At 66.0% G+C, this 48,002-nt stretch carries 43 protein-coding genes, 1 other RNA gene and 2 pseudogenes; 21 read left to right on the top strand and 25 right to left on the bottom strand.

All coding sequences use genetic code 11. From position 1 onward, the window contains the following. The 7 genes and pseudogenes from C664_RS20700 to C664_RS15930 form a co-directional block, all read right to left on the bottom strand. Positions 1 to 499 (bottom strand): annotated as a pseudogene (locus tag C664_RS20700) (energy transducer TonB); the annotation flags it as partial. Between the two features lie 42 nt (positions 500 to 541). Continuing rightward, positions 542 to 1,021: a bacterioferritin gene (bfr, locus tag C664_RS15950; RefSeq protein ID WP_004263943.1), complete on the bottom strand. Its 480-nt coding sequence runs from the start codon at positions 1,019 to 1,021 to the stop codon at positions 542 to 544. Beyond that, positions 1,018 to 1,257, bottom strand: coding sequence for a (2Fe-2S)-binding protein (locus C664_RS15945; protein ID WP_004263942.1), 240 nt, complete (start codon positions 1,255 to 1,257; stop codon positions 1,018 to 1,020). The genes bfr and C664_RS15945 overlap by 4 nt, the downstream gene beginning before the upstream one ends. A 44-nt stretch (positions 1,258 to 1,301) precedes the next feature. Further along, positions 1,302 to 1,511 (bottom strand): hemin uptake protein HemP, encoded by a 210-nt coding sequence (locus tag C664_RS20405; protein WP_083483109.1) that lies wholly within the window; start codon positions 1,509 to 1,511, stop codon positions 1,302 to 1,304. A gap of 82 nt (positions 1,512 to 1,593) precedes the next feature. Next, the gene (locus C664_RS15940; protein ID WP_004263936.1) at positions 1,594 to 2,001 is read right to left on the bottom strand and encodes a hypothetical protein; all 408 of its coding nucleotides are present in this window, start codon (positions 1,999 to 2,001) and stop codon (positions 1,594 to 1,596) included. Positions 2,002 to 2,055: 54 nt separating this feature from the next. Further along, positions 2,056 to 4,506, bottom strand: coding sequence for an EAL domain-containing protein (locus tag C664_RS15935; protein ID WP_004263933.1), 2,451 nt, complete (start codon positions 4,504 to 4,506; stop codon positions 2,056 to 2,058). A 74-nt stretch (positions 4,507 to 4,580) separates the two neighbouring features. Next, positions 4,581 to 5,675, bottom strand: a complete 1,095-nt coding sequence (locus C664_RS15930) for a malonyl-CoA decarboxylase (protein WP_004263928.1) — start codon at positions 5,673 to 5,675, stop codon at positions 4,581 to 4,583. Positions 5,676 to 5,747: 72 nt separating this feature from the next. On the opposite strand from C664_RS15930, the gene tnpA reads away from it, so the two are divergent. Genes tnpA through tnpC form a run of 3 tightly spaced genes read left to right on the top strand, consistent with a single transcriptional unit; the run spans position 5,748 to position 8,043 of the window. After that, complete coding sequence (tnpA, locus tag C664_RS15925; protein WP_004263925.1) at positions 5,748 to 6,056, top strand: IS66 family insertion sequence element accessory protein TnpA; 309 nt, start codon at positions 5,748 to 5,750, stop codon at positions 6,054 to 6,056. Then, on the top strand, positions 6,056 to 6,406 hold the full coding sequence (gene tnpB / locus C664_RS15920; protein ID WP_004263922.1) for an IS66 family insertion sequence element accessory protein TnpB: 351 nt from the start codon (positions 6,056 to 6,058) through the stop codon (positions 6,404 to 6,406). Before tnpA ends, tnpB begins: the two co-directional genes overlap by 1 nt. Positions 6,407 to 6,444: 38 nt before the next feature. Beyond that, on the top strand, positions 6,445 to 8,043 hold the full coding sequence (gene tnpC / locus C664_RS15915) for an IS66 family transposase (RefSeq protein WP_004263911.1): 1,599 nt from the start codon (positions 6,445 to 6,447) through the stop codon (positions 8,041 to 8,043). Between the two features lie 27 nt (positions 8,044 to 8,070). On the opposite strand, the pseudogene C664_RS15910 reads toward tnpC, so the two are convergent. From C664_RS15910 to C664_RS15900, 3 genes and pseudogenes are all read right to left on the bottom strand, one after another. Then, a pseudogene (locus C664_RS15910) lies at positions 8,071 to 8,379 on the bottom strand (Malonyl-CoA decarboxylase); the annotation flags it as partial. 165 nt (positions 8,380 to 8,544) lie between these two features. Next, complete coding sequence (gene lgt / locus C664_RS15905; protein WP_004263905.1) at positions 8,545 to 9,327, bottom strand: prolipoprotein diacylglyceryl transferase; 783 nt, start codon at positions 9,325 to 9,327, stop codon at positions 8,545 to 8,547. Between the two features lie 42 nt (positions 9,328 to 9,369). Beyond that, positions 9,370 to 10,059 carry a YceH family protein gene (locus C664_RS15900; RefSeq protein WP_004263901.1) on the bottom strand — a complete coding sequence of 230 codons (690 nt, stop codon included), beginning with the start codon at positions 10,057 to 10,059 and terminating at the stop codon, positions 9,370 to 9,372. A gap of 99 nt (positions 10,060 to 10,158) precedes the next feature. Between C664_RS15900 and ilvD the strand changes: the two genes are divergently transcribed. The 5 genes from ilvD to C664_RS15880 all read left to right on the top strand — a co-directional run bounded on the left by ilvD (position 10,159) and on the right by C664_RS15880 (position 13,634). Then, positions 10,159 to 12,009, top strand: a complete 1,851-nt coding sequence (ilvD, locus tag C664_RS15895; protein WP_004263896.1) for a dihydroxy-acid dehydratase — start codon at positions 10,159 to 10,161, stop codon at positions 12,007 to 12,009. 36 nt (positions 12,010 to 12,045) lie between these two features. Beyond that, positions 12,046 to 12,240 carry a hypothetical protein gene (locus C664_RS15890; RefSeq protein WP_004263894.1) on the top strand — a complete coding sequence of 65 codons (195 nt, stop codon included), beginning with the start codon at positions 12,046 to 12,048 and terminating at the stop codon, positions 12,238 to 12,240. Between the two features lie 11 nt (positions 12,241 to 12,251). Next, complete coding sequence (locus C664_RS15885) at positions 12,252 to 12,548, top strand: cell division protein ZapA (RefSeq protein ID WP_004263892.1); 297 nt, start codon at positions 12,252 to 12,254, stop codon at positions 12,546 to 12,548. Positions 12,549 to 12,572: 24 nt separating this feature from the next. Beyond that, positions 12,573 to 12,755, top strand: a non-coding RNA gene (gene ssrS, locus C664_RS20400) — 6S RNA. A gap of 72 nt (positions 12,756 to 12,827) precedes the next feature. Further along, complete coding sequence (locus C664_RS15880) at positions 12,828 to 13,634, top strand: sulfite exporter TauE/SafE family protein (RefSeq protein ID WP_004263888.1); 807 nt, start codon at positions 12,828 to 12,830, stop codon at positions 13,632 to 13,634. A gap of 17 nt (positions 13,635 to 13,651) precedes the next feature. Here the strand turns inward: C664_RS15880 and C664_RS15875 are convergent, their stop codons facing one another. Genes C664_RS15875 through C664_RS15855 form a run of 5 tightly spaced genes read right to left on the bottom strand, consistent with a single transcriptional unit; the run spans position 13,652 to position 17,060 of the window. Continuing rightward, positions 13,652 to 14,587, bottom strand: a complete 936-nt coding sequence (locus C664_RS15875; protein ID WP_004263885.1) for a metal ABC transporter solute-binding protein, Zn/Mn family — start codon at positions 14,585 to 14,587, stop codon at positions 13,652 to 13,654. A gap of 35 nt (positions 14,588 to 14,622) precedes the next feature. After that, the gene (locus C664_RS15870) at positions 14,623 to 15,489 is read right to left on the bottom strand and encodes a metal ABC transporter permease (protein ID WP_004263884.1); all 867 of its coding nucleotides are present in this window, start codon (positions 15,487 to 15,489) and stop codon (positions 14,623 to 14,625) included. Between the two features lie 44 nt (positions 15,490 to 15,533). Further along, positions 15,534 to 16,373, bottom strand: a complete 840-nt coding sequence (locus C664_RS15865) for a metal ABC transporter ATP-binding protein (protein ID WP_004263880.1) — start codon at positions 16,371 to 16,373, stop codon at positions 15,534 to 15,536. A gap of 1 nt (position 16,374) precedes the next feature. Next, positions 16,375 to 16,599: a hypothetical protein gene (locus C664_RS15860; RefSeq protein WP_004263877.1), complete on the bottom strand. Its 225-nt coding sequence runs from the start codon at positions 16,597 to 16,599 to the stop codon at positions 16,375 to 16,377. After that, positions 16,596 to 17,060 carry a Fur family transcriptional regulator gene (locus tag C664_RS15855; protein WP_038012116.1) on the bottom strand — a complete coding sequence of 155 codons (465 nt, stop codon included), beginning with the start codon at positions 17,058 to 17,060 and terminating at the stop codon, positions 16,596 to 16,598. The genes C664_RS15860 and C664_RS15855 overlap by 4 nt, the downstream gene beginning before the upstream one ends. Before the next feature lie 84 nt (positions 17,061 to 17,144). Here C664_RS15855 and C664_RS15850 point away from each other — a divergent pair, with 84 nt between their 5' ends. The 5 genes from C664_RS15850 (at position 17,145) to C664_RS15830 (ending at position 21,526) form a co-directional block, all read left to right on the top strand. Then, on the top strand, positions 17,145 to 17,708 hold the full coding sequence (locus C664_RS15850; RefSeq protein ID WP_038012114.1) for a DUF2796 domain-containing protein: 564 nt from the start codon (positions 17,145 to 17,147) through the stop codon (positions 17,706 to 17,708). After that, positions 17,708 to 18,439, top strand: coding sequence for an ABC transporter ATP-binding protein (locus C664_RS15845; RefSeq protein WP_004263863.1), 732 nt, complete (start codon positions 17,708 to 17,710; stop codon positions 18,437 to 18,439). Before C664_RS15850 ends, C664_RS15845 begins: the two co-directional genes overlap by 1 nt. Then, the gene (locus C664_RS15840; protein ID WP_004263861.1) at positions 18,436 to 19,722 is read left to right on the top strand and encodes an ABC transporter permease; all 1,287 of its coding nucleotides are present in this window, start codon (positions 18,436 to 18,438) and stop codon (positions 19,720 to 19,722) included. The genes C664_RS15845 and C664_RS15840 overlap by 4 nt, the downstream gene beginning before the upstream one ends. A 34-nt stretch (positions 19,723 to 19,756) precedes the next feature. Then, the gene (locus C664_RS15835; protein ID WP_004263855.1) at positions 19,757 to 20,359 is read left to right on the top strand and encodes a DUF3299 domain-containing protein; all 603 of its coding nucleotides are present in this window, start codon (positions 19,757 to 19,759) and stop codon (positions 20,357 to 20,359) included. Between the two features lie 357 nt (positions 20,360 to 20,716). After that, positions 20,717 to 21,526: an NF038132 family protein gene (locus C664_RS15830; RefSeq protein ID WP_004263853.1), complete on the top strand. Its 810-nt coding sequence runs from the start codon at positions 20,717 to 20,719 to the stop codon at positions 21,524 to 21,526. Positions 21,527 to 21,631: 105 nt separating this feature from the next. Here C664_RS15830 and C664_RS15825 read toward each other — a convergent pair whose 3' ends face one another. From C664_RS15825 to C664_RS15790, 8 genes are all read right to left on the bottom strand, one after another. Beyond that, the gene (locus C664_RS15825) at positions 21,632 to 21,979 is read right to left on the bottom strand and encodes a hypothetical protein (protein WP_038012110.1); all 348 of its coding nucleotides are present in this window, start codon (positions 21,977 to 21,979) and stop codon (positions 21,632 to 21,634) included. A 26-nt stretch (positions 21,980 to 22,005) separates the two neighbouring features. Further along, a complete protein-coding gene (locus C664_RS15820) occupies positions 22,006 to 23,232 on the bottom strand; it encodes a glycosyltransferase (protein WP_004263844.1) in 1,227 nt (408 codons plus the stop codon). A gap of 76 nt (positions 23,233 to 23,308) precedes the next feature. Then, on the bottom strand, positions 23,309 to 26,452 hold the full coding sequence (locus C664_RS21170) for a retention module-containing protein (RefSeq protein WP_054963745.1): 3,144 nt from the start codon (positions 26,450 to 26,452) through the stop codon (positions 23,309 to 23,311). 134 nt (positions 26,453 to 26,586) lie between these two features. Next, complete coding sequence (locus C664_RS15810; protein ID WP_038012108.1) at positions 26,587 to 27,207, bottom strand: response regulator transcription factor; 621 nt, start codon at positions 27,205 to 27,207, stop codon at positions 26,587 to 26,589. Further along, positions 27,204 to 28,619, bottom strand: a complete 1,416-nt coding sequence (locus C664_RS15805; RefSeq protein WP_004263836.1) for an HlyD family type I secretion periplasmic adaptor subunit — start codon at positions 28,617 to 28,619, stop codon at positions 27,204 to 27,206. The genes C664_RS15810 and C664_RS15805 overlap by 4 nt, the downstream gene beginning before the upstream one ends. After that, complete coding sequence (locus tag C664_RS15800; RefSeq protein WP_004263832.1) at positions 28,619 to 30,742, bottom strand: type I secretion system permease/ATPase; 2,124 nt, start codon at positions 30,740 to 30,742, stop codon at positions 28,619 to 28,621. The genes C664_RS15805 and C664_RS15800 overlap by 1 nt, the downstream gene beginning before the upstream one ends. Positions 30,743 to 31,092: 350 nt before the next feature. After that, a complete protein-coding gene (locus tag C664_RS15795) occupies positions 31,093 to 33,051 on the bottom strand; it encodes a bifunctional diguanylate cyclase/phosphodiesterase (RefSeq protein ID WP_004263829.1) in 1,959 nt (652 codons plus the stop codon). Between the two features lie 37 nt (positions 33,052 to 33,088). Beyond that, positions 33,089 to 33,802, bottom strand: a complete 714-nt coding sequence (locus tag C664_RS15790) for a transglutaminase-like cysteine peptidase (RefSeq protein WP_232435119.1) — start codon at positions 33,800 to 33,802, stop codon at positions 33,089 to 33,091. A 211-nt stretch (positions 33,803 to 34,013) separates the two neighbouring features. Here C664_RS15790 and C664_RS15785 point away from each other — a divergent pair, with 211 nt between their 5' ends. Next, positions 34,014 to 35,462 carry a TolC family outer membrane protein gene (locus C664_RS15785; RefSeq protein ID WP_004263821.1) on the top strand — a complete coding sequence of 483 codons (1,449 nt, stop codon included), beginning with the start codon at positions 34,014 to 34,016 and terminating at the stop codon, positions 35,460 to 35,462. A 54-nt stretch (positions 35,463 to 35,516) separates the two neighbouring features. Here C664_RS15785 and C664_RS15780 read toward each other — a convergent pair whose 3' ends face one another. Then, positions 35,517 to 36,299, bottom strand: coding sequence for an enoyl-CoA hydratase-related protein (locus C664_RS15780; RefSeq protein WP_004263818.1), 783 nt, complete (start codon positions 36,297 to 36,299; stop codon positions 35,517 to 35,519). A gap of 165 nt (positions 36,300 to 36,464) precedes the next feature. On the opposite strand from C664_RS15780, the gene C664_RS15775 reads away from it, so the two are divergent. The 3 genes from C664_RS15775 (at position 36,465) to C664_RS15765 (ending at position 39,985) form a co-directional block, all read left to right on the top strand. Beyond that, positions 36,465 to 36,785, top strand: a complete 321-nt coding sequence (locus tag C664_RS15775) for a DUF485 domain-containing protein (protein ID WP_004263816.1) — start codon at positions 36,465 to 36,467, stop codon at positions 36,783 to 36,785. Then, positions 36,785 to 38,464: a cation acetate symporter gene (locus tag C664_RS15770; RefSeq protein WP_004263812.1), complete on the top strand. Its 1,680-nt coding sequence runs from the start codon at positions 36,785 to 36,787 to the stop codon at positions 38,462 to 38,464. Before C664_RS15775 ends, C664_RS15770 begins: the two co-directional genes overlap by 1 nt. 204 nt (positions 38,465 to 38,668) lie before the next feature. After that, a complete protein-coding gene (locus C664_RS15765) occupies positions 38,669 to 39,985 on the top strand; it encodes a hemolysin family protein (RefSeq protein WP_038012104.1) in 1,317 nt (438 codons plus the stop codon). A gap of 15 nt (positions 39,986 to 40,000) precedes the next feature. Here C664_RS15765 and C664_RS15760 read toward each other — a convergent pair whose 3' ends face one another. Further along, positions 40,001 to 40,666, bottom strand: coding sequence for a GntR family transcriptional regulator (locus tag C664_RS15760; RefSeq protein ID WP_004263804.1), 666 nt, complete (start codon positions 40,664 to 40,666; stop codon positions 40,001 to 40,003). A gap of 368 nt (positions 40,667 to 41,034) precedes the next feature. Here C664_RS15760 and scpA point away from each other — a divergent pair, with 368 nt between their 5' ends. The 4 genes from scpA (at position 41,035) to accC (ending at position 47,900) form a co-directional block, all read left to right on the top strand. Then, positions 41,035 to 43,200: a methylmalonyl-CoA mutase gene (gene scpA / locus C664_RS15755; protein WP_004263800.1), complete on the top strand. Its 2,166-nt coding sequence runs from the start codon at positions 41,035 to 41,037 to the stop codon at positions 43,198 to 43,200. Positions 43,201 to 43,276: 76 nt separating this feature from the next. After that, positions 43,277 to 44,290 (top strand): methylmalonyl Co-A mutase-associated GTPase MeaB, encoded by a 1,014-nt coding sequence (meaB, locus tag C664_RS15750; protein WP_004263796.1) that lies wholly within the window; start codon positions 43,277 to 43,279, stop codon positions 44,288 to 44,290. Between the two features lie 63 nt (positions 44,291 to 44,353). After that, the gene (locus tag C664_RS15745; protein WP_004263792.1) at positions 44,354 to 45,886 is read left to right on the top strand and encodes an acyl-CoA carboxylase subunit beta; all 1,533 of its coding nucleotides are present in this window, start codon (positions 44,354 to 44,356) and stop codon (positions 45,884 to 45,886) included. 22 nt (positions 45,887 to 45,908) lie between these two features. After that, the gene (gene accC / locus C664_RS15740) at positions 45,909 to 47,900 is read left to right on the top strand and encodes an acetyl-CoA carboxylase biotin carboxylase subunit (RefSeq protein ID WP_004263787.1); all 1,992 of its coding nucleotides are present in this window, start codon (positions 45,909 to 45,911) and stop codon (positions 47,898 to 47,900) included. Positions 47,901 to 48,002: the final 102 nt, after the last annotated feature.

Here is a 48,002-nt window from a genome sequence, read left to right as displayed (position 1 = left end):
GCTCTGCGGGCGCCGGCGGGCTCGGCTCGGGCGCGGGTGCTTCCTGCGTCAGGGCGGTCGGCGACTCCGTCACTTTCGGTAGCGGAGCGGGGTGGGGCTTGGGTTTGGGCGTCGGGGTCGGTTTGGGCGGTTGCGGCTTCGGCGGCTCGACTTTTTCGACCTTGGGGGGCGGTGGTGCGGGGGGCGGAGGCGTCTCCACCGGCGTGGGCGAAACAGGCTGTACCGCGGGTTCGGCCGGGATCAGCGCAAGGGTGATGCTCGTCAGCTCGGGCACCACGACGGGGCGGCTTGCCAGGTGAGCCAGAGTTGCGAGGCCGGCCAGATGGGCGAATACGACCAGGGTCGCCACGCCAGCGCGCTGGATGCGGTTGCCGCGCGCGAGTCGCAGCCCTGTGCCGGAACGCCGCACGGGGACACTGACGGTCTCGAGCCGGTACTTGTGCGGATCGGGGGGCGGATAGAGTGGCAACGGCGGGAACGCGTGGGCAGCGGATGTCATCGGCAATTGAATGCGCGCCCCGTGGGGCGCGCATGGTCGGTGTCAGGAAGCGCTGGGCTCCATCTGCGACTGGAGGTAGTTCTGCAGGCCGACGCTGTCGATCAGACCCAGTTGGGTTTCGAGGTAGTCGATGTGCTCTTCGGTGTCTTCGAGGATGTGCTCGAAAAGTTCGCGCGAGACGTAGTCCTTACAGGACTCGCAGTAGGCGATCGCCTCGATCAGGTTGGCCCGGCCGCCGTGCTCGAGCTTGAGGTCGCCCTGCATGCACTCGGGCACGTTCTCGCCGATCAGCAGCTTGTCGAGGTTCTGCAGGTTGGGCAGGCCCTCGAGGAACAGCACCCGCTCGATCAGCATGTCGGCATGCTTCATCTCCTCGATCGACTCCTCGTACTCGTGCTTGCCGAGGCGGGTGAAACCCCAGTTCTTGTACATGCGTGCATGCAGGAAGTACTGGTTGATTGCGGTCAGTTCGATGGTGAGCTGCTTGTTGAGGAACTGGATGACCTTCTTGTCGCCTTTCATATCGCCTCCAGAGCGAGCGGGAACGTAGGCCGCGCGAACACGGGCGGTGTCGCGGCGGGCTCGCTGGTGTGCTCGGCAAGAGCAGCCCGAAGGCAGTCATGCGCGCACCTGGCGCAACGACCGCACTCGGCCGTCACGCCGAGATCGCGCCGCAGATGGCGCAGGGTCGTGGACCCCTCGCGCACGGCCGCGACGATGTGGCGTTCGGTGACGGCATTGCACACACAGACATACATAGTTTAAGCCTCGATGCTGGATTCTGCCCGGTCCTGCGGGCGCTTCACTTGGTCAGGATCAACTTGCCGGAGCGCGTTGCGCGGAGGACGTAACGTTCGCCCAGATGCTCGATCGTCACTGCCGTGCGCCCGGCGAGCAGCGCATCGCTCGATAGGGGCTGGCCCGCGACGCTCGGCTGCACGGTGCGTGATGCGGGGGCGCCGGCATGAGCCGGTTCTACGCTGGAAGCCAGGTCGGTCGGGGTTGGCGACATGATCTGATTACAAAAACAAGAACGATTCGCATTACAACATGGGCGCGAAAATGCGTCAATTGTTCTGTGGACTTGGTGTTCGCTACTCGAGGCGGAGCAGGATGCGCAGGCTTGGGTCGGTCGAGAACGTGGCTGGCAGGTAACCGACGGTGCCCGGGTTTTCCAGCAGGAGGCGGCGGGCATCTTCAATGCTGGCGGATTCGCGCGGCGGCAAGGCGCGGCCGGTAAAGACCATGCGCGACCAGTAAGCCCGGATCTGGCTCGGGTTCTTCCCGGTCAGCAGGCGGTAGAAGCGATCGCGTACCGGGCCCGGTGGCAGGTCCAGCAGCAGCAGGGGGGACCCACCCGAAAGCGAGGATCGGCGGCCGAGGTAAAGCTGCTCCGCGTCTTCACGATTCAGCGTTTCCACGCTCGAATCGGCCGACGTGACGAGAATCACCTCCGCGTGTGCCGCGGGTGCCAGCAGGACCGTCAGCGCCGCAAAGCGCACGGCCCAGATCCGGAGCGCAGCGCAGCGGGGTGAGGGGGGCATCGGCTGGATCCTTCAGTGCGCGGCTTGTCGCGACGGCAATTCGCCGCGCAGCCATTCATGCGCCGCGTCACGGTCCATCGCGCGCGCGAAGTGATAGCCCTGGCCGAAGTCGCAGCCCAGCCCGAGGAGGACCTCGAGCTGCTGTTCGTTCTCGATGCATTCGGCGACAACGCTTATGCCAAGGTCGTGCGCGAGCTCGATGCTGCGGCGGACAATCGCGCGCAGCCGGAGGTCCTCGGTGATCGAGCGCACGAAGGAGCCGTCCAGCTTCACCTGATTGCAGGGCATCGTGTGCAGGTAGCTCAGTGTCGAGTAGCCTGTGCCGAAGTCATCGATGAGGATCTCGATGCCGGCTGCGCGCAGATCGCGCAGCGTCTTCATCGCCGGCCCGGCAGGATGCGCGAGCAGGCTTTCGGTGACCTCGAAGCGGATCTGGTCGTGCGCGACGCCATGGCGGTCGATGACCGCGAGCAGTTCGGTGGTCAGCATCGGGCGAGCCAGCTGACGCGCCGACAGGTTGACGCTGATGCGTGCGGGCGGGATACCTGGTGCGGTATCGCGCCAGCGGCGCAGGTCGGCACAGGTGATGCGAAGCACTTCCATGCCGAGGTCGTGGATCAGGTCCAGCGTCTCGGCCAGCGGGATGAACTCGGACGGTGACAGCAGGCCATGGGTGGGGTGCGGCCAGCGCACCAGTGCTTCGAAGCTCGACGTGCGGCGTGTGGTCAGCGATACGATGGGTTGGTAATGCACCGCCAGTCCGCCATGGGCGAGCGCCCAGCGCAGGTCGGACTCCAGTTGCAGGGCCCGAACGGCCTGTGCGTGCATCGATGCATGGAAGAATTCGATTGGCGCCGATTCGCTCTGCCGGGCCTTGTGCAAGGCGTTGTCGGCGTCGCGCAGCAGCGCCTGGGCATCTTCCTCGTCCTCGCTCAGCGCGATGCCGATGCGGCAGCGGGGATGGAGGACGCGGTCGGCGCTGCGCACGACGAAGGCCGGAAGTGCGATCAGCGACTCGCCGATCCGCAGCGCTTCGGCCGAGTTCTGCAGGCCGTTGAGCAGCACGGCGAACTGGTCGCCTCCGACGCGGGCGACAACGTCGCCTTCGCGCATCATCGAGGTGATGTGGTTCGCCACGCGCCGAAGCAGATCGTCGCCGATGGCATGGCCGTAGCTGTCGTTGACGAGGCTGAAGCGCGCGACGTTGATGGCCAGCACCGCCAGCTGAAAGCCTTCGTCACGGCGCCGCTGCGCCAGCGCACGGTTGACGTGCTCGATGAAGAGCGCCCGGTTCGGCAGGCCGGTGAGCCCGTCGTGCAGCGCGTCATGGATCAGCTGCTGCTCGGCGCGCTTGCGTTGGTCGATGTCACTGATGGAGCCCGCCATCCGGCCGACGCGCGCCTTGCCGTTCGGGCGCGCGACGCCGCGTGTGAGCACCCAGCGGTAGTCGCCGGCTGGCTGGCGTACCCGGTGCTCCATCATGAACTGACTGCTCTCGCCCTTGAGGTGGGCGATCATCCGTTCGCGATACGGCGTGACATCGTCCGGGTGGATGTATTCGAGAAAGGCCTCGGGTACGTTCGGCAGGGTGCCGGGTGCCAGGCCGAGGATCTCGCAGAAGCGGTCCGAGTAATAGGCGGTACCGGCCGGGATGTCCCAGTCCCACAGGCCGTCGTTGGCGCCGCGCATGGCCAGCGCATGTCGCTCCTCGCTGGCCTTCAGGCGTGCGGCACTCTCCTGCAGTTCGGCAACGCGCCGCTGCAGGGTCGAGGCCATGATGTTGAAGTGGCGGGCGATGACTGCCAGTTCGTCGTCGCCTCGTGCCGGGACGCGATGATCGAGGTGTCCGTCGGCGATCGCCCGGCTGCCGGCCAGGAGCCGTCCCAGGTTACGCGTCAGCAAGTAGCCGACGGTCGACAGCAGCAGGAAGGTCAGCGCGATCTCGACCAGGGCGATCACCAGACCCTGTTCGGTAATGGCACGTCGAGCGGCGGCAAGCGTTTCCACCGATACGCCGAACTGCATGAATCCCACCTCGTTCCGTGGCAGCAGCAGTGGGTGGCGCACGTGCACCAGGGTGTCGCCGCGCAGGCGCGAGAAGAATCCGCCGCCCATCTCGGTTGGCGCAGGCAGTTGCGCCATGTCGGGCAGTCCGGCGCTGACGAGCGGCGTCTGATCCGGTGCGACGATGCGCACATAGACCAGGCCTTCCGTGCTGCCTTCCAGCAGTTCGCCGAGAACGTCCTCCAGCGCCTCGTAGCGTTGCTGCTCGCCATAGGCCGTCGCCATGGCATGCAGCATGCTGGCGTTCTGGCTGATGGTCGTGTCGAGGCTGGCCGATGCGGCGTCGTTCATCAGGCGCACGCTGTTGGCCAGCAGCAGGCTCAGCAGCACGACCTGCACGGTCGTGCTGGCGAGCAGCAGGCGGACCCGGATCGAGGCGCGGTGAAAGGGCAGGCGCATGCGAGAGTCCTCAGCGCGCAGGGCGTCGGCGTGAAGGGAGCAGGCGCGAACCGGTCATGGGCTTGGGCGCGGCGTCAGCGTCGCGCTTGCCGTTTGACGGCGGCCGATGCGTCGATCCGGCCCTCGCTGGCAAAGGCCTCGAGGTTCGTCTCGATGCGGTCGGGGTCGTAGAGGTAATTGACCATGATGCCCCACGATTGCCCGAGCCCCTTCGCAGAGGTGTCGGCGAGCCAGTTGAGCCGTTCCACGCGGGCACCGTTGCCGAGGTGGAAGCGGGCGACCGCATCCACCGGCTTGCCGTCACGGCTGGCATGCACGAGGTAGCGCGCCGCCAGCTTGAGCAGCGGGTCGCGCAAGGCGCGCGCGAGCGCTTCGTCCTCGGTCCATTCCGGGGTGGCCTCGAGAATGCGGGCCAGGTGCGGGGAATCCGCGTCCTCGATGCCGGCCGCAGCCAGGCGCTTCCAGTCCGATGGCGTGATCGCCGCGGCGAGCTCCTGCGGATTCCTCTGCGCCCAGCGCACGAGTCCGGGAATCGGCGACAGCGTGGCGAAGGTCTTGAGGCGCGGGAAGTCGCGCTGCAGGTCCTCGACGACGCGCTTGAGCAGGAAGTTGCCGAAGGACACGCCGCGCAGGCCCGTCTGCGTGGCGCTGATGGAATAGAAGATGGCGGTCGTGGCCTTGCTCGCATCGGTGAGCGGCGCTTCGATGTCGAGCAGGCGCTGCACGTCGTCGGCGAGGTCTTCGAGCAGCGCGACCTGCACGAAGATCAGCGGCTCGAGCGGCATGCGCGGATGGAAGAAGGCGTAGCAGCGGCGGTCGGAGTCGAGCCGGTTCTTGAGGTCGTCCCACGAACGGATCTCGTGCACCGCCTCGTATTCGACGAGCTTCTCGAGCAGCGCGGCGGGTGAACTCCAGGTGATGCGCTGCAATTCCAGGAAGCCGACGTCGAACCACGCCGACAGGCGGGCTTCCAGTTCGCGGTCCAGCGGCTTGAGCTGCGGATCGTCGGCGACGAAGCGCAACAGGTCGGCGCGCAGGTCGACTAGGAACTTGACGCCCTGCGGGATGGCATTGAATTGAGTGATGATGCGCAGCCGGCGCGACCGCATCGCTGCCCGCAGCTGGGCTTCGGCGTCCCACTGGTCGGGCGTGCCGACGTAACCGGTCACTGAGCGGCGTTCTTTGCCCGCCCGCGCCCACGCGGAACAATCCCTCCCACATTCATCAGGGAGGAGCCGGCAGTGACCAGGGCGACAGCGACCAACAACAAGTGGCGGCGGCGTGGCCGTCAGGAATGGCAAGCGGTCATCGCGCGGTTTGCCGAGAGTGGCCTGGGGATCGAGCCGTTCTGCATCCGCGAGGGGCTCAGCGAGTCGAGCTTCCGGCGCTGGCGTAGCCTGCTGGGCGAACCGAGTACGCAGCCCGCCGCGCCGGTGATGGAGCCCACCGGCTTCGTCGACGCCGGCACGCTCAAACTCGGAGGTACCGGTCGCCTCGAACTGCGGCTCGATCTGGGCGACGGCGTGATCCTTCACCTGTCGCGCGGCTGATGTTCTTCCCCGAAGGCGCAGTCCGGGTCCATGTCTATGGCCGCCCGGTCGACATGCGCAAATCCTTCGACGGCCTGTACGCGCTCACACGCCAGGCGCTCGGCTGCGATCCGCTGTCGGGCGAGCTGTTCGTGTTCATCAACCGGCGCGGCACGCAGATGAAGGTGCTGTACTGGGACCGCACCGGATTCTGCGTGTGGGCCAAGCGCCTCGAGCAGGGTCGTTTCGTGTCGAACTGGGCGCACGTCAGCACGCGCCAGATGGACTGGACCGGGCTCAAGCTGCTGCTCGAAGGCATCGAGCCGGCACGCTACAAGCGCCGTTTCCGACTGCCCGCAAACGCCGTGTAACCCGCATGAATGCTGGGTCATACGGTAAAATATGCGCCATGCCCGCGCCGCACTCCGCCCCCGTTCCGACCCTTGCCGAGGCCGCCCAGTGGGCGCCCGAGCGCGTCGTCGAACTGGCCCAGGCGCATGAGGATCTGCAGCGCCAAGTGCAGACCATCCAACATCAGCTCGAGTGGTTCCGCCGCCAGCTCTTCGGCCAGAAGAGCGAGAAGCGCCTGGTCCCACCGGACCCGGCGCAGATGTATCTGGGCGAGCTACCGATCCCCGACACGCAGCCCGATACCCCCGGCAAGACCGTGGCGGGACACATCCGTCGTGCGTCGCGCACCGACTTCGCCCAGAGCAAGGACGACTCGGCGCTGTTCTTCGACGAGACGCGCGTCCCGGTCGAGACGATCACGCTCGCCAACCCCGAGACCGAGGGCCTCAGCGCCGAGCAGTTCGAGGTGATCGGCGAGAAGCTCAGCCACCGCCTGGCGCAGCGCCCGGGCAGCTACGTGATCCTCAAGTACGTGCGCCCGGTCATCAAGCGCCGCGACACGCAGACGATCCACTGCCCGGCGGCCCCCGCCGGGGTGATCGACGGTAGCCGCGCCGACGTGAGCTTCATCGCCGGGCTCATCACCGACAAGTTCTGCTACCACCAGCCGCTGTACCGCCAGCATCAGCGGCTCGGGGACAACGGCATCCGGGTCTCGCGCCCGTGGCTCACGCAGCTCACCCACGCGGCGCTCGCGCTGCTCGAGCCGGTCTTTACGGCCCAGCTCGACTCGATCCGCGCAAGTCGCATCAAGGCGATGGACGAGACCCCGATCAAGGCCGGGCGCGCCGGCCCGGGGAAGATGAAGGGCGGCTACTTCTGGCCGGTGTATGGCGAGCGCGACGAAATCTGCTTCGCCTATCACGAGGGGCGTAGTGGCAAACACATTGCGCAGACCCTGGGGACCGACCCACCGCCCGAGGGGGCGGTGCTGCTCACCGACGGCTACGCGGCCTACGAACGTTACGCACAAAAATGCGGGCTCACGCGCGCGCAATGCTGGGCGCACTCGAGAAGAAAATTCTTCGAGGCCCAGTCGATCGAGCCCGAACGGGCGACGCAGGCATTGGAGATGATCGGCCAGCTCTACGCGGTAGAGCAGCACATCCGTGAGGCACAACTCGTCGGCGAGGCACGCCGCGCGCACCGGCTCGCCCAGGCCAAGCCGATGGTCGACCGGTTCTTCGACTGGGTCGACGCCCAATTCGAATCCCACGGTCTGCTGCCGAGCTCACCGCTGACCACTGCCCTGGCCTACGTGCGTGAGCGCCGGGCAGCCCTCGAGGTCTACCTCGCCGACCCCGAGGTGCCGATCGACACCAACCACCTCGAGCGGGCGCTACGCGTAGTGCCGATGGGCCGCCGCAACTGGCTCTTCTGCTGGACCGAGGTCGGCGCGAAATACGTGGGGATCGCGCAGAGCCTGATCGCCACCTGTCGCCTGCACGACATCGACCCCTATGCCTATCTGGTCGATGTGCTCCAGCGCGTCGGCCAGCACCCTGCCGCCGATGTCGCGCAACTCACCCCAAGGCTGTGGAAGCAACACTTCGCGGCCAATCCGCTTCGATCCGATCTCCACCCGCGCTCGAAGTAGGCAAGAACGCCGCTCGGTTACCGCTTACGTGCCGACGGCGGCCTGGTAGGCCTTGTGGGCCGCATTGACACGTGCCGGGTCGGGGCCGAACTCGAGCGCGATCATCTTCAGCACGGCGCGGCGGCCTGCCTCGTCAAGGCGGAGATAGGTCTCGGCGAGTCGGGCGGCGCGCTGTCGCGTCGAGATCTCGCCCCCCCTTCCTTCCGCGCACTCCTGCAACTGGCCGCGGATGCGCTCGAGGTCGCGCGTGCTCGGCTCGACATCGCGCCGTGCCTGCCCGCCGACCAGCTGACGCATCTTCGAAAGGCTTCTCGAAACCAGTCCTGCGGCAGTCATGTGTTCCCCCTCATACGTCATGCCCGTTCCCACGGATCATAACGCGGGGCGGCCGTCTTGGGCCCGAAATGGGCAGGAATTGAAGGAAATGGCAGGATCTTTTTGCACGTGCCGATACCGTCGGCGCGCGCGCTCGCGGTTCGACTGATGGCCTGCCGGTCCGGTTCAGCGGCGGCTGCGCAGCAGCAGGCCTGCACCGATGATGACCATGGGCACGCACAGCCATTGCGCAGTGGATAGACCCAGCGCAAGCGTGCCGAAGATGCCGGGGTCGGGCGTGCGGAAGAACTCCGCGGCAAAGCGCAGACTGCCATAGCCGATCAGGAAGACGGCCGACACGGCGCGAAGCGGTCGCGGGCTGGCCGAGTACCACCACAGGATCGCGAACAGCAGCAGGCCTTCGCCCATCGCCTGGTAGAGCTGCGACGGATGGCGGGGCAGGGCGTCGACCCACGGGAAGATCATCGACCAAGGCAGGTCGGTCGCCACCGGGCGCCCCCACAGCTCACCGTTGATGAAGTTGCCGATGCGACCGGCCGCCAGCCCGGTCGGTACCAGTGGCGCGATGAAGTCGGTGACCTGCCAGAAGCCCTTGCCGTGACGCCGCCCGTAGAGCCACATCGCCGCCAGCACGCCGAGGAAGCCGCCGTGGAAGCTCATGCCGCCCTTCCAGATCGCGAGAACCTCGCCCGGGTGCTGCAGGTAATAGCCTGGCTGGAAGAACAGCACTTCGCCCAGGCGCCCGCCAATGATCACGCCCAGCACGCCATACATCAGCAGGTCGTCGATCATCTGCGCATTCCAGCCCAGTTCAGGGCGGCGGCGTGCGTGGAGGCGGCCGAGCACGACGAAGAGCACGAAGGCGATCAGGTACATGAGCCCGTACCAGCGTACCGAAAGCGGGCCGATGGAGAGGGCGATGGGGTCGAACTGCGGGTGGGTCAGCATGGGCGTGAGGAAGCTGGGCCGGGAAGCGAGGTTTCGCGGCGGTCAGTCGAACTGCTGGCGGAAGGTGTCGAACTCGCGTCGCAGGGCGTCGAAATCTTCCCGGAGACGGCGAATCTCGTCCTCGAGTTCCGCAATGCGGCCGCGGCCACCCGGCGTGCCGCCGCCGGCCTGCAGGCTGTCGGCCATCTCCTCGACGGCGGCCTGGCCGCCCAGCAGATGCACGTGGCGCGTCTCCTTGGTGCCGGGCGCGCGCGGCAGGGCAGCGGCCAGCGGCGGGGATTTCTCCGCCAGATGCTCGAGCACCGCATCCACCGCGGCGATGTCGTCGAAACGGTGGAGGCGCTCGCAGCGCTGGCGCAGTTCGCCGGCAGTCTGCGCGCCGCGCAGCATCAGCATGGCCAGCACGGACTGCTCGGCGGGCGGCAGCGAATGGCGCAGGCGCACAAGGTGTTCGTACTTGGCGACGCGCGCGCTGGGCTGGTCGCGCTTGGCGACGAGGCGGCGGCCGATCAGGCTGTCGATTGCGGACTGGACTTCGGATTCGGACAGGCTCATCACCGGTTCGCGCGCGGTCAGCTGGTTGCAGCCGGTGACGATGGCGTTGACCGACATCGGGTAGGCGTCGGGGGTGATGAAGGATTTCTCGATCAGCACGCCGAGCACGCGGATCTCGGCCGCGTCCAGATCGAAGCCCGGTTCGCTGGCAGTGTCGGTGACGGGGGTGTCCTGCATGACGGCTCCTGGCGAAAGTCGAGAGTCACGGATGATACGCATGCTTCGTCGCCCGCGTTAGAATCGCACGCTTTCCCGCAGCTTTTCCGGAGCGTCGTCATGCCCCAATATCGTTCCCGCACTTCCACCGCCGGCCGCAACATGGCAGGTGCCCGCGCACTCTGGCGCGCCACGGGCATGAAGGACGAAGACTTCAGCAAACCGATCATCGCGATCGCCAACAGCTTCACCCAGTTCGTGCCCGGCCACGTGCACCTGAAGGATCTCGGTCAGCTCGTCGCGCGCGAGATCGAGGCCGCAGGCGGTGTCGCCAAGGAGTTCAACACCATCGCGGTCGATGACGGTATCGCCATGGGTCACGGCGGCATGCTGTATTCGCTGCCCTCGCGCGAGCTCATCGCCGATAGCGTCGAGTACATGTGCAACGCCCACACCGCCGATGCGCTGGTGTGCATCTCGAACTGCGACAAGATCACCCCGGGCATGCTGATGGCCGCGCTGCGCCTCAACATCCCGGCGATCTTCGTCTCGGGCGGGCCGATGGAGGCGGGCAAGGTCAAGTGGGAGGCCAAGGTCATCTCGCTCGACCTGGTCGATGCGATGGTGAAGGCCGCGGACAAGAACTGTTCGGACGAGGAAGTGGATGCGGTCGAGCGTTCCGCCTGCCCGACCTGCGGCTCGTGCTCGGGCATGTTCACCGCCAACTCGATGAACTGCCTCACCGAGGCGCTGGGCCTGTCGCTGCCGGGCAACGGCACCACGCTGGCGACCCATGCCGACCGCGAGCAGCTGTTCAAGGAGGCGGGCCGCCGCATCGTCGACCTCGCCCGTCGCTACTACGAGAAGGATGACGAATCGGCCCTGCCGCGCTCGATCGCCAGCTTCGCAGCCTTCGAGAACGCGGTGAGCCTCGACGTGGCCATGGGCGGCTCGACCAACACCGTGCTGCACCTGCTGGCGGCGGCGCGCGAGGCCGGCGTGGACTTCACGATGAAGGACATCGACCGCATCAGCCGTCGCGTGCCCTGCCTGTGCAAGGTTGCGCCGGCCGTGGCCGACGTGCATATCGAGGACGTGCATCGTGCCGGCGGCATCATGGCCATCCTCGGCGAACTCGACCGCGCCGGCCTGCTCAACCGCGACGTGCCGACCGTCCACAGCAAGACCATGGCGGACGCCTTGTCGCGCTGGGACATCATGCAGGCCCACGACACCTCGGTGTTCACCCTCTACCGTGCCGCCCCCGGTGGCGTGCCGACGCAGGTCGCGTTCTCTCAGGACCGGCGCTGGAACGAGCTCGACATGGATCGCTCGCAGGGCATCATCCGCGACAAGGCGCACGCCTTCAGCCAGGACGGCGGCCTTGCCGTGCTGTACGGTAACATCGCCGAGAAGGGCTGCATCGTGAAGACCGCCGGGGTGGATGAATCCATCTGGAAGTTCACCGGCAAGGCGCGGGTGTACGAGAGCCAGGAAGACGCGGTTGAGGGCATCCTCGGCGAGCAGGTGCAGGCAGGCGACGTGGTGGTGATCCGCTACGAAGGCCCGAAGGGCGGCCCCGGCATGCAGGAGATGCTGTACCCGACCTCCTACCTGAAGAGCCGTGGCCTGGGCGCACAGTGCGCGCTGCTGACCGACGGTCGCTTCTCGGGCGGCACCTCCGGCCTGTCGATCGGCCACGCCTCGCCCGAGGCGGCCTGCGGTGGCGCGATTGCGCTGGTCGAGGATGGCGACACCATCGAGATCGACATCCCGAACCGTCGCATCCACCTCGCCGTCTCCGACGCCGAACTCGCTGCGCGACGCGCGGCAATGGAGGCGAAGGGCAGCGCGGCGTGGAAGCCCGCCAACCGCCAGCGTGTCGTCTCGGCCGCACTGCAGGCCTACGCGGCGCTGACGACCTCGGCCGACACCGGCGCGGTGCGCGACGTCACCCAGGTCCAGCGCTGATTGACCGGCCGCGATCCCCTGTCTACGATCGGCGCCATGGATAGCGAACTCGCCCAGCTCGAAGCCCAGCTCGAGCAACTCATCAGCCTGCACGACCGGGTCAAGGCCGAGAACATCGGCCTGCACGGCCGCGTTACCCAGCTCGACGCGGAGAATCGCCAGCTTGCTGCCAAGCTCAAGCGGGCCATCGAGCGCCTCGAAGCCCTGCTCGACAAACTGCCGGAGGCCTGAAGAACGTGTCGATGGATCATCTGGACGTGATGTTGCTCGGGAAGGAATATCGCGTTTCCTGCACCCCCGAGACAAGGGACGCGCTGCTGGCAACCGTGGCTTATCTTGATGACAAGTTCCGTGAACTTGGCGCCAAGTCGAACGCATCCGGCGAGAAGCTGGCAGTCATGACGGCCCTCAACATCGCCCATGAGTTCCTGCAGCACCAGCGTGGCAACGGGTTTGACATACCGGGCGTGAAGCGTAGAATCGGACTCATGAAAGCACGCCTCGACGGGGTGCTGGCCCAGCAGGAAAAACTCTTCTGAGGGTGCCTATAGGCAATACCGATCAATCCCCTGCAGTGTTCGTCGAAGTCGTAGATTCCTTGAACCAATAGTCGAGAGACACGGTTGCTGACCATCGATGCCGCTGGTGTGAACGCCCCCTGCGGGTGATCCTGAAGCGGAAGGGATGCGACCTCCCTGAACCCATGGTTCAGGATGCCCGGCGGAGACGGCACAGGCGGGGGGCCAAACAAAAAAGGCGCAGCCATCGGGTTGCGCCTTTTTCGTCTACGGCACCTGATGCATAACGGACTGATTCGCATGACTTTCGATATCTGGTGGCTGACCTACCCCGTGCTGGGGGCTGTTGTCGGCTTCTTCGCCGGCCTGCTTGGCGTCGGCGGCGGCGGCATCATGGTGCCGATGCTGACCACCCTGTTCCTGGCGCAGGGCTTCCCGCTCGAGCAGGTCGTCCATATGGCGCTCGGCACCTCGATGGCGGCCATCGTGCTGACCTCGGTGTCCAGCCTGCGGGCGCACCATGCCCATGGCGCCGTGCGCTGGGACGTGGTGCGGCAGATCACGCCCGGCATCCTGGTCGGCACCTTCGGCGCGACCTTCATCGCCTCGCGGGTCGATACGGCGGCGCTGGCGATCTTCTTCGCCGTGTTCATGGCCTACGTGTCGATCCAGATGCTGCTCAACATCAAGCCCAAACCCAGTCGTGACCTGCCCGGCAAGGCGGGCATGACGGTCGCCGGACTGGGCATCGGCGGCGTGTCGGCGCTGGTTGCGATCGGTGGCGGCTCGCTGTCGGTGCCTTTCATGACCTGGTGCAACGTCAAGGTGCAGAACGCGATCGGCACCTCGGCGGCCATCGGCCTGCCGATCGCCATTGCCGGTACGGTCGGCTATCTGGTCAATGGCTGGAACGCGCCGGGCACGCCGCCGCTCACGCTCGGCTATGTCTATGTGCCGGCATTGGTGCTGATGGCGCTGGTGAGTATGTGGGCGGCACCGATCGGCGCCTCGCTCGCACACCGCTTGCCCGTTGCCACGTTGAAGAAAATCTTTGCCGGCCTGCTCATGGCGCTGTGCGCAAAGATGCTGCACAGCGTGTTCGGCTGAGGCGTGCCGGTGCCGGCCTACTCGGCGACGAGCGCGTCGTGAAGCGTCCTGAAGTTCGAGCGCATCATCGACAGGTAATCGGGCGCAGGGCCGGCTGACGCTGAAAGGGCGTCGGAATACAGCGTGCCGCCCACGCGGGTGCCGCTTTCGGCGCGAATGCGCTCGATCAGGCGCGGATCTGCGACATTCTCGATGAAGACCGCCGGGATCTTCTCCTTCTTCAGTTGCCCGATCAGGCGCGCGACACCCTTGGCGGTCGGCTCGGCATTGTTCGACACGCCGACCGGCGACAGGAAGCGGATGCCGTAGGCCTCGCCGAAGTAGGCGAAGGCGTCATGGGAGCTCACGACCTTGCGGCGCTCGGCCGGCAGCGCGGCGAAGGCGCTGCGGATTTCGGCGTCGAGGGCCTTCAGTTCGCCGCCATAGCGTTCGGCGTTGTGCCGGTAGGTTTCCGCGTTGGCCGGATCGGCCGCGACCAGCGCTGCCGTGATGTTGGCCACGTACTGCTGCGCATTTCCGACGTCCTGCCAGGCGTGCGGGTCGGCTGCATGCCCATGCTTGTGGTCGTGCGCGTGGTCGTGTCCGTGGCCGTCCATCTCGAGCGTCTTCACGCCCTTGCTGGCGACCACCACGTCGCCCTTGTAGCCGCCCGAGCGCGCCAGCCGCGTCATCCAGTCGTCAAAGCCAAGGCCGTTGACCACCACGAGCGCCGAGGCGCCGATGTCGCGCGCGTCCGACGGGCGCGGCTGGAAGGCGTGAGCGTCTTCGTCGGGTCCGACCAGGGTGCGCACCCTGACCTTGTCGCCGCCAACCTGACGGACCAGGTCGCCGAGGATGCTGAAGCTGGCCGTGACCTCGAGCGGTGGCGTCTGGGCCAGCGCGGCCGAACTCGAAAGGGCGAACAGGGCGAAGAGGCCGGCGAGCCGGCGTTGCATGAGACGGGTGTTCTTCATGGGACTGTTTCCGTGAGACAGGGGAGGCGGGGCAATCAGGACTTGAGGTGATGACGGACGGGCAGTCGCCCGACCAGCAGTCCGCCGGGCGCGGCGAGCAGGGAGAAGAAATAGACCACGCCGCACACCAGCACGATGGCCGGCCCGGCAGGCACGTCGGCATGGAAGGAGAGCAGCAGGCCGGCCACGCCGCTGCCGAAGGCGAACAGCACCGCCAGCGCGAGCAACATCGGCAGCCCCTTCGCCCAGAGGCGTGCGGCGGCCGAGGGCAGGATCATGATGCCCACCGCCATCAGCGTGCCGAGCGCATGGAAGCCGCTGACCAGATTGAGCACCACGAGCATCAGGAAACCGTAGTGCGCCACCGGCGACCAACGGCTGACGCCGCGCAGGAAGGCCGGATCGAAGCACTCCATGACCAGCGGCCGGAACAGCAGCGCCAGACAGAACAGGGTGACGCTGGCGATCGAGGCGATCAGCAGCAGCGAGCCGTCGTCCAGCGCGAGCACCGAGCCGAACAGCACGTGCAGCAGGTCGAGGTTGCGCCCGCGCAGCGACACGATCATCACCCCGGCTGCCAGCGACAGCAGGTAGAAAGCGGCGAGGCTCGCATCTTCCTTCAGCACCGAGGCTCGCGTCACCAGGCCTGCGGCCAGCACCACGACGAGGCCGGCGACGATGCCGCCGATCGTCATCGCACCGAGCGACAGGCCGAAGGCGAGATAGCCGAGCGCCGCGCCGGGCAGGATGGCGTGGCTCATCGCATCGCCCATCAGGCTCATGCGGCGCAGCAGCAGGAACACGCCGACGGGCGTGGCGCCGAGTGCGAGCGCCAGGCAGCCGGCCAGCGCGCGGCGCATGAAGGCGAAATCGGTGAAGGGGGAGATCAGGAATTCGGTCACGTTGCGGGCAACTCGGGTGGACGGCGGTGTGAGGCGAGGCGGGCTCAGTGCCGGTGGGGCGTGCCGGCAGGGGCGTGTCCGGGGGCGGCGTGATGCGCGTGAGCGGTGGCGGCCAGGGAAGGCGTGTCTTCCGGCAGTTCGATGTGGCACTCGGGTGCGTCTTCGTCGAAGGCCTCGGACAGGCGGCGCGCGCGCGCCAGCATCTCGGGGGTGAGAACCTGGGGCGTCGGGCCGAAAGCCACCGGTTCGCGCGACAGCAGCAGGCTGGTGGGGAAATGGCGGCGCACCTGCTCGAGGTCGTGCACCACGGTGAGCACGGTGCGCCCCTCGCGATGCCAGGCGACGATGAGCTGCACGAGGTCGTCCACCGTGCGGCTGTCGATGGCGGCGAAGGGCTCGTCGAGCAGGATCAAGGGCGCGTCCTGCAGGATCAGGCGGGCGAAGCGCGCGCGCTGCAACTGTCCGCCGGACAGCGAGCCGATCGGGCGCGACTCGAAGCCCGACAGACCCACCGCGGCCAGCGCGTCGCGTACCTGCTGGCGTTGTGTGCGGGACAGGCTGCCGAAAGCGCCGATCTCGCGCCACAAGCCCATCGCGACGACGTCGAACACCGATACCGGAAAGCTGTGGTCGATCTCGCCGCGCTGCGGCAGATAGGCCAGCGCGCCGGGTGGCAGCGTCGGCATCAGGATGCGGCCGCCGATCGGGCGCAACTCGCCGGCCAATCCCTTGAGCAGGGTCGACTTGCCGGCGCCGTTCGGACCGATGACGGCCACCAGCGCACCCGCGGGAATGTCGCCGCTCAGGTGGTGGACCGCAGGATGGCGGTCATAGCCCAGCGTGAGGTTCTCGATGCGGATCAGCGGCGGAGGAACGGGATGCATGTCAGTTCAAGGCCCACAGCACGGTGAGCCACAGCAGGCCGGTGGCGAGCGCTGCCAGCACAAGCCGCGCGGGCACGCCGAGGCCGAGCAGGCTGCGAGGCGGGAAGGCGCGCGCCAGCAACGGCGCGTGGGAATGCGAGTGTGCGTGCGAATGCACGTGGGCCGGCAGGTGATCGTGACTGCCGGCGGGGGCGTGTTCGTGCGCGTGGGAGGTCGGTGTCGTCATCGCGTCCCAGCCTTGATGCCCTGTCGTCCGCAGTCGGCACAGGCGCCATGGAGAACCAGTTCGGCGCGGTCCAACTCGAAGCCCGCGGGAAGTGTCGGGCTGCTCTCGGTCGGAACATCCTCGAGGCACAGGATCTGGCCACAACGGTCGCAGTGGAAATGAGCGTGGCGGTGCGCACCATCGTGGCGGATCTCGAAGCGCCAGGCGCGTTCGCCGCCGGCAATGCGCTGTGCGATGCCTTGTTCCACCAGCCAGTCGAGCGCGCGATAGAGCGTGACGCGGTCGTGCACGACGCCAGCGGCTGTCAGGGCTGCGCCGATTTCGTCGTGCGACAGGGGATGCTGGCCGGCCTGCAGGGTCTCGATGACCGCAATGCGCGTGCGCGTGACGCGGCCGCCGTGGGCCGAGATGAGTTCGCGGGCGCTGGGGAGGGGATGGCGGTAAGGCGCGTAATCAGGCATGGCAGTCTGGTCGTGGGCCGGCTTTTGATGCAACATTGTAGCATTTGAATGGGTCGTCAGTACGTGACCGTTTTGGGAGATGACATGAAATCTGCAGTCCTTGCCGCCGTCGTGCTTGCCGGCGTTGTCGCCGGCACCCCCGCCCGGGCCCAGCATGCGCATGCGGCGCACGAGCATGGCGTTTCCGAGTTGCGGGTCGTGGCCGAGGGCGAGGCGCTGGTCGTCGAGTTCGCCAGTCCGCTCGACAATCTGGTGGGCTTCGAGCACGCGCCCCGTACGCCGGCCGAGCGCAAGGCGATGACCGATGCCGAGGTGGCGCTGCGCAATGGTGTCGGGCTGTTCCAGCCATCCGCGGCGGCGAATTGCCGCTTGAAGGATGTCGCGCTCGATTCGCCCTGGCTGCAGGGCAAGCGCCACGACCATGGCCATGACCACGCCCATGCGCATGCCGAGCCGGCAAGTGACGGGCACGCGGAGCTGGTGGCAGAGTATCGGTTCGAGTGCGCCCGGCCGGCGGCACTGGAGAGCCTGCGCATTGGGCTTTTCGACGCCTTTCCCCGCTTGCGGGAGCTGCGGGCGGAGCGGGCGACTGCCCGCGGGCAGGGCGCGGCGGTGCTGAAGGCCGGGCAGGCCGAGCTGCCCCTGTGATGCAGCGCGAGACGCTTGCGGCGCAGGCTGTGCCGGCCGTCGGCGTGGCGGCGATGCGCTATCGCTGGCCCGGTGCGGCGGATGACTGCCTGTCGATCGAGCAGTTCGAGATCGAGGCTGGCGAGCGCGTGTTCCTGAGGGGGCCGAGCGGCAGCGGCAAGACCACGCTGCTGTCGCTGGTGGGCGGCGTGATCCTGCCGCAGGCGGGCACGGTCAGCATTGCGGGGCAGCCGCTGGCGCAGTTGTCGGCGGGCGCGCGCGATCGCTTTCGTGCCGACCACCTGGGCTTCGTCTTCCAGCTCTTCAATCTGCTGCCTTATCTGTCGGCGCGCGACAACATCCTGCTCGCCTGTCGATTTTCTGCCGCGCGGCGGGCACGGCTGGCCGCGCGCGGTACGTCCGCGGACGCCGAAGCCGAGCGTCTGGCCAGCCGGCTCGAGCTTGGTGCGGTCCTGCACCGGCCGGCGGCGGAACTGTCGGTCGGCCAGCAGCAGCGTGTCGCCGCCGCCCGGGCGCTGATCGGTCAGCCGGGGCTGATCGTGGCCGACGAGCCGACGTCTGCGCTCGATGCCGACCGCCAGCAGGCCTTCATCGACCTGCTGCTCGACGAGTGCGCCGAGGCCGGTGCGGCCTTGCTCTTCGTCAGCCACGACCTGCGCCTGGCGCACCATTTCGACCGCGTCGTCGATCTGGTGCAGCTCAACCGGGTCGTGGCGGAGGCGGGCGCATGACGCCGCTACTGAGCCTGAGCCTGCGCAGCATCGCCAACCGGCGTCTGTCGGCGCTCCTCACCGTGGTCGCGGTCGCGCTGTCGGTGTCGCTGCTGCTGGGTGTCGAGCGCGTGCGCAACGATGCGCGCGATGGATTTGCGCAGACGGTGTCGGGCACCGACCTGATCGTCGGCGCGCGTGGCGGGGCGGTGCAGTTGCTGTTGTACTCGGTGTTCCACATCGGCCACGCGAGCAACAACGTGTCGTGGCAGAGCATGCAGCGCGTGGCGGCGTTGCCGCAGGTGAAGTGGCTGGTGCCGCTGTCGCTCGGGGACTCGCACCGCGGCATGCGCGTGCTCGGCACCACAGCGGATTTCTTCCGCCACTACCGCCACGGCGAGGACCGTGCGCTGGCTTTCGCGCAGGGGCGGCCCTTCGCGCCTGCGCCCGAGGGGCTGTTTGAGGCGGTCGTCGGCGCCGAGGTGGCGATGCGTTTCGGCTACAGCGTCGGTCAGCGGATCGTGCTCAGCCACGGCAGTCTGGGTGGGGAAGGTGGCCCGCGTTTCGCCGATCATGCCGACAGACCCTTCACCATCGTCGGCGTGCTGGCGCGCAGCGGAACGCCGGTTGACCGGGCGGTGCTGGTGGGGCTCGAGGGCATCGAGGCGATCCATGTCGACTGGCACGGCGGTGCCCCGATCCCCGGTCTGACGATCGGCCCCGAGCATGTGCGCAAGTTCGATCTGAGCCCGAAGTCCGTCACCGCCGCACTGGTCGGGCTCGACAGCCGTATCGCGGTGTTCCGCGTGCAGCGTCAGATCAACACGATGGACGAGGAGCCGCTGACCGCGATCCTGCCGGGCGCCACGCTGCAGGAACTGTGGTCGCTGGTCGGCGTCGCCGAACGGGCGCTGCTGGCGGTGTCGGCGCTGGTGGTGGTCGTGGGGCTGGCTGGCCTGGTCGCCGTGGTGGTTGCGAGCCTGGGCGAGCGCCGGCGCGAACTGGCGATCCTGCGCGCACTGGGTGCCAGTCCGCCGCAGGTGTTCGTGCTGCTCGCGCTCGAGAGCGTGCTGATGTCGCTGGCGGGGATCGTGCTCGGTCTCGGGCTGCTGTATGGTGCGGGCGCGCTGGCGGCGCCCGGGCTGGCCGCCGGTTGGGGCCTCGAGCTTGGGCTGGGCTGGCCATCCGCAGGCGAGTGGCGTCTGCTCGTCGCAGTGATGGCTGCCAGCCTGCTGGCGAGCCTGGTGCCGGCCTGGCGTGCATACCGTTACTCGCTGGCCGATGGTCTGACGATAAGGATCTGAGATGGAGTTTTCGAGACGTTTGCAGTCTGTAGTCGTGGCCGTCCTGATGGCGGCCGGGGTTGGCCTGTCGGCATCGGTCGCGGCACAGTCCGGTAGTGCGGCGGGCGCTGACTACAAGGTGGGCGACCGGCTCGCCGCGCCGGCGAAGAGTGGCAAGGCCGCGGCCAGGGCGGGCTTCCGCGAGATCAGCTGGGACGACCTGATCCCGGCTGACTGGGATCCGCAGAAATTCTTCGCGGACCTGGATCTCGACGACCTGCAGGACAACGATCCGCGCGTCGCCGACGTGATGGCACGCATGCGTGCGGAATGGGATCGCGCACCGGTGGTCGATCGTTTCTCCGGCCAGCAGGTGCGTATCCCGGGTTTCGTGGTGCCGCTCGAGAGCGACGGCAAGACGATCCGCGAATTCCTGCTCGTGCCCTATTTCGGCGCCTGCGTGCATGTGCCGCCGCCACCGGCCAACCAGCTCATCCACGTGATTCCGGACAAACCCGTGCCGGCGGGTTTGAACATGTCGCCGGTGTGGGTCAATGGCGTGCTGAATGTTGGCCGGGTCGAATCGGAGATGGGGAGTGCCGGATACCAGATGCGCGGCATCAAGGTCGAGGAATACAAGGATCCGCTACCGCGCTGAGGGGGTACGAATCCGGCAGTTCGATTGACGCTTCAAAGGCGTATTGCCCTGCGTGTCTCGGGGGGTGCTGCGCGTTGAAAGTGTCGAAAAATCTTACAGTCGCCCCGGAACTCCATCAGAAAAACTGATCATGTAAGACCCAGGAAAGTTTCGTGCAGTCTCCGTGATAAAAATCACGGAGCCCGGAATCGCCCAGTAAAATCAATGCAGTGAAAAGGGCTTTAGAGCAGAAAATCAGCGGGTTATCACGTGATCTTGAGAGTTTGCCGATTGGGCTTGAAATGACGGGCACGTCTTTTGCTTATTTTTTAGGGTGAGTGGTATCGATTCAAATAAACAATGAATGCGAGGTCTGTCATGTCTTACAAGAACTTGTTCCTGCCCAAGCGGGTAATGCTGTCGAGCCTGACTGCGGCCACGGCGCTGTGCTTCTCGGCGATGGCATCCGCAGCGCCCACGGCCTTCGATGGGGGGCTCCCGAGCGGCTGGACGGGTGTCGGCGGTTTCGGCACATCGGGCGCCGATGGCGTGGTGACGGCCTCGCCCGAAGGCGGTGCCTATGGTTGGGTGTCGACGAACAATGGCGTCAGCGGCGCCACGCTGGCCGGCGTCGGTGGCACGAACGGGTCGCGTGTGCTGAGCAGCGTTTTCTCGGCAAGTGCGGGTGACAGCCTGGAGTTCCATTTCAACTACGTCACCTCCGACGGCGGCGCCTACTCTGATTACGCTTGGGCGCGCTTGCTGCTTTCGGACCTGACCCAGGTCGCGGTGTTGTTCACTGCTCGCACGACCCCGGACGGAAACAGTGTTCCCGGCGTGGGCCTTCCTGACATTGCAGCGGAAATCGAGCCGTCGTTCGTGACGATCAACGAAGGAGCCCCGACCTGGTCACCCCTGGGCAGCAGCTCTAACACCTGTTTTGACGAAGGCTGCGGTTACTCGGGCTGGATCAAGTCGAAGTACAGCATTCTCAATGCTGGCAACTATATTCTCGAGTTCGGCGTTGCGAACTGGGAGGACGGGAGCTATCAATCCGGTCTCGCCTTCGATGGCATCACCGTCGGTGGCACGCCGGTGGAAAACCCGATTCCGGAACCCGGTTCGCTGGCCCTGCTCGGCCTCGGCCTTGCCGGCCTTGCCTGGGGGCGTCGTCGTCAGGCGGCCTGATCGCGTGTCATGATCCGTACGGTGGTGCCGGCGCACCACCGCGAAACCGGGGCCAGGTGGACAAGGATCCACCTGGCCCCGGTTTTTTAGCATTACCGTTTCGAGCTACAGTAAGCCGCTATCGTCATCGAGAAGATCGGCATTCCGATTGAGCGAATCGCGTAGCGAGCGCCGTTGCAGCAGACGATTCTGTGCTGGCAGGGGGAGGTCGGTGAAGCAGATGACGTCCTTGGCGAGCAGGGTGTCGATGAGGTCTTCCAGCACGCGGATGAGGCCCTGATCGGAGTGCTCGAGGGACGCACGGACGTTTCCGGGGTCGGGCTTGGGCGGGCTGATGCCGGTGAGCGCAGCGAGTTCTGCGCTGCCGGGTTCGACCCATTCGTCGGCTGTCGCCGACGGCACAAGCCGCGCTGAAATGATCTCTCCGCTGGAATTTCGCTCTACGTAGGGCATGGCGCCGCCTCCGTCGCTGCTGTTGTTCAGAAGACGCCGAGCTTGCGGCGCTGGATAACGGTGTCGAAGATCGACAAATAGCGCGGCGCGACCTTCCTGATGTGGAAGCGCTGGTGGGCATCGGCCAGCGCATTCTCGCCCAGATGGGCGAAACTGTGCGGGGCGTCGATGATCTCGGTGGCGTAGCGCACCCAGCTTGCCATGTCGTCGTACTTGCACAGTAGCCCGTTGTAGCCGTGGCGGATGACCTCGGGGACGAAGCAGCGGTCGCTGGCGACGATCTTCTTGCCACGGAACAGCAGTTCGAACAGCCCCCAGTTGGCCGAGCCGAACTGCAGCGGGTAGAGGAACATGTCCATCGCCTCGACGTAGCTCGCGAAGTCGTCATAGCCGGCGAAGCTGACATGCTGGAAGCTCGCACCCTCGCCGAGCGTGATGCCTTCGCGCTGCAACACATACTGCATGAAGGATTCCGGCCGCGATTCGACCGGGAAGTTGTTCTGCAGGAAGGCTTCTTCGTAGCTGTAGAGCACCTTCGGGGCGCCGCAGAAGACGAAACGCACTTGCGGCCGGACCTTGAGGATTTCCTTGGCGATCAGGATGAACTGTTCGAAGCCTTTCGCCGACGAGAGGTCTCGTGCCGAGAAGCCGATGTGGAACACACCCTCTTCCTTGGCAAAGGTCGACGGCTTGCGGGTGATGTCGAAGCCCTCCATCTGCGGCACGATGCGTTCGTGCAGGCAGCTCGGGAACATGTCCCTGGCGTAGGCGCTGGGCACGATCACCAGGTCGCTCCTGAGTACCTGGTGATAGCTCGTCATCTCGAAGACCTTGTCGCGGAAGGTCGCGTAGTCCGGCTGCGGATACTTCGGGTCGTGGCCGTGATGGCCGAAGGACGGGAACTCGATGTAGGTGATGATGGGGATGTCGAATTCGTCGAAGAGCTGCAGCGGAAAGCCACCCGAACCGTGGGCGACGATGAGGTCGATGCCGGTCTTCTTGAGCAGTTCGCCGATTGCCTGCTTGATGAGGAAGGAGCGCTGGATCCGGGCTTCGAGATTCTTGGTGTAGAAGTAGCTGTTCGGGTTTTCGCCGGCTACGGCGAACGGTACGAGGTTGGGGATCTTGTCCTTGTTGGCGTTATAGACGCCAGCGGTGCACAGGAACCAGGAGTGCGCCAGCCCTTCGCTGTTCAGGTGTTCATGCAGGGTCTGGAACTGGCCAAGTCCCTCGTGGATGAACAGTATCCTCATCGATTGTTTGCCTCTTCAGAAAAGAGCACGGCGGCAGGCCGGGAGCCCGCCGCCATTTCACGACACCGACTGCGGCTCAATCGACAGTCGGTGTGTTTTGCAGCAGTTGATTGATCGGGTCCGGCTGGAAGGCTGCGAGTACGTCTGCGCCCGTATCGGCGCTCCCGCCGCCCGCGGTGCCGCCCCCGGTAAGGTCGTCGTCCTGAGGTAGCACGTCGCCTGCGGAAAGCGCCTGGCCCGTAACCGTCTGGCTTTGTACCGTGTCGGTCGCGGTGTCGGTCAGGGTCGCGGTGTCGGTGATCGTTTCCGTGGCCGTTGCGAGCGTCACCGTCTCCGTCCATTGGCTGAGGGTGACGGTCTCGGTGTATTCGGTCACGGTTTCCGTGTCGCTGGTGACGGTTTCAGTCATCGCCGTGCCGGTCACCGTGTCCGTACCGTTGGTGACAGTCTCGGTCAGTGCGGTGCCGGTGACGGTCTCGGTGCCGTTGGTGACGGTCTCGGTCAGTGCGGTGCCGGTAATGGTCTCGGTGCCGTTGGTGACGGTTTCGGTCAGTGCGGTGCCGGTGATGGTTTCGGTGCCGTTGGTGACGGTTTCGGTCAGTGCGGTGCCGGTGACGGTCTCGGTGCCGTTGGTGACGGTTTCGGTCAGCGCGGTGCCGGTCACGGTGTCCGTGCCGCTGGTGACGGTCTCGGTGATGGCGGTGCCGGTCACCGTCTGGGTGCCGTTCGTCACCGTGTCCGTCAATGCGGTGCCCGTGATGGTCTCGGTACCGCTGGTAACGGTTTCGGTCATGGCCGTGCCGGTGACCGTCTGGGTGGCACTGGTGACCGTTTCGGTGAATGTGGTGCCGGTGACGGTTTCGGTGCCGTTGGTCACGGTTTCGGTGATGGCGGTACCGGTGACGGTCTGGGTGCCGCTGGTCACCGTGTCCGTCAGGGCGGTGCCCGTGATGGTCTCGGTACCGCTGGTGACGGTTTCGGTCGCGGCAGTGCCGGTGACTGTCTGAGTGCCGCTGGTAACGGTTTCGGTCAAGACAGTGCCCGTAACGGTCTCGGTGCCGCTGGTGACGGTTTCGGTCATGGCGCTCCCGGTGACGGTCTGGGTGCCGCTGGTCACTGTGTCGGTCAATGCAGTACCGGTGATGGTTTCGGTGCCGTTGGTGACGGTTGTGGTCAACGTGGTACCGGTGATGGTTTCGGTGCCGTTGGTGACGGTCTCCGTCATCATCGTCCCTGTCTCGGTGACGGTCTGGGTGATTGCGACCTCCCGTTCGCCGCCGGCCTGAATACCGCCGATCTGGAATCGGCCTTCCGTATGTTTGATTCGGAAGTCGTTGAATGCGGTGTCAGAAGTGATCGTGATGCTGGATACGCCCTTTGGCACTGTGTAGCTCGTGGTTACGCCATTGACGGTGATGTCGAACTTCGTGGTCGCGCCTGCACCGTCGATCTTCATCACCAGCGAATGGATGTTCGCAGGCGTTCCATCCAGCATCGTGATGGCGACGTTGACCGCTTCGCCTCCTTCCACGTGTGTGTTGTCGACGCCCAGCCACCCTTGATTGGTGTTGACGGTGTGGCCAGCGTCGGGCGTGTACTTGATCTGGATGCGGTCTGTAGTGATGTAGCCGTAGGACGGTCCACCCGGCTGAATGGCATGATCCGTCGTGGCGAATGGAGTGGTGGTGGTGGTCGCAACCGTCTCGGTGGCCGCGGTGACGGTTTCGGTCATTGCGGTGCCCGTCACTGTCTCCGTGGCGCTCGTTACCGTTTCGGTCTGTGCGGAGCCGGTGACGGTCTGGGTGGCGCTGGTGACGGTTTCGGTCAGTGCGGTCCCGGTGACGGTCTCGGTGCCACTGGTGACGGTCTCGGTGAGCGCTGTGCCGGTGATGGTCTGGGTGGCGCTGGTGACGGTTTCGGTCAATGTGGTCCCGGTGACGGTCTCGGTGCCGCTGGTGACCGTTTCGGTCATTGCGGTGCCGGTGACGGTCTGGGTGGCGCTGGTGACGGTTTCGGTGTCTGCAGTTCCGGTGACGGTCTGGGTGCCGCTGGTGACGGTTTCGGTCAGTGCGGTCCCGGTGACGGTCTCGGTGCCGCTGGTGACGGTCTCGGTGAGCGCCGTGCCGGTGACGGTCTGGGTGGCGCTGGTGACGGTTTCGGTGTCTGCAGTTCCAGTGACGGTCTGGGTGGCGCTGGTGACCGTTTCGGTCATTGCGGTGCCGGTGACGGTCTGGGTGGCGCTGGTGACCGTTTCGGTCATTGCGGTGCCGGTGACGGTCTGGGTGGCGCTGGTGACGGTCTCGGTCGCTGCGGTGCCGGTGACGGTCTGGGTGGCGCTGGTGACGGTTTCGGTCAATGCGGTGCCGGTGACGGTCTGGGTGGCGCTGGTGACGGTTTCGGTCAGTGCCGTACCGGTGACCGTCTGAGTGCCATTGGTGACGGTTTCGGTGTTTGCGGTGCCGGTGACGGTCTGGGTGCCATTGGTGACGGTTTCGGTCAGTGCCGTACCGGTGACGGTAAGAGTCGCGGACGTCACCGTTTCGGTCAGCGCGGTACCCGTTACGGTCTGGGTGACGATGCCGGTGATCGTGTCGGTGATGATGCCGCTCACCGTGTCCGTGATCGGCTGAGTGACGGTTTCGGTAAGCGTGACGGTGTCGGTGACCGTGATCGTGATGGTTTCGGTGACGTTTTCCGTCGACGGCGGCACCACACTGCTCGGAGATTCGGGCGAGTCGTCGTTTGCGGCGCCGAGGAAGAGCGGCGTCTCGTCCTGCGTGAGCAAGCCGAAATCGAATTCCAGGGGCGTCACGCCTTCGGCGATACGAAGCAGGCGGACGAAGTTGCTGCCCTCGCCCCCGCCGCCGCCCGCCAGGCCGGCCGCAGGCGCTTCGAGCGTTTCGCCGAGATCGCCACCCTGCTCGAGTGCCTGGATCACGCGATCGATATCGCCGAGGGCCAGTTCGGCGTCGGATGCACCTGGGCGGATGGTGTCATCCATCTCTGCGCTGAGGGTGACGGTCTGGTTGTCGGGGATCTCCAGGCGTGCGCCGTCGGCCATGGCCAGTTCGACGCGGCCGCCGGGCGAGGTGACGATGGTTTCCCCTTCACGGAGCACGTCGCCCGCCTTCAGTGGGCGGGTATTGCCGTCTGCGTCACGGGCAAACGCTGCCCCCTTGATTGCGACGACTGTAGCGATGGGAGGAAGGACGGTAGCCATTGCAAACCTCTAAATGGGAATGGTGCGGACGCAGGCGCGGCCGTGCGGAATTCGATGACGATTCGATCCTATCCCGCGCCGACGAGCACGACTATTGGACGGAAGGACAGGGTCGGCAGGCCTCGCTCATGCTGTCATGCGGGGACGCGCGTGCTTTGCTCGACCTTGCTGGCACCGACGCGTAGCGCGAGTTGAAGTCGGTCGCGCACCCCGAGTTTTTCAAAGATGGCGCCGAGGTGGGCCTTGATCGTGCGCTCGGTGACGCCGAGGACGCGGGCCGCTTCCTTGTTGCTCATGCCGGAGGCCACTGCATGCGCCACCTCGAGTTCGCGTTGCGACAGTCCGGCAAGTGCGTGGTTGCGCACCGCCGGCAAGCGTGCCTGCAGTGCGCCCAGGAGTCTGCCGATCAGATCCTCCCCCACCCAGAGTCCACCGTGCTTCACCACCGCGGCGATCTCGCGCAGCAAGGTCGGGGTGGCGAGCGCATGTGCATAACCGCGAGCGCCCAGTTCGAGGGCTGCGATCGCCTCGTTCTGGTCGGGCTGCAGCGAAAGCACCACGACGCAACAACCATTCTGCGTGACCAGATCGACGATCCGGGTACGCCAATCGGGGACTTCGGCGCTCAGCCACACCACGTCGTTCGGGCCGATGCCGAGGCCACGTCCAGACTCGACGATCAGCGCGTGCGGGATCGCCTCTTGCCAGCGGGCCGCCGCCAGCGAGTGGCCGCTCATGAAAATGTGTCGATTCATCGTTCGGTCAGTGCGTTGGCTTTTGCCCGCAGCACGGGCTTGAGCAGGTAGGAAAGGATGGTTTTCTTGCCGGTGAGGATGTCCACGTCGGCCATCATGCCCGGGATGATGGGCAGATTTTCGCCCAGCGTCGACGCGTGCGTCCTGACGCGAACGACATAGGCTGCATTGCCCTTGTCATCGATCACGGTGTCGGCAGAGATGTGTTCGACCTCGGCTTCAAGCCCGCCATAAATGGCGAAGTCGTAAGCGGAGAACTTCACGAGCGCCTGCTGGCCCGGGCGCAGGAAGGCAATGTCGCTCGGCTTGATCCGTGCCTCGAGGATCAGGGCGTCGTCGAGGGGGACGATTTCCACCACTTCCTTGCCCGGCTGGACCACGCCGCCCACGGTATTCACCAGCAGACGCTGAACGGTGCCGCGCACCGGCGAACGGATCTCGGCGTGCTTGACGCGGTCGGCCAGCATCCGGCTGCCCTGCGACAGGCTGCCGAGGCGGGACATGGTCTCGGACAGTTCGCCCCGTAGCTGGTTGCGGACATTCAGTTCGATTTCCTGGATCTTGCGCGTCGATTCCGTGATCGCGGACTGCACGCGTGAGATCTGCGCCGCCGACTGTTCGCGCTCGCCGCGCAGACGCGCGACGTCGCGCTCCAGGCGCAGCAGTTCGACCTCGGAAACCGCGCCCGACGAGGCCAGCGGTTTGGTGACCGTCAGCTCCTGCTGGGCCAGTTCGAAGGCGCGACTTGCCTGCGTATTGCGTGCGCGGACCTCGTTCAGTTCCTGTTCGCGCTGGCGCAGCTGATCGCGGGCGATCGAAAGCTGTGCCTCCATTTCGGCGCGGGTCGATCCATAGAGCCGTCGTTCGTGCGCGACGATGTCGGGCGCTTCCTGTTCGACCTCCGGCGGCGGCGAGAACGGCGTGCCCTGCGTCAGCGCCTCCAGTCGCGCGCGCTTGGCCTCGAGTGACAGGTACTCGGCACGGTTCTCCAGCAGCGAGGACATGAAGCGGGTGGGGTCTACCTGCAGGAGCAGGTCGCCGGTCTCGACGATCTGGCCTTCGCGCACCGCGATGTTCTCGACCACGCCGCCATCGACCGACTGCACGATCTGCAGTTGGCGCGAAGGGCTCACCTTGGCCTCGCCCCGCGTGACTTCATCCACTTTTGCGAAGGCGGCCCACAGCAGCAGCACGATCACCACCACCGCGGCGACTCGTAGCAAGGCGCGCGCGCGCAGCGGCTCCTGCTGCAAGCGCGCCCAGTCAGCGTCGCTCGACCAGTCGAGGCTGTCGTCGCGCTCGATCGACGCCAGCCGCGATACCAGCCCGCCAAAAACACGGGTGCCGAAACCCGAGGGACGATCGGCGAGGTCCCCGATACGCTTGAAGGCGCGCTCTTCGATACCTCCCATCACGATCCCCTTCCGATACGGCCCTGACGCAAGGCTTCGACGACCTGGGCCTTGGGGCCGTCGGCGACGATGCGCCCGCCGTCCAGCACGATGACGCGATCGACCAGGTCGAGCAGCGAGGTGCGGTGAGTGACGATGAGCAAGGTCTTGTTACGGGCGAATTCGGTCAAGTGGCGCTTGATGGCTTCCTCGCTCGAGTTGTCCATCGAGGCGGTCGGCTCGTCCAGAAGCAGGATGGGCGGGTCCTTGATGACGGCGCGCGCGATCGCGACGCCCTGGCGCTGGCCGCCCGACAGGGACTCGCCCCGTTCGCCGATCAGCATGTCGAAACCGCGTGGGTGCGAATTGACGAAGTCGAGGATGCCGGCCGTTTCGGCGGCGCGGATGACATCGGCATCGTCGGCATGTGGGGCTGCAATGGTGATGTTCTCGCGCAGCGTGCCGTAGAACAGCGTGATGTCCTGCTGCACGTAGCCGATGTGACGACGGAGTTCGGCCGGATCGAGCTGGCGCTGGTCGATGCCGTCGATCAGTACGGAACCGGCGGTCGGCCGGTACAGACCGAGGATGAGTTTCTCCAGTGTCGTCTTCCCCGAGCCGATGCGACCGAGGATGCCGACCCGCTCGCCCGGGCGGATGCGCAGGGATACCGCGCGCAGCGACTCCGTCTGCTGTCCCGGGTAGGCAAAGCTGACATCGCGGAACTCGATCTCGCCGCGAAAGCTGCCGCGGCTGATGAAGGCGCTGCCCTCGGGGCGCTCGACCTCGCGTTGCATCATCTGGTCCAGCGACTCGAGTGCGGTGGATGCGTTGTGGTACTGGATCAGCAGCCCGGCGACCTGCCCGATCGGCGCCATCGCGCGTGACGACAGCAGATAGCAGGCGATCAGGCCGCCCATCGACAATTCGTTGTGGCTGATCAGATAGACGCCGAGCACGATCATGGACACGTTGACCAGTTGCTGCACGGTCGATGTGCCGTTGGTCGCGGTGGCCGACAACAGGCGCAACTGCGCGGCGACCCGTGCGAGCAGCGCGGCGCTTTTCTCCCACTTGAGTTGCAGCGGCGCTTCGGCGCCGAGCGACTTCACGGTTTCCAGTCCGACCAGTCCTTCGATGAGCGTGGCGTTGCGCTGGGCGCCGGCGCGATAGGTCAGCTCCGACAGCTCGTGCATGCGACGCTGCACGCTCAGCGCGTAGAGCAGTACGACGGCCACGCCGAGGAAGAAGGGCAACAGCATGGGCCATGCGATCCAGCCGATCACCACCAGGAAGACGAGCGCGAAGGGGACGTCGATGAAGGACACCACAGTTGCCGAGCCGATGAAGTCGCGCACCGATTCGAAGGCACGCAGGTTGGCCGCAAAGGATCCAGCCGAAGGGGGCCGCTCTTCCATGCGCATGCCGAGCACCCGCTCCATGATCAGGGCAGAGATCCGCACGTCGGCGCGATTGCCCGCCAGGTCGACGAAGTAGCCGCGCAGCGTGCGCAGCACGAGGTCGCCGAGCAGCACGACCACGACGCCTGCGGCGAGTACCCAGAGGGTGTCCACCGCGTTGTTCGGCACCACGCGGTCGTAGACGTTCATGGTGAAGAGCGGGACGCCGAGCGCGAACACGTTGATCATGAAAGCGGCCAGCAGGACGTCCCGGTACAGCGAGCGGTTCTCGATGATCGCGCCCCAGAACCAGTGGTTGCCACGCTGCGCACGCACGATCGGGGTACGGGCATCGAAATGCACCTGTGGTCGTACGTGGATCGCGCGGCCGCTATGGCGCGCCTGCAAGGCCTGCACCGGGAGATCGACCACCGTGTCGCCGAGTTCGGGGAAGACCACGCGGGCGTGGCTCCGATCTTCGCTCCAGCCCGTCAGCACGCAGGCCGCGTCGCCGTGCAGCAGGAGGATGGTTGGCAGCAGTGCGTCGTTGAGTCCGCCGAGCGGCTTGCTCACGATGCGGCTGGTGAAGCCTGCTCGCCTGGCTGCGCGCTCGAACAGCGAGGGCTTCAGGCCCTCTTCGTCCACAGGCAGTCCGCCGAGCACCGCGTCACGCGTGATCGTGCGGCCGTGAGCGCGCGCCACCAGCAGCAGGCATCCGAGCAGATCATCGGATCTGCCGGGCACTGCATCTGCTTCCGGCCCGGCAACATCGGGGTGTTTTGGCGTGTGCGGAAAGTCCGCTGCAGATCCTTCAGCCACGAGTCAGGCAACCTCTCAGAATGAAATGGCGCATGGTGATCATGCGCACCGGGGGCTGGACGCGACGTCCGTGTAGCGACCAGGCGCCGTCGTGAAGTGCGGGCCGGAGGCCTGCGACGAGCAGAGTGAATCCATGCCGCGACAAGGGAATTTTCGCATGCGACTACCATCCGCAAGCGTGATCGTGTTCCTCGATGGCTCGAGAATGGGCCCCTGCCTGCAGGGCCGGAAGCGAGGCGCGGAGGCGCTTGCGCGGACGCGCTCCGCCCCCGGGCTTATTGCGAAGTCATGGCCTGGCCCGCCGGATCCCGCGACACGTCGCCGCTGGATCGGCTGTTCTCGACAATCCGGGGGCCGGTCATGCCATCCAGTCCCAGATCGGCCAGCACCGACGCTTCGCCGTGACTGCTGACGCCTTCGGCAATCACTTTCAGCCCGATGGAGTGTGCGAGGGTACACACCCCCCGGACCAGGGCCTGGTTGCCCGGGTTGGCGTCGATGTCGCGGATGAAGGCAGCGCTGATCTTGATGTAGTCGAGTCCGAGATCGTGCAGTTCGGCGAAGCGTGCAACGTCCTCGCCGGCGTGCTTCAGTCCGATCTTGCAACCGAGCGCGCTCAGCGCAACGCAGAGCATGCGGAACTCGACGGGGTGGCGCAGGGCGGAGCTTTCCTTCACGTCCACCCACAGTCGATGCGCGATGTGGCGGTGGGCCTTCAGGGTTGCGATGAAGTCCTCGCGGCCCCGGGTGCTGCTGAGAGCTTCGGTGGAAAGGTTGATCGCCAGTCCGGGGCCTGTCGGGTCGTCGGCCAGTGCGGCACACGCGCTTGCGACCACGCGCGCATCGATCTGCTCGATCTGGCCGCAGCGTGCCGCCCACGGCAGGAACTGTCCGGCGTTGAGCCAGCGGCCGGCCATTCGGAGGCGGACGGGGGACTCGAAGTGCATCAGGCGACCTGCCAGGTCGAGCACCGGAAAGCGATGCAGGGCGAGCCCGTCTTGTTCCAGGGCATTCACGATGGCCTGGCGCCAGTCGGCCACGCTGGTGTGCAGCGGCTGGTGCGCGTTTGCGAGCACGGTGTGGGCGGCGCCGTCCTCTTCCGCGCCGGCGAGGGCGCCATCGAGACGTGCCAGCAGGGTGCCGCGTGCCTCGCCGGTCGCGTAGCGAGCGGCCGCGGCACGGAGCTCCGCGCCCGGCAGCTCCTTGGCTGCAAGGGTGCGCAGTTGTGTGGTCAGAGTGTCGAGTGCGGCGATGCTGTCCTCGTCCTCGCCCAGGGTCAGCAGCGCGACCTCGGATGCATTCAGGCGCCCATGCTCGATCCGGTCAGCCGGGAGGGGGAAGGTGCGTAACGCGGCGGCGAGATGAACGAGTACTTCATCCACCTTCGCACGTCCTGCGAGCTGGTTCATCCCGGTCAGGTTGGCGATGCGAACGACGTAGATGAATCCGTTGGCGTCATCGCGAGACAGGGCGGCATCGAGCTGGTTCAGGAACTGCGAGCGGTTAAACAGGCCGGTGAGTTCGTCATGCTGCGTCTGGCGGCGTAGTTGTTCCAGCCTTTGCGATTCCTCGATCAGCATCGTGTGGATACGTCCGGACAATGAATTCATGGCGCGCACAACGCTGCGAAACTCCCGGGTACGTGGCTCGGGCGTGGTGACGAAGCGACGGTTACCGATGGCCTCCGCCTGTTCGACCATGCGTCCGAGGGGGCGGGTGACCAGTTTCAGCGCGAGTGTTCCGATGAGTCCCGTCAGCAGTCCGCCGCCAAGGAACCACCAGAGCAGTTGCACGGTTGCCGCCCAGAGCGAGTCGTAGGCGTAGTGGTCGTGCGTCTCGATCTGCAGCGTTCCGAACTGGCGCCAGCCGTCCTGAACCTGGGCGATGCCGGCACGGGTTTCTATCGGCACCATCGCCATGAACCAGTGCGGCGCTTTCGCCGTTCGTCCGTCGTACTTGCGTTCGACGAGCACTTCGCCGGTCGGACTCGTCAAGCGGATCTGGCGATAGTGCCCTGCATCGAACTGGGCCGAGATCTGAAGTTCGACGGTCACCGGGTCCTTGGGCATCTGCGACAGCGACAGCGCAAGCGAAGTGGCGTTGTCCATGTTCTTCACCGCCAGTTCCTGCTGCAGGTAGTGACGGGCCGACAGCGTGCTGACGATGAAGCTGCCGCCGAGCGACAGTAAGGTGATCAGGCTGATCGCCAGCCAGAGTTGCTTGATCAGGGACATGGGGCAAAGGCTCCGAGAGGATGCGTGTCGTGTCGGTTCATGGCTGGATCGCAAGGCCTTCCTGGCGTGCGCGCTCGAGCACGTCGCGCCAGCGCGACAGGCGAGCGGTGGGGTCGGCGGACGACTGCTGCGCGCCGGCGACCCACAGGCCGTCGCCGTTGAAGCTGAAGACCGGGAACAGATCGGGCCGCCGAGCCGCGGGCCGGATGTCGCGGATGAGGTTGTCGAGGATGAGCGGCTCGTCGGCGGGGCTCGGGAAATAGCCCAGCACCATGTGCGCCTGCGAAACGCTGCTGTTGGCGCCGCCGATGCGGGCGCGCACGTAGATCAGGCGCAGGCGCTCGTCGGCAATGCCGAGCAGGCGCAGCGTCATGTACTTGGCGATGGCGAAGTCCTCGCAGTCGCCCGCACTGCGGGCCAGCGTCTCGAGAGGGGTGGCCCAGTAGTCCGCCGTGCGCCAGACCAGGAGGTCGTCGTCGAAGCTGACCCGCGCGTTGAAGAAGGCGTTCACGCGGGCGAGCTTCTGTTCGTCGGGCAGATCCCGTGCCTCTCCGACCAGTCGCCGCCAGGCGTTGACCGACTCCACAGCGGTTTCGCCGTAACGCTGGGCGGCGACTTGCTGCATGCGGTCGAATTCGGGCAGGGCCAGCGCAACGCAGGCGACGATGCCGCAGCACAACGCGCACAGCCGTGCCGCGAGCGCAGGCGACGCTGGCGGAGGCGGACGATGGGCGAGAGGGCGTGAAGGCATGGACGGGCGCGGGGTTTAGTGCCCGGAATTATCCTGCATTGCTTGTCGCTCGGGACGTTCGCCCGCCGCGCATGTTCGCCTGCCCGATAACTAGTTGGCAGTCGGGGCGATGCCGACGGGCTATTATTCGGCCCCGAAGCAATAGTGGACGAGATGTGTCGTCAGCCGGCGCCGGTCGCACTTTGTCGAACATCCAGAGGAACAATAACCCATGCAGAATTTTCGCTCCCTGTTGTCGCTCGCCCTGCTTGCGGTGCTGCCCTCGCTGGCCGCAGCCCAGTTGCCGCCGCAGTTGCGCGATGCCGCGCGCCAGGCCGTCGTGTCGAACCCCGAGGTGCAGGCCCGCTGGAACGCGTTCAGGGCGGCGGAGGCCGAACAGGACGTCGCCCGCGGCGGTTTCCTGCCGCAGGTGGATCTGACTGCCGGCGTGGGGCGTGAGCGCCTCCGGCAGCCGGGCGAGTCGACCGAGAGTTTCAACCGTCGAGGCGCGGTGCTGTCGCTCAACCAGATGGTCTACGACGGCTTCTTCACACGTAACGAAGTCAAGCGACTGGGGCATGCCCGGCTGGTGCGCTACCACGAACTGGTCGACGCGTCGGAGTCGGCTGCGCTCGAGGCGGTTCGTGCCTACGCCGACGTGCTCCGCTACCGCGAGCAGGTGACGCTCGCCAAACAGAACTACGTCGAGCACAAGCGGGTGCACGACCAGATCGCGGAGCGCGCGAACGCGGGCGTCGGCCGGCGTGTCGATCTGGAGCAGGCGACCGGCCGTCTGGCGCTGGCCGAATCCAACCTGCTGACCGAGGTGTCGAACCTGCACGATGTCAGCGCGCGCTACCTGCGCATCGTCGGCGCCGCGCCGGCCGACACGCTGGCCCCGATGCCCGAATCGATCGGCGGCAGCCTGATCCCGGCCTCGGCGGGGGATGCCTTGCGTGCCGCGCTGAGCACCAACGCGGCGCTCAACGCTGCGGTGGAAAACGTCCGTGCCGGACAGGCGCAGGTGGATAGTCGTCGGGCGGCCAATCAGCCGCGTCTCGACCTGCATGCCCGTCAGGCCGTGGATCGCAATCTCGATGGTGTGAACGGCACCACGCGCGAAGGCGTGGTCGAACTCGTCCTGAACTACAACCTGTACCGCGGCGGTGCGGATCAGGCGCGCATCCGCCAGGCTGCCGATGAGCTGAACCTATCCAAGGACCTGCGCGAGAAGGCCTGCCGCGACCTGCGTCAGACCCTGTCCATCGCCTACAACGACGGTCAGCGCCTGAGCGAGCAGCTGGGCTATCTCGACCAGCACCAGCTTTCGATCGAGAAGGCGCGCGAGGCTTACCGGCGCCAGTTCGACATCGGCCAGCGCACGCTGCTCGACCTGCTCGATACCGAGAACGAGTACTTCCAGGCCCGGCGTGCCTACGTGAATGCCCGCTACGATCTCGTGCTGGCGCAGGCTCGCACGCTTGCCGGCATGGGGACGCTGATGCGTGCGCTCGACGTTGCGCGCGAGGACATGCCGACCCAGGCCGAACTCGGCGCGGAGCAGGAAGCCCTGGATCCTGCCTCGATCTGCCCGCCCGAGGCGCCGACGCCGCTCGAGATCGACAAGAAGGCGCTGTTCGAGGAAGCGCTGCGGGAGGCGGGCGCGTCCTCCGCGCGCTGACCCGGTCCGTCCCCGTCCCGCCCCGGCTTCACGACGGCGGGCGGGGCGCGCCGTTCAGCGTCCCTTGAACACGGGGGGGCGCTTGGCGAGGAAGGCGTCCAGCCCTTCGCGGTAGTCCTCGGTGGCGAGGAAGTCGAATGCCTGGCGCTTCTCGTCGTCGGTGAGCGGTGCCCCCGTCAGCAGCCGCTTCACCCATTGCTTGTGCCAGCGCGCCACCAGCGGCGCGCCCGCGCAGATGCGCCTTGCACAGGCAGCAGCCTCGTCGAACACCTGCTCGTCGTCGACCACACGCGACAGCAGGCCCTTCTGCAGCGCTTCGCGCGCGCTGAGGATGCGTCCCTCCAGCAGGATTTCCAGGATCACCGCGGGGCCGACCAGCGCCAGCAGGCCGGCCATCTCGCCCGGATACATCGAGAAGCCCAGGCGGTTGATCGGCGCCCCGAAACGCGAGGATTCGCCGGCGATGCGGATATCGCAGCAGCCGGCGATCTCGAGTCCGCCGCCAATGCAGGCGCCGCGAATGGCGGCCACGGTCGGGACCGTGCAGTCGCGGATGGCATCCAGCGCATTGGCGACGAGTTCCTCGTGATAGTGCAGGGCATCCTCCACCGTGGCACGCACGGTCAGGAACTCCTCGATGTCGCCGCCGGCCGCGAAGGCCTCCTCGCCGGCGCCGCGCAGGATCACGCAGCGTACCTCCGGGGTGTCGGCGACGCGTCGCAGCGCGGCGGAGAGGCCACGCCACATCGCGGCGTTGACCGCGTTGAGCTTGCCCGGATTGTGCAGGGTGACGGTGGCGATGCCGTCGGCGAGGTCGAACGCAATCTTTGATTCCATGCGGTTTCTGGATAAAAAGATAAAAAATTTCCATACGGACATGTATGGAGTCTTATCGATGATATATCATTCATTAATCCGAACGGCTGCGTCAGACGGCTCGTCGGAAAAAGGAGGGTGGAGGGGTGGCGTTTTCAACGTTGCTTTTCCTTGAGGAGGGAGAAAGTGTCTAGCTCTGTCTATGCGCACATCAGGCGCAATCCGCGCTTTGCGGAACTGGTGGCCAAGCGCACCCGCTTTGCAGGCCTGCTCGCGGCCGTCGTGCTGGTGGTTTTCTATGGCTTCGTGCTGCTCGTGGCCTTCGCGCCCGAGCTGATCGGCAAGCGCCTGTTCGAGGGCAGCAACCTGACCTTCGGTATCCTCGCCGGCCTGCTGCAGTTCATCTTCTTCTGGGTCCTGACCCTGGTGTATGTGCGTCGCGCCAACGGCGAATTCGACGACATCAACAAGGAACTCGTCCAGGCTGCATGGAAGGCGGAAAAATGATGAACAGCAAACTCGTATCCCGCCTCGGCGCGGGCCTGCTGTCGCTCGCCGTTTCGGTGCCCGTGCTTGCAGCCGGCCCCGCGATGGACGCGATGCAGAAGCAGCCGCTCAACCTGCACGCGATCGCGATGTTCTTCGTGTTCGTGCTGCTGACCCTGGGGATCACCTACTGGGCGGCCAGCCGCACCAAGTCGGCGTCTGATTTCTACACGGCCGGGGGCGGCATCACCGGTTTCCAGAACGGCCTCGCCATCGCGGGTGACTACATGTCGGCCGCCACGCTGCTGGGTCTGACGGCGATGATGTACATGCAGGGCGTCGATGCCTACATCTACATGCTGTCCTTCTTCGTCGGCTGGCCGATCATCCTGTTCCTGATGGCCGAGCGCCTGCGCAACCTGGGCAAGTTCACCTTCGCCGACATCACCGCCTACCGCCTCAACCAGGGCAAGGTGCGCACGATGGCGGCAATCAGCTCGCTGACCGTGGTGTGCTTCTACCTGGTGGCACAGATGGTCGGTGCCGGCCAGCTGATCAAGCTGCTGTTCGGCCTGGACTACAACGTCGCGCTGGTCGTCGTCGGCGCGCTGATGATGGTCTATGTCACCTTCGGCGGCATGGTCGCCACCACCTGGGTGCAGATCATCAAGGCCTGCATGCTGCTGATCGGCGGCACGGCTGTGGGCGTGCTGGCCTTCAGCGAGTTCAACTTCAGCTTCGAGGAACTGACCAGCCGCGCGATGGAAGTGCACAAGCTGGGCGAGAAGCTGCTGAACCCGGGCAGCCTGCTCGCCGATCCGGTCACCGCCATCTCGCTCGGTCTCGGCCTGATGTTCGGTACCGCAGGCCTGCCGCACATCCTGATGCGCTTCTTCACCGTGACCGACGCCAAGGAAGCTCGCAAGTCGGTGCTCTATGCTTCGGGCATCGTGGCCTACTTCTTCAACGTCATCGCCATCATGGGTCTGTGCGCGATCATCATCGTCGGCCAGAACCCGCAGTTCTTCGAAGGCGGCGAGATCGGCGGCAAGGTCGTCGGCGGCGGCAACATGATCGCCATGCACCTGGCCAATGCGGTCGGCGGCAACCTGCTGCTCGGCTTCCTGTCGGCCGTGGCCTTCGCGACCATCCTCGCGGTGGTGGCGGGTCTGGCGCTGGCGGGGGCCTCGGCGATCTCGCACGACATCTACTCGCGCGTGATCATGAAGGGCAAGGCGGACGAGGCGAAGGAGCTGCGCGTGTCCAAGTACGCCACCATCTGCCTTGGCGTTGTGGCGGTGCTGCTGGGCATGGCCTTCGAGAAGATGAACATCGCGTTCATGGTCGCGTTGGCCTTCGGTGTGGCGGCTTCGGCCAACTTCCCGGTGCTGATCCTGTCGATGTACTGGAAGGGCCTGACCACCAAGGGCGCGCTGGCCGGCGGCTACCTGGGTCTCTTCAGCGCGGTGACTTTCGTCCTGCTGTCGAAGTCGGTGTGGGTTGACGTGCTCGGCTTCACCTCGGCGATCTTCCCCTATACCCAGCCTGCGCTGTTCTCGATGCCGATCGCCTTCCTCGCCACCATCCTGGTGTCGAAGATGGACAGCAGCACCGCGGCGAAGGCCGAGATCGAAGCCTTCGAGGACCAGTACGTGCGCGCCCAGACGGGCGTCGGGGCGGCTACGGCGGCCTCGCACTGATCGCTGTATCGCCGCGAGGTGGTTTGCCACCCCGCGGCATTCATCGAGAACCCCGCCCGACAGCGATGTCCGGCGGGGTTTTTCCTTTCGTCCGGCAGTGACCGGCAACGCGGGGGCGGTGGGGCCGAAATGGCGAAGTGATAGACTCCGGGGTGTTGTCCTGCGGTTTTGCCTTCCGGCGGGCCCCATCCCAAAGGAGTCCTTGTGTTGCTCGATCAGTTGTTCATCATCCTGCTGCTGATTGCAGTCAGTGCCTTTTTCTCGATGTCGGAGATCTCGCTCGCCGCCTCGCGCAAGATCAAGCTGCGCCTGATGGCCGAGGGCGGACACACGAACGCGCAGCGCGTACTCGCCCTGCAGGACAGTCCGGGCAACTTCTTCACCGTGGTACAAATCGGCCTCAACGCGGTGGCCATCCTCGGCGGCATCGTCGGCGAGCAGGCGTTGTCGCCCCATGTCGCCGACCTGCTGCGGCCGCTCTACGACGGCCCCTTGCTCGGTACGCTGAGCTTCGTGCTGTCCTTCGTGTTCGTGACCTCGCTGTTCGTGCTCTTTGCCGACCTGATGCCCAAGCGCCTGGCGATGGTGCAGCCCGAGCGCATCGCCGTCGGCGTCGTGCGGCCAATGCAGATCTGCATGTGGATCTTCGCGCCGCTCGTGTGGGTCTTCAGCAGCGTGGCCGACCTCCTGTTCCGCTGGCTCAAGGTGCCGAGCAAGCGCACCGAGGACATCACCGCGGCCGACATCGTCGCGATGGCTGATGCCGGGGCGCAGACCGGTGCGCTGCTGCGCCAGGAGCAGTATCTGATCAGCAATGTCTTCGAGCTGGACGCGCGCATCGTGCCGTCGGCGATGACCGCGCGCGAGAGCATCGTCTTCCTGACCTTGTCCGAGTCCGAGGAGAGCATCCGGCGCAAGATCGCCGAGCACCCGCATGGCAAGTTCCCGGTCTGCGAGGATGGCATCGACAGCGTGATCGGTTATGTGGACGCGAAGGACATCCTGCCGCGGATCGTGCAGGGACAGGACTTGTCGCTGCGCACCCAGCCCATCGTGCGCAAGATCCTGATGCTGCCCGACTCGCTGACGCTGTTCGAGGCGCTCGAGCGCTTCCGTGACGCGAAGGAGGACTTCGCTCTCGTCATCAACGAGTATGCCCTGGTGGTGGGGCTGCTTTCGCTGCAGGACGTCATGAACACGGTGATGGGCGATCTCGTCAGCCCCTTCCAGGAGGAGCTGATCGTGCGCCGTGACGACAACTCCTGGCTGATCGACGGCGTCACGCCGATCGAGGACGTGATGCAGGCGCTCGACATCGAGGTGTTCGAGGGCTTCCAGAACTACGAGACGGTGGCAGGCTTCCTGATGTACCGCCTGCGCAAGGTGCCCAAGCGGACCGATTTCGTGGTGTACGAGGGCTACAAGTTCGAGGTTGTCGACATCGACAATTACCGCATCGACCAGGTGCTGGTGACGCGCGAGGGCGCGAGCGAAGCGAGGACCGCTGCCGTACCGGCCTGAGGGGCTCGAGGGCGGTCAGGCCGCGCGTGTCTTGGCGATCCGCGCCAGTGCCTGGCGACCGCTGCGGATGTGTTCGCGCATGCGCGCCTCGGCCGCCGCGGGGTCGCGGGCGAGCAGGGCGTCGAGGATGCCGCGGTGTTCCGCCAGTGACTGCTCCAGCCGCCCCTCCGAGAACAGCGAATGGTGGCGCGACAGCTTGATGACCTTGCGCAGGTCCTCGATGACGTGCAGCAGCCAGCGGTTGTCGGCGATTTCCTGGATCGCGTGGTGGAAGGCCTGGTTGGCCTCGAAGAAGCCATTGATGTCGTTCGCCGCGGCAGCCTTCTCCAGATCGACATGGATGGCCTGCAGGCGCTCCAGGTCGGCCTTGCTGGCGTGCTCCGTGCTCGCGCGCGCGCACTCGCCTTCCAGCATCGACATCACGCTGAACACTTCGTCGAGATCCCGTTCGGAGATCTCGGTCACGTAACAGCCGCGGCGCGGCTTGAGCGTCACGAGGCCTTCCGAGGCCAGGACCTTGAGCGCCTCGCGCAGCGGCGTGCGCGAGATTCCGTACTGCTCGGCCAGCGCCTGCTCGTCCACCCAGGTGCCCGGGGGGAGTTCGTGCGAAAAGATCCGTTCGCGCAGGCGTTCGGCGACTTCCTGGTACAGGGCGAGGGGAGCGATGCGGGATGCGTTCATGAGCAAGGTGTGGTGTGAGCAGGGCGCGCCTGTCTGAATCCGTGGGCCGTCATTTCTGCACTGTCGGTAAGGATTGCGTTCATAATTATGGATAAAGTATTATTTTGTCGATGCAACAAGTCAACTTCCTTCGCGCTGCGCGGCGTGGGAGGCGTCGGGCGACAGCCCGGCGAACAGGAGAGGGGCCGCGCGGCGTGACGGAGCGTCGACGACCGCTCGTGGCAGCACGCCACGGGCGGTTTCGTCGCCGTCCGGGTGTGTAGCGGGTGCGTCTGTGCAAGACGGCCGGCGCCGCCAGAGGATGCCGTCGTGACCTGATGTCGAAATTGAACTGCCGCACCAGCGGCGCCTGATGCCAAGAGGTTTCCATGTCGAACGCCAACGAGCCGACCTATCCCCAGCCCGATCTCGAGGCCTGGAACAAAGCCGCCGCCAAGCATTCCCCCGGGGGTGATGTCGAGAAGCTCAACTGGATCACGCCCGAAGGCCTGACGGTCAAGCCGCTGTACACCAAGGCCGACACCGAAGGTCTCAAGCATGCCGATACGCTGCCGGGCTTTGAGCCCTTCCTGCGCGGTCCGCAACCCACCATGTATGCGGTCAAGCCGTGGACCATCCGCCAGTACGCCGGCTTCTCGACGGCCGAGGCGTCCAACGCCTTCTACCGCAAGGCGCTGGCCGCCGGCGGCCAGGGTGTGTCGGTGGCTTTCGATCTGGCCACGCACCGCGGCTACGACTCCGACCATCCGCGCGTCACAGGTGACGTCGGCAAGGCCGGCGTGGCGATCGACTCGGTCGAAGACATGAAGATCCTGTTCGACAGCATCCCGCTCGACAAGATCTCCGTCTCGATGACCATGAACGGCGCCGTGCTGCCCATCCTCGCCGGCTACATCGTCGCCGCCGAGGAGCAGGGTGTCAGCCAGGACAAGCTCTCGGGCACGATCCAGAACGACATCCTGAAAGAATTCATGGTGCGGAACACCTACATCTATCCGCCCACCCCGTCGATGAAGATCATCGCCGACATCTTCGGCTACACCGCGCAGCACATGCCGAAGTTCAATAGCATCTCGATCTCCGGCTACCACATCCAGGAAGCGGGCGCGAACCAGGCCATCGAACTGGCGTTCACGCTGGCGGACGGCCTCGAGTACGTGCGTACCGGCATCGCCAGCGGCATGGACGTCGACACCTTCGCCGGCCGCCTGTCCTTCTTCTGGGCGGTGGGTATGAACTTCTACCTCGAGATCGCCAAGATGCGCGCCGCGCGTCTGCTGTGGTGGCGCATCATGAAGCAGTTCAACCCGAAGAGCCCCAAGTCGATGATGCTGCGCACGCACTCGCAGACCTCGGGCTGGTCGCTCACCGAGCAGGACCCGTACAACAACGTCGTGCGCACCACCATCGAGGCGATGGCGGCGGTGTTCGGCGGCACCCAGTCGCTGCACACCAACGCGCTCGACGAAGCGATCGCGCTGCCGACCGAGTTCTCCGCGCGCATCGCGCGCAACACCCAGATCATCATCCAGGAAGAGACCCACATCTGTAACGTCGTCGACCCGTGGGCCGGCTCCTACATGATGGAGAAGCTCACCCAGGACATGGCCGACAAGGCCTGGGCGCTGATCGAGGAGATCGAGGCCATGGGCGGCATGACCAAGGCGGTCGAGTCCGGCTGGGCCAAGATGAAGGTCGAGGAGTGTGCTGCCGACAAGCAGGCGCGCATCGACTCGGGCAAGGACGTCATCGTCGGCGTCAACAAGTACAAGCTGGCCAAGGAAGATCCGATCGAGATCCTCGACATCGACAACCATGCGGTGCGCGAGGCCCAGATCGAGCGCCTCGCGCGCGTGCGCAAGATGCGCGACCAGGCCGCGGTCGACGCTGCACTGGCGGCACTGACCGAATGCGCGAAGACCGGCCAGGGCAACCTGCTGGACCTGACCGTCAAGGCCATCCGCCTGCGCGCCACCGTGGGCGAGGTGTCCGACGCGCTCGAGGTCGTCTTCGGCCGCTATCGTGCCAACCCGCAAGCCGTGTCCGGCGTGTATGGAGCCGTTGTGGAAGAACAGGAAGACTGGAAGGCCCTGAAGGCCGACATCGAAGCCTTCGTCGCCGAGGAGGGCCGCCGCCCGCGCGTGATGATCGCCAAGCTTGGCCAGGACGGCCACGACCGCGGCGCCAAGGTGGTGGCTTCGGCCTTCGCCGACCTCGGTTTCGACATCGACATCGGCCCGCTCTTCCAGACCCCGGAAGAAGCCGCCCGCCACGCGGTCGAGAACGACGTCCACGCGGTCGGCTGCTCCAGCCTTGCCGCCGGCCACAAGACGCTGGTGCCGCAGATCGTCAATGAGCTCAAGCGCCTCGGCGCCGACGACATCATCACCTTCGTCGGTGGCGTGATTCCGGCCCAGGACTACGACACGCTGTACGCCGCTGGCGCCAAGGGCATCTTCGGTCCCGGCACGCCGATCCCGGCCGCCGCGCGCGAAGTGCTGAAGCAGATCCGCGCCGCGCGCAAGGCCGCTTGAGTTCGCGCCATTCCCGGCCCCGTGCGGTGCGTCCACCGTGCGGGGCCGTGCGCCACACCGCGCAATCCGTGTCCCGATGCCGATGAACAGACCCGAACTCCCGTCCGTAGCGCAACCCGAGCTCGATGCCGCCGACCGCAGCCTCGTCGAGGGCGTGCTTGCGCGTCAGTTGCGACCACTGGCCAAGACCATCACGCTGGTCGAATCGCAGCGCGAGGACCACAAGCTGCGTGCCCAGCGCGTGCTCGAGGCGCTGCTGCCGCATACCGGCGGCGCGATGCGGGTGGGCATTTCCGGCGTGCCCGGCGTGGGCAAGTCGACCTTCATCGAGGCGCTCGGGCTGTACCTGATCGAGCAGGGCCTGCGCGTGGCCGTGCTGGCGGTGGACCCGTCCTCGTCGGTGACGGGCGGCTCCATCCTTGGCGACAAGACGCGCATGGAACTGCTCAGCCAGAACACCGGCGCCTTCATCCGCCCGAGCCCTTCGGCCTGCAGCCTGGGCGGCGTGGCCGAGAAGACGCGGGAGTCGATGCTGGTGTGCGAGGCCGCGGGCTTCGACGTCATCATCATCGAGACCGTCGGCGTGGGTCAGAGCGAAACGGCGGTGGCCGGCATGGCCGACATCTTCTGCCTGCTGCAGCTGCCCAACGCCGGTGACGACCTGCAGGCGATCAAGAAGGGGATCATGGAGATCGCCGACCTGATCGTCATCAACAAGGCCGACATCGATCCCGCGGCGGCGATGCGCGCCAAGTCGCAGATCAAGACCGCGCTGCACATGCTGCGTCCGGCAAGTCCGAACTGGACCGTGCCGGTGCTGACGCTGTCGGCGCTGAGGAAGGAAGGCATCGCCGAGTTCTGGAACACGGTGATGGATTACCGCAAGGCGCTGACCGCGTCGGGCGAACTCGACGCCAAGCGCCGCCACCAGGCGCTGGCCTGGATGTGGGAACTGATCGATTCCGGACTGCGCAGCCGTTTCCGCAGCCATCCACAGGTGAAGGAAGAACTGCCGGCGCTGGCGCGGGCGGTGGAAGAGGGCAGCACCACACCCTCGATCGCCGCACTGCGCCTGCTCGGCCATCTATGAATCACATCAAGGGCCCGTGCCGGTCGCGGGCCGACAATCCCAGGATCTGACAGGAGATCATCAATGCACGACATCATTCGTCAGCTGGAGGAGAAGCGCGAGAAGGCCCGCCTCGGTGGTGGCCAGAAGCGCATCGACGCCCAGCACGCCAAGGGCAAGCTCACCGCGCGCGAACGTATCCAGTTGCTGCTCGACGACGACAGCTTCGAAGAATGGGACATGTTCAAGGAGCACCGCTGCAACGAGTTCGGCATGAACGCCGACCACATTCCGGGTGACGGCGTGGTGGTGGGTTACGGCACGATCAACGGCCGTCTGGTGTTCGTGTTCTCGCAGGACTTCACCGTGTTTGGCGGCTCGCTGTCCGAGACCCACGCCGAGAAGATCTGCAAGGTCATGGACCACGCGATGAAGGTCGGCGCGCCGGTGATCGGCCTCAACGACTCGGGCGGTGCGCGCATCCAGGAAGGCGTGGATTCGCTGGGCGGCTACGCCGACGTGTTCCAGCGCAACGTGCTGGCCTCGGGCGTGGTGCCGCAGATCTCGCTGATCATGGGGCCGTGCGCCGGCGGTGCGGTGTATTCGCCGTCGATGACCGACTTCATCTTCATGGTCAAGGACTCGTCCTACATGTTCGTGACCGGTCCGGAAGTGGTGAAGACCGTGACCCACGAGGAAGTGACCGCCGAGGAACTGGGCGGTGCCGTCACCCACACGAGCAAGTCGGGCGTGGCCGACCTCGCGTTCGAGAACGACGTCGAGGCGCTGATGATGACCCGCCGCCTGGTCGGCTTCATCCCCGCCAGCAACCGCGAGAAGCCGCCGGTCGTGCCCTGCGTCGATCCGGCCGACCGTCTGGATTACTCGCTCGATACCCTGGTGCCGGACAACCCCAACCAGCCGTACGACATGAAGGAGCTGATCATCAAGATGGTCGATGACGGCGACTTCTTCGAACTGCAGCCGGACTACGCCAAGAACATCATCATCGGTTTCGCGCGCATGGAAGGCGCCCCGGTGGGTATCGTCGCCAACCAGCCGCTGGTGCTGGCCGGCTGCCTGGACATCAAGAGCTCGATCAAGGCCGCGCGCTTCGTGCGCTTCTGCGACGCCTTCAACATCCCGGTCGTCACGCTGGTCGACGTCCCCGGCTTCATGCCCGGCACCGCGCAGGAATACGGCGGCATCATCAAGCACGGCGCCAAGCTGCTGTACGCCTACGCCGAATGCACCGTGCCGAAGGTCACCCTCATCACCCGCAAGGCCTACGGCGGCGCCTACGACGTGATGTCGTCCAAGCATCTGCGCGGCGACGTCAACTTCGCCTGGCCGAGCGCCGAGATCGCGGTGATGGGGCCGAAGGGCGCGGTGGAGATCATCTTCCGCGAGGAAAAGAACGACCCGGCCAAGATCGCCGAGCGCGAGGCCGAGTACAAGCGCCGCTTCGCCAACCCCTTCGTGGCCGGCGCGCGTGGCTTCATCGACGACGTGATCATGCCGCACGAGACCCGCAAGCGCGTGTGCCGTTCGCTGGCGATGCTCAAGGACAAGGAACTGGAAAACCCGTGGCGCAAGCACGGCAACATCCCGCTCTGATCCGCGCACGAGGAATACATACATGTTCAAGAAGATCCTGATTGCAAACCGCGGCGAGATCGCCTGCCGCGTCATCAAGACCGCCCACAAGATGGGCATCAAGACCGTCGCCGTGCATTCGGAAGCGGACAAGGACGCGCTGTTCGTCGAGATGGCCGACGAGGCGGTGTGCATCGGCCCGGCGCCGTCCAAAGAGTCTTACCTGGTGATGGACAAGATCATCGCCGCCTGCAAGCAGACCGGCGCCGAAGCGGTGCACCCGGGCTACGGCTTCCTGTCGGAGAACGCGGAGTTCTCGCGCCGCCTGGAAGAGGAAGGCATCAAGTTCATCGGCCCGAAGCACTACTCGGTCGCGAAGATGGGCGACAAGATCGAGTCCAAGAAGCTGGCGATCGAAGCGGGCGTGAACACCATCCCCGGCTACAACGACGCGATCGCGGGGCCCGACGAGGCCGTCGAGATCGCGAAGAAGATCGGCTATCCGGTGATGATCAAGGCCTCCGCCGGCGGTGGCGGCAAGGGCCTGCGCGTGGCCTTCAACGACAAGGAGGCGCACGAGGGCTTCGCCTCCTGCGTCAACGAAGCGAAGAACGCCTTCGGCGACGACCGCGTCTTCATCGAGAAGTACGTGCTCGAGCCGCGCCACATCGAGATCCAGGTGCTGGGCGACTCGCATGGCAACTACGTCTATCTGAACGAGCGCGACTGCTCGATCCAGCGCCGGCACCAGAAGGTCATCGAGGAGGCGCCGAGCCCCTTCGTCGATCCGGCGATGCGCAAGGCGATGGGCGAGCAGGCCGTGGCGCTGGCACGCGCGGTCAACTACGAGTCGGCCGGTACGGTCGAGTTCGTGGTCAGCGGCGCGACCAAGGAGTTCTACTTCCTGGAGATGAACACCCGCCTGCAGGTCGAGCACCCGGTCACCGAGCTGATCACCGGCCTCGACCTGGTCGAGCAGATGATCCGCGTCGCCTACGGCGAGAAGCTGCCGCTGGCCCAAGCCGACGTGAAGATCGACGGCTGGTCGATGGAGTGCCGCATCAACGCCGAAGACCCGTTCCGCGGCTTCCTGCCTTCCACCGGTCGTCTGGTGAAGTTCCAGGCACCGCAGGAGGTCCCGGGCCAGGTGCGCGTCGACACCGGCGTGTATGAAGGCGGCGAGATCTCGATGTACTACGACTCGATGATCGCCAAGCTCATCGTGCACGGCAAGGACCGCCAGCAGGCCATCGAGCGCATGCGCGACGCGCTGAACCACTTCGTGATCCGTGGCATCAGCTCCAACATTCCCTTCCAGGCCGCGCTGCTGCAGCACCCGCGCTTCTGCTCGGGCAACTTCAACACCGGTTTCATCGCCGAGGAGTATCCGCAGGGCTTCGACGCCTCGATGGTGCCGCACGACGATCCGGCGCTGCTCGCCGCCGTCGCCACCTTCGCCCGCATGCGCTACATCGAGCGCGCGGTGCAGATCGAGGGCCAGCTTGCCGGCCACGGCCGCAAGGTCGCCAGCGAGTGGGTGGTGGTCATGGGCGGCAAGCAGTACGCGATGAGCACCCAGCCGATCGAAGGTGGGCTCGCCGTCTCCCATGAGGGCAGGACCTACAACATCGTCTCCGACTGGAAGTTCGGCGACCTGCTGTTCAGCGGCACCGTCAATGGCGCGCCGATCGGTCTGCAGATCGAGCGTCGCGGCCTGCGCTACCGCATCTCGCACTTCGGCCTGCAGGTCGAGCCGATGGTGATGACGGTGCGTGCCGCGCACCTGCTGTCGCTGATGCCCGCGAAGCTGCCGCCCGACATGTCGAAGTTCCTGCTGTCGCCGATGCCGGGCCTGCTGCGCGAGATCGCCGTGGCCGAAGGTCAGGAAGTGAAGGCGGGCGAGAAGCTCGCCGTCATCGAGGCGATGAAGATGGAGAACCTGCTCCGGGCCGAGCAGGACGGCAAGGTCAAGAAGATCGTCGCCAAGCCGGGCGCCAGCCTGTCGGTGGACGAGGTCATCATCGAGTTCGAGTGATCGGACCCATGAGATGTTTTTGATCGATGGGGAGGGAGACCCGGGCCTTGTGTCCGGGTGCCTGTCGAATCGGCGGGCCTGCGTGAGCAGGCCCGTTTTTTT

This window comes from Thauera sp. 63 (assembly GCF_000310165.2).
GTDB lineage: Bacteria > Pseudomonadota > Gammaproteobacteria > Burkholderiales > Rhodocyclaceae > Thauera > Thauera humireducens.
Note: the sequence above shows the minus strand (reverse complement) of the source record. Positions and strands in the feature narration are given on the sequence as shown.

What these genes read in the sequence shown, in the direction of transcription:
- bfr (WP_004263943.1), bottom strand. Translation starts at nt 1,021, where the DNA reads ATGAAAGGCGACAAGAAGGTCATCCAGTTCCTCAACAAGCAGCTCACC.
- C664_RS15945 (WP_004263942.1), bottom strand. Translation starts at nt 1,257, where the DNA reads ATGTATGTCTGTGTGTGCAATGCCGTCACCGAACGCCACATCGTCGCG.
- C664_RS20405 (WP_083483109.1), bottom strand. Translation starts at nt 1,511, where the DNA reads ATGTCGCCAACCCCGACCGACCTGGCTTCCAGCGTAGAACCGGCTCAT.
- C664_RS15935 (WP_004263933.1), bottom strand. Translation starts at nt 4,506, where the DNA reads ATGCGCCTGCCCTTTCACCGCGCCTCGATCCGGGTCCGCCTGCTGCTC.
- tnpB (WP_004263922.1), top strand. Translation starts at nt 6,056, where the DNA reads ATGTTCTTCCCCGAAGGCGCAGTCCGGGTCCATGTCTATGGCCGCCCG.
- tnpC (WP_004263911.1), top strand. Translation starts at nt 6,445, where the DNA reads ATGCCCGCGCCGCACTCCGCCCCCGTTCCGACCCTTGCCGAGGCCGCC.
- lgt (WP_004263905.1), bottom strand. Translation starts at nt 9,327, where the DNA reads ATGCTGACCCACCCGCAGTTCGACCCCATCGCCCTCTCCATCGGCCCG.
- C664_RS15900 (WP_004263901.1), bottom strand. Translation starts at nt 10,059, where the DNA reads ATGCAGGACACCCCCGTCACCGACACTGCCAGCGAACCGGGCTTCGAT.
- ilvD (WP_004263896.1), top strand. Translation starts at nt 10,159, where the DNA reads ATGCCCCAATATCGTTCCCGCACTTCCACCGCCGGCCGCAACATGGCA.
- C664_RS15890 (WP_004263894.1), top strand. Translation starts at nt 12,046, where the DNA reads ATGGATAGCGAACTCGCCCAGCTCGAAGCCCAGCTCGAGCAACTCATC.
- C664_RS15885 (WP_004263892.1), top strand. Translation starts at nt 12,252, where the DNA reads ATGGATCATCTGGACGTGATGTTGCTCGGGAAGGAATATCGCGTTTCC.
- C664_RS15880 (WP_004263888.1), top strand. Translation starts at nt 12,828, where the DNA reads ATGACTTTCGATATCTGGTGGCTGACCTACCCCGTGCTGGGGGCTGTT.
- C664_RS15875 (WP_004263885.1), bottom strand. Translation starts at nt 14,587, where the DNA reads ATGAAGAACACCCGTCTCATGCAACGCCGGCTCGCCGGCCTCTTCGCC.
- C664_RS15865 (WP_004263880.1), bottom strand. Translation starts at nt 16,373, where the DNA reads ATGCATCCCGTTCCTCCGCCGCTGATCCGCATCGAGAACCTCACGCTG.
- C664_RS15860 (WP_004263877.1), bottom strand. Translation starts at nt 16,599, where the DNA reads ATGACGACACCGACCTCCCACGCGCACGAACACGCCCCCGCCGGCAGT.
- C664_RS15855 (WP_038012116.1), bottom strand. Translation starts at nt 17,060, where the DNA reads ATGCCTGATTACGCGCCTTACCGCCATCCCCTCCCCAGCGCCCGCGAA.
- C664_RS15850 (WP_038012114.1), top strand. Translation starts at nt 17,145, where the DNA reads ATGAAATCTGCAGTCCTTGCCGCCGTCGTGCTTGCCGGCGTTGTCGCC.
- C664_RS15845 (WP_004263863.1), top strand. Translation starts at nt 17,708, where the DNA reads ATGCAGCGCGAGACGCTTGCGGCGCAGGCTGTGCCGGCCGTCGGCGTG.
- C664_RS15840 (WP_004263861.1), top strand. Translation starts at nt 18,436, where the DNA reads ATGACGCCGCTACTGAGCCTGAGCCTGCGCAGCATCGCCAACCGGCGT.
- C664_RS15830 (WP_004263853.1), top strand. Translation starts at nt 20,717, where the DNA reads ATGTCTTACAAGAACTTGTTCCTGCCCAAGCGGGTAATGCTGTCGAGC.
- C664_RS15825 (WP_038012110.1), bottom strand. Translation starts at nt 21,979, where the DNA reads ATGCCCTACGTAGAGCGAAATTCCAGCGGAGAGATCATTTCAGCGCGG.
- C664_RS15820 (WP_004263844.1), bottom strand. Translation starts at nt 23,232, where the DNA reads ATGAGGATACTGTTCATCCACGAGGGACTTGGCCAGTTCCAGACCCTG.
- C664_RS21170 (WP_054963745.1), bottom strand. Translation starts at nt 26,452, where the DNA reads ATGGCTACCGTCCTTCCTCCCATCGCTACAGTCGTCGCAATCAAGGGG.
- C664_RS15810 (WP_038012108.1), bottom strand. Translation starts at nt 27,207, where the DNA reads ATGAATCGACACATTTTCATGAGCGGCCACTCGCTGGCGGCGGCCCGC.
- C664_RS15805 (WP_004263836.1), bottom strand. Translation starts at nt 28,619, where the DNA reads ATGGGAGGTATCGAAGAGCGCGCCTTCAAGCGTATCGGGGACCTCGCC.
- C664_RS15795 (WP_004263829.1), bottom strand. Translation starts at nt 33,051, where the DNA reads ATGTCCCTGATCAAGCAACTCTGGCTGGCGATCAGCCTGATCACCTTA.
- C664_RS15790 (WP_232435119.1), bottom strand. Translation starts at nt 33,802, where the DNA reads ATGCCTTCACGCCCTCTCGCCCATCGTCCGCCTCCGCCAGCGTCGCCT.
- C664_RS15785 (WP_004263821.1), top strand. Translation starts at nt 34,014, where the DNA reads ATGCAGAATTTTCGCTCCCTGTTGTCGCTCGCCCTGCTTGCGGTGCTG.
- C664_RS15780 (WP_004263818.1), bottom strand. Translation starts at nt 36,299, where the DNA reads ATGGAATCAAAGATTGCGTTCGACCTCGCCGACGGCATCGCCACCGTC.
- C664_RS15770 (WP_004263812.1), top strand. Translation starts at nt 36,785, where the DNA reads ATGAACAGCAAACTCGTATCCCGCCTCGGCGCGGGCCTGCTGTCGCTC.
- C664_RS15760 (WP_004263804.1), bottom strand. Translation starts at nt 40,666, where the DNA reads ATGAACGCATCCCGCATCGCTCCCCTCGCCCTGTACCAGGAAGTCGCC.
- scpA (WP_004263800.1), top strand. Translation starts at nt 41,035, where the DNA reads ATGTCGAACGCCAACGAGCCGACCTATCCCCAGCCCGATCTCGAGGCC.
- meaB (WP_004263796.1), top strand. Translation starts at nt 43,277, where the DNA reads ATGCCGATGAACAGACCCGAACTCCCGTCCGTAGCGCAACCCGAGCTC.
- C664_RS15745 (WP_004263792.1), top strand. Translation starts at nt 44,354, where the DNA reads ATGCACGACATCATTCGTCAGCTGGAGGAGAAGCGCGAGAAGGCCCGC.
- accC (WP_004263787.1), top strand. Translation starts at nt 45,909, where the DNA reads ATGTTCAAGAAGATCCTGATTGCAAACCGCGGCGAGATCGCCTGCCGC.